This window comes from Bacteroides sp. 519 (assembly GCF_010500955.1).
Classification (GTDB): domain Bacteria; phylum Bacteroidota; class Bacteroidia; order Bacteroidales; family Bacteroidaceae; genus Bacteroides.
The window spans coordinates 1-57,671 of record NZ_QVMJ01000002.1 but is presented as its reverse complement, the minus strand read 5'-3'; the positions used below and the strand labels follow the sequence as shown (position 1 = coordinate 57,671).

Genomic DNA, 57,671 nt, shown 5'->3' with positions numbered 1-57,671 from the left:
ATGTCATGTTAAAAAAGCAAGTATTACATGGAAAAAATAATGTTATGAAACGAATTAAACCCTCTTTACTGCATATCTGGCTCGTTAATTTAACGATCCTATGCTCCTGTACTTCGCCTGTTGCGGAAGATAAAAAGGCCCATATTATTCCCGCTCCCGAGCGGATAAAAGCAGGAAATGGTCTGTTTACACTCCAGCAGAAAAACCGTATATCCTATTCAGATCAATCGTTGAAAGGATTGGCAGACAGCTTATCAACTTGGATTCATGAGTTAACAGGATTGGTTTCTATAGTGGAAACGTCTACTTCCTCAAAAGGAAAAATCCACTTGGAACTGACAAAGGATAAAAGTGCCTTCAATGATCTCCCTGATATATATGGCAACAGCCCCAAAGAGGGCGATTCGAGAGAGGAACAATACCTTCTGTCTATAGGCCAGAAGAACCTTCGAATTCAAGCTACAGCACCAGAGGGAATATATAGAGGAATGACCTCCCTAAGACAACTGATTGGTGGAAACATAGACAGTAAGGGAGAAAAGGTTTACCTACCGTCTCTTGAGATTAAAGATAGTCCTCGGTTTGCATGGAGAGGGCTCTCACTGGATGTGTCGCGCTGTTTTTTTACCGCAGAAGAGGTAAAGCAGGTGATTAGGATGCTCTCTTTATACAAAATGAATGTTCTTCATCTTCATTTAACAGATAATCAAGGTTGGCGAATCGAGATTAAGAAACACCCCAAACTTACAGAGATAGGTAGCAAAATACCCAATGATGGAAAACCTGAAGGCTATTATACACAGGAACAATTTAAAGAGTTAGTTCAATACGCCGCTGATCACTTTGTGACAATAGTTCCGGAAATAGATTTCCCTGGCCATGCAACCGCCTTATTTACTTCCTATCCGGAATTTGAAAATGCAGTGAAAATAAAAATGGACTTAGGCATTGCCGGACAAACGTTAGGTGCTTTGGATGTAGATGATGCTAAAGCCATGCAATTTGTAGAAGATGTAATTACTGAACTGGCAGCGATAACAGCTGGTAGTTATATCCACATAGGCGGTGATGAAACAGTGGGATTGGCTGAAGACAAATACATTCGCTTTATGAATAAAGCTCGTCAATACACATTGAATCAGGGTAAGAAGATTGTGGGATGGCAAGAAATAACCCGCGCGGATATTACAGAAAACGATCTGTATCAACATTGGATATACTTTGAGAATAGCGAAGCAGATCCAGAAGACAAAGGTGAAAAAAACATTTCCCCAGAGGTTCTAAAACTTTTGGGAGAAAGTTTCATGAAAGCAGCAAAGGATATAGAAAGAGGTGTTAGCAAGAATGCAAAAACAATTGTATCTCCAACCGGCCTTGTTTATTTAGATCATCGTTATAAAGAACCCAGTGCTGATACACTACAGCGCATTATACAAGAAAAAGTTGGGTTTACTTTGCTGCCCAAAAAGACCATTCAACAAATGTATGAATGGGATCCTTCCACGTTAAATCCATTATTGGATCCTTCCCAAAACATTGCAGGAGTAGAAGGTGCAATCTGGTGCGAGACTATCACCAATTTTAAAGAACTTCAGTTCATGTTGATGCCTCGTTTAGCGGGAATAGCGGAGAAAGGATGGTCTAAAGTAGAAAACACCTATTGGGAAGAATATAGAGTAAGATTGAGTTCGCATACTCCTCTTTGGGAGAATATGAATTGGTATTATTTTAAATCTTCCATGGTGGATTGGAAACAATAAATTCAATATATGAAAACGTTCAGAAGAATCATAAAGCAGCAACGCGCCTTCTTATTCGTATCGGTTATTACTCTGACATGTATATCATGCAAAGACAAGCGAGTAACTGAAGTAGATAAAATAATATCAACCATGACTTTAGAAGAAAAAGCTTCTATCGTTGTGGGTGCAGGTATGGAGAGAGCAGACGGAGAGAGTACTGTTGTGGGAAATACACATCATCTTGTGCCCGGCGCTGCAGGAACAACTGTTCCCATCCCACGCTTGGATATACCTGCAATCGTGTGTGCAGACGGACCGGCCGGACTACGTATATTACCCCATCGAGAAGGAAACGAACAAACTTACTATTGTACTGCTTTTCCTATTGCAACAGCATTGGCCTCATCATGGAATACAGAATTAGTAGAAGAAGTAGGTAAAGCACTGGGTAATGAAGTTCGGGAATACGGAGTAGATATCTGGTTAGGACCAGGTATGAATATACACCGAAATCCCCTTCACGGACGTACATTTGAGTACTATTCCGAAGACCCATTGGTGACAGGCAAAATAGCTGCGGCTATGATTAATGGAGTACAGTTTAATGGTGTAGGGACATCTCCGAAGCACTTTGCGGCAAACAATCAGGAGGTAAATCGCATGTATAGCGATACGCGTGTAACTCCCAGAGCTCTTCGCGAAATCTATCTGAAAGGATTTGAGATTGCAGTAAAAGAATCATCTCCGTGGACAGTGATGTCTTCCTATAACATGATAAATAACACATATTCAGCACATAATAAAGAGTTACTTACAACAATATTACGTGATGAATGGGGTTTTGAAGGCTTTGTTATGACAGACTGGTTTGGAGGGAAGAATCCTATTACTATGATACAGGCAGGCAATGACCTGATGATGCCTGGGCTACCTCAATACAAAGAAGCTATTCTGAATGCTATAAAAGAAGGAACATTGTCCGAAGAAACACTAAATGATGCAGTAAGAAGAATATTATCCATCATAATTCAGTCTCCACGGTATAATAAGTATAAAAACTCAGATGCACCTGACCTCAAGGGTCATGCAAAATTAGTACGCCGTGCCGCTGCAGAAGGAATAATATTATTAGAGAATAAGAATACACTGCCCTTAACAGCTGAGGTGAAAAATATCGCAGTATATGGAGTGACCTCTTATAATTTTATAGCAGGAGGGTCTGGTAGCGGTGATGTGAACAAAGCCTACTCAATATCTCTTATTGACGGACTAGAAAATGCCGGTTACAAATATGATAGAGAGTTAAAAGACCGTTATGAGAAACATATCCAACAAGAAAACGAGAAAAACAAACCAGACGCCGATGATAGTCTGGCCCCTTTCCTTCCCGGAACGCGGCCAACAGAGATACTCCCCGAGCAATCATTGCTCCGTAAACAAGCAAAAGATGCTGATATTGCATTAATTACCATTGGTAGAGCTACAGGCGAATTTGTAGACAGGAAAGTAGAAGACGACTTTAAATTAACTCTATCTGAGCAAAAATTAATAGAGGATGTTTGTAACGTTTTCCATGCTGAAAGAAAGAAAGTCGTTGTTGTGCTAAACATTGGGGGCGTTATAGAAACTACATCCTGGAAAAACAAATCCGATGCAGTGGTATTAGCCTGGCAGGGTGGTCAGGAAGCTGGTAATGCAGTTGTTGATGTGCTAAGTGGAAATATTAATCCGTCAGGGAAATTGACCATGACTTTCCCTAATTCATATATGGACGTGCCGTCGGCTACTAACTTTCCATATAATTACGAGCCTAAATATCCTGTCGAGATAGGTATGGGACGTGGTAAAGTTGAAGAGGATCAGCAACTACGAAATGTAGATTACACTGTATACGAAGAAGATATATATGTAGGTTACCGTTATTTTGATACATTTGATAAAGAGGTTTCTTATCCTTTTGGCTATGGCCTCTCTTACACTACCTTTGGCTTTAACAAGCCTTCCGTAACAGAATCAAAAGGTGAATATGTTCTCAAAATAACTATAACTAATAATGGGCAGCATGCCGGAAAAGAAGTTGTACAGGCTTATGTTACTGCTCCTGATCCTTCCGCAAACAAGCCCCGGCAAGAGCTCAAAGCATTTGTAAAAACGGGTCTATTACAACCCGGAGCATCTGAAACAGTTACCCTCCGCTTTAATTCATACGATCTGGCTTCATTCAATCCAGACGCCAATGCATGGATAACAGATGCCGGAAGTTACAAAGTAGCTATAGGAACCTCTTCGCGTGATATAAGAGAAGAGATAACATTTGAAATCAATACAGTGCAGGAAGTCAAGGTGCATAATGTGTTGAATCAGATGGTTGATATAAATAAGTTGAAAAAATGAATTTAGTAAAAATAATACTATGAATAAGCATTCATTATTGAGCCGTTTATTTTGTTTAGTGATAGTACTCATTCCGTCATGTATGGAGGTTTGGGGACAAACAAAAATAAATCATTTAACTGTTGATAGCCGTGTTGCCCCATTGGCCATGGATATAAAGACCCCCGATTTAAGTTGGCAAATGGAATCTGATGAGATCGGAATTAAACAAACCGCTTACCGTATCGTAGTGGCAGCCGATTCGGATTTCAGGAACCTCCACTGGGATAGTGGCACTGTTAACTCCGACAAATCAGTAGGTATTGTATATGGAAGTTCAATTTCTGCAAAGCCATTGGAACCGGAAACCGATTATTACTGGAAGGTGGAAGTGAAAGATAATAAAGGAGGCATCCATTCGGCTACGTCGACCTTTTCCACCGGATTAATGAATCCCCGACTTTCGGCATGGGATGGTGCCTGCTGGATTGGCAGTAATGAGTTGTCGCTGGATGCGGCTTCGGCTATGCTTTTTACCATCGACACAAAGTTTAGGATTGTAAAAGGAAATAAGGCATCTTTGATTTTCGGGGCGAATGATTTCCGTTTCAGCAATGAGTTCCAGAATGTAGAACTGCTGTCTGGCGAAAACTACGTTCGTCTGGAGTTTGATGTTTCCGGCATCGGAAAGCAGAATGGTGCCGTGCTAAATGTTTACCGTGTGGGGTACGCAAAAGACGATAGAGCTGATGTACCTTATAAAACCATTTCGACGGCGACGGTTCCGAAAACCAATATCAATCGGTTGCTGACGACTGCGAATGCGCATAGCGAGAATCAACTACAAATCAAAGCAGATGCCAGCTTCATTCAGATTTCTATCAATGGCGAACTCTTGATTGTCAATGAAGGAAATCCCTTTGTAACGAATGACACCGATCTTTTAATCAGTCCTTTCGAAAGAGGGGGTGGCAATTTCAATACCTATCCCAACCTGAATTCTATCGGGTTTTATGCCTCTGCCGGAGAAGCGGTAGAGTTTACAGACTACCGGTTGATGAATGTGGGGCAAGGCAAAAATGTACCGTTGTTTGACGCGTCGACCGGAGCTACTTACAGGATCTTTAAAGATATTCCGGGAGTGTCTGTAGAAGGAAATAAAATCTACGTAAAGGATAATGCCTTTGGCTATGCCGACCCGAGTTATTACAGTTCATTGTCTATGCTTCGCCGTGAGTTTGACATCTCCGGAAAGAAAGTAAAGAAGGCCAAAGCGTATGTTACGGCGATGGGGGCTTACGAAATGTATATCAACGGCAAACGGATTGGCGAGGATTGGTTCAATCCCGGCGTTAGCCAGTACAGAGAAACGATGACATACCATGCGTATGATGTGACGGATCATTTGGAAAAAGGTAAAAATGCCGTGGGCGCTATACTGGGTCCCGGATTCTACACGGGATATATGAGTTTCACACCGGGCAATTACAATTTCTTCGGCGATACGGAAGCATTCTTGCTGAAACTGGTGGTTACGTTTGAGGACGGCACCAAAGAAACCATCGTTACCGATACCCGCAACTGGCAACTGTACAAGGGCGGACCGGTAGAGCACGCAAGCATGTTTCAGGGCGAACGCTATAACGCCAACAAAGAGGAAGCCGTAAAAGGCTGGAACCGTCCCGGTTATAATGCATCGAACTGGAAAGGGGCTGAGATTGTAAAGCCGCGCGACTGGACACATTTCGATTTCCTTGCCCGCCGCGATAACCCCATCCGCGAGATAGAGCGCCCGGAAGCCACCCGCGTACTAAAGACACACAGCAAAGACCGGACTACGTATACCTACGATATGGGCGTGGCTTTGGTTGGCGTACCATCTGTAAAAATCCCCGCGGGAGCATTGAAGCAGGGCGATGTGGTGACGTTCCGTTACGGCGAGGAAATTTATCCGGGCAATGAAGATTCGCCCAACCGGATGCTGCCGGACGGCACAACATACGAATCGTTGTACGGATCGCAGGGCGCTTATCGTCCCGGAGTTGCCGGACGTGTATTGCACGATACGTACAGGGCGGCACTGGCCACCGATTTCTACACGGCAAGCAAAGCCGATGAGAGCCGGGAAGTGATTATCGAACCGCATTTCACCTACCGGGGATACCGCTATATACAGGTTACGGTTCCCTCGCGCAAATCTCCGCTGCCTGCCGCAAATGTGAAAGCCATTGTGCTCTCTTCGGAGCCGGTGACCGGAAGCTACCGGGGAGAAACGACCGATGAGACCGGCAAACTCGTGAACCAGCTTTATAAAAACATCCGGCGCAGCCAGTTGGGGAACTTCTTTTCCATTCCTACCGACTGTCCGCAACGCAACGAACGGATGGGTTGGACGGGCGACGCGCAAGCCTATTCGCGCACGGCCACATACAACGGCAATGTGCAGAGTTTCTTCCGTCAGTGGATGGTTGCCCTGCGCAACGATCAGGCCGTAGGCGGAGAGAATGGCGCTCCGGCGGGTGGCATTGGCAACACTGTGCCCACTTATTCGCGTCAGCGCGAGCGCACCTTTGCCGATGGAACTACCTGGGCGGCAGCCATCTGCATGGTTCCGTGGCAGCTATATTTACAATACGGCGATGTGGAAATTGTCAAAGAAAACTTCGGCAGCATGCGCCTCTGGCTGGACGGTATGCATCACTATAAGGTGCCGGGATACAGCGGACTTTCTTCGCGGACTACCGACCTGGCCGACTGGCTTAACATCGACTCGCGCACCAGTAGCGACATCTGCAACAACGCTATCTATATTTATATGATGGAGGTTTCGGCGGTTATGTCCGATGCAATCGGCGAAACGGCTTATGCCGGAGAACTGCGCAGGCGTCACGGGGAGGCTGTGGAGTCATTCAACAAAGCCTACATCGACCCGGCTACGGGATTGACACGTAACCTGTCGCTAACCGATGGTTCGGCAGGCGAAATCATCGACTCGCAAACCTCGTATGCCACACCGCTTAACTTTAACCTGTTCAGTGAACAGATGAGTGTTACAGCTGGCCGATATAAAGGACTTACCTACAAAGAATCCGCCGTGCGCCGCCTGAAAGAACTGGCTGCCGAACCCGCCCGCAGCGGTAATGAGGGTACAGTAATCATGCCTTTCTTTGAAGGATTCGTGGGTGCAGGCGGTAGCGATGTGCCTTATAACCCAACGGAGAACTCCCGTCCTTACACCATCACCACCGGTTTCTCGGGTACGCCAAACATTCTGCCGGCATTGAGCAAAACGGGCGAGGTGGAAACAGCTTACCGCATGCTGGCGTGCACCGATTTCGTGTCGTGGTTATATCCCGTAAAACTCGGCTCAACCTCCATGTGGGAGCGTTGGAACTCGTACGAACTGGCATTCGAAATGGGTGGCCGCAGCGAAATGAACTCCTTTAACCACTTCGCGCTCGGCTCTGTTGGCTCGTGGATTCATGAGTACCATCTGGGCATAACAACCGATACCGGCGGCTATCAGCATTTCGTGCTGCAACCGCTTCCGGGAGGTACGTATACCAAAGCATCGGGCAGTTATGACTCCAACTACGGAACCATCCACAGCAGTTGGACGGCCGATAAAGGGCAGCTTACGGGGTATGAATTTACGGTTCCGGCCAATACATCGGCTACGGTTTATCTTCCGGTAGAAGAGTCCTCGGTAAAGGGCGTCAGGAATAGCGAAGGAATAGTTTATATAGGTATGAAGATGCGTAATGGCGTGCCTGCGGCTTGCTTTGAGGTGCAATCGGGCAGTTATAAGCTAAAGTTAGAAAAGAATCAATGGAAAATTGCGGATTAAAACGCTGAAAAAGAAAAGCTGAATATCAAAATGTAAGCAGTTCTTGCCTCCCGAGGCCTCGAGAGGCAAGAACTGGACTCCGGGCATGCTTCCCAAGTACTTGGGAGGGCTCAATTTGTCATCCGGCAAGGTTCCCAAGGGGTTGCGAGGCATGAACCGAGGTTCCGGCAAGCCTCCCGAGGCCTCTGGAAGCAAGAACTGACCTTCGGGCACACCTCCCGAGGGGTTGGGAGGCAAGAACTGACCCTCAGGCAAGGTTCCCAAGTACTTTGGAAGCAAACCCGTATGCAACGTCTCGCTGCAAAACGAATAAAAAAATATAAATATGAGAAACAACACCTATACGGTCATTGCCCTGGCGGCAATCACCCTATCGGCCTTTACCGCATGCGGTAAAGGCCCCAAAAACCAGTCGCAGGAAGCGGTTACAGCATATCCTACCCTGGTCATCGCCCAACAAACAGCCATCCTTGAGTCCGTTTTCCCGGCCACCATCAAAGGCACGGAAGATGTGGAGATCAAGCCCCGGGTAGAAGGTTTTATCGAGGCCGTTTATACCGACGAGGGCGCCCGTGTAAGCAAAGGGCAGGCGCTGTTTAAGATAAGCTCTCCGCAAACCGAGCAACTTCTTTCTTCGGCACAAGCCTCCGTTCAGAGCGCCAAAGCACAGGTAAACACCGCCAAGGTAAATGTTGACAGAATCCGCCCGCTGGCAGAAAAAGAAATCATCAGTCAAACGCAGCTACTCACTTACGAGAACGCGTACGAAACCGCCCTCGCCACGCTGATGCAGGCAGAAGCCACGCTCAAAAATGCGCAGGCCACCATGGGGTGGACAACAGTAACAAGTCCCGTGGACGGTTTTGTGGGCACCCTCTCGTACCGCGTGGGCAGCCTGGTTAACAACTCAAACGTAATCACCACCGTTGCCAGCACGGACAATGTATTCGCCTACTTCTCGCTCAACGAAAATCTGCTGCGCAACTTCCTCAACAACGCTAAAGGAAACACGCAGGCCGAGAAAATCGGGAATCTGCCTCCGGTCACTCTCCGGTTGTCCGACGAAACGGTTTACCCTGAAAAAGGTAAAATAGAAACTATCTCCGGCGTAGTCAACGTCTCCACCGGGTCGGCCAACTTCCGGGCCGGATTCCCCAACAAGCAAGGGCAGCTCAGAAGCGGATTCAGCGGCCAGGTCGTGATTCCGGAAGTGGTAGAAGGCGCCATCGTCATTCCGCAGAAGGCCACCTTTACCCAACAGGACAAAGTACTCCTTTATAAAGTAGAGGAAAATACCGCCGTGCAAGTGGTAGTAAAAGTAAGAGAAATGCCCGATGGCAAACACTACGTCGTAACCGACGGCCTGAACCCGGGCGACCGAATTATAATCGATGGCGTGGCCACCCTGGCCGACGGCAAAAAAATAACCACAATCTCATGCTAAAAACATTCAACTGGTAAAATCTGCCATGCAGTTGCTTGAAGTCGAGGAAGAACCCGTAAAGCAAGCAATGGCACAAATGATTGAAGCCAAAGATTTGGAGCTGGACCGTGAAGCCATCTACCTTCCCCCTTTTTACTATGCCGAATGTGGTACAGCCAACCGTCTTTTAGCACTGGTGGAAGCAGTTGAAGCAGACAAGAAGAAGCCTACATTCAACCTTGCCGCCATCTCGCAAGAAACCGGTATTGAATACGATGATATTCAGATAGCCGCTATCCGTCAAGCCGTAGAATCCAAAGTAATGATTCTTACAGGCGGTCCCGGAACAGGCAAGACCACTACCACGCAAGGTATCATTGCCGCTTTAAAGACGGCAGGCATGAACATCTTACTTGCCGCACCCACTGGCAGAGCCGCCAAACGAATGAGCGAAGCTACCGGCATGGAAGCTAAAACCATCCATCGACTTTTGGAATACAATCCGAAAGACGGATACAAGCGTAATGAAGAGAACCCATTGGAAGCCGACGCTTTGATTGTAGATGAATGCTCTATGATAGACATTCTCCTGATGAATCACCTGATGAAAGCCATTCCTTCGGGAATGCGGCTGGTGATGGTGGGTGATATTGACCAATTGCCCAGCGTCAGGGCAGGCAATGTATTGCGAGATATTATTGATTCAACGAAAATTCCTGTTGTACGTCTCACCCGGATTTTCCGCCAAGCCCAGTCCAGCCGCATCGTGATGAGTGCCCATGCCATCAACAACGGCCGGTTTCCCGATACGAGCAACGGCAAAGACACCGACTTCTTTTTTATAAAGGAAGAAGATCCGGAGCAGGTTGCCGAAAGCATTGTCCACCTGGTGAAAGAACGGCTTCCGAAAGCATATAGTCTGTCGCCCAGCAAAATACAAGTCCTTACGCCCATGCAACGGGGAGTCGTGGGCGCATCCAATCTGAACTTAGCACTTCAGGAGGCTTTGAACCCCACATCTGTTTGTCTGAACCGGGGCGGTTATTCGTATCGAAAAGGCGACCGTGTAATGCAGATACGGAACAACTACGACAAAGGAGTATTTAATGGCGACTTGGGGTACATAGAGGAAGTAGATATGGCAGAACGGACCCTTATCGCCAGTTTTGACGGCATTTCGGTAGAGTTTGAAGCCTCCGAACTCGATGAACTCTCTTTGGCATACGCCACCACCATCCATAAATCGCAGGGCTCGGAATATCCGATAGTAGTCATGCCGGTGTGATGAATCATTATGTGATGCTTCAACGAAACCTTATCTACACAGGCATCACCCGCGCCAAGAAGATTTGTGTGCTTATCGGTACCACCAAAGCGCTGGCTTATGCTATTCGCAATATGTCGGTATTGAAACGCAACACGAAACTCAAGGAAAGGTTAAACCCATCATTGGTTGCAAAAACAGATAAATCGGATCTAACTCCGAAAGTTATTCCTTATCCGCAGTCATCAGAAGCGCCTTATTCAATGGCGGCGGAAGATATTGTTCTGTACGGAAATAAAGAAAAGTGAAATAGTCCTGTTTATAAAGACAATGTGAAACATAGGCTAAAGAACTAGATCACTAAGGATTCACTTCAATATATCCTTTCGCAATTTTCCTAGACAACGGCAATGCTTCTCACTAAAATCCTCTCCAAAAATATCTTCGTAAATTTGTTGTTCAGTGTATTGTAGGGCTATAACCGATTGAGTTCCATTCTGGAGAAGACGGCTAATACTGCGGATGTTAGCATCAGAATATCGCTCTTTGAGATCCAACAGACGTAGAGCTTCTACTTTGTGGTAGTTGTAGCGTTCACGCAGGCGGAAAAGATCAATAGTTTTTTGGTAATCAGTATCTGTACATTTAAACTCTATACCATAATCATTCTTATGACTCTCAAATCCAAAAGTAGAACAAGTTGATTTCTTTGGTATAACAGTTATGGTGACATTATTGTCAAAATCATAATCAGAGCTTGTAGGACTCAGTTTGCAAAGTTCCGCATCGGTTGATCCTATAGTCTGAGAACGCTTTAACTTTTCATTGCAGACCTGGCAGCTAGGAGTGAAATTATAAAGAGATAATGCTATAATGGGGCATGAACCTTTATCCAATATATGATCCAAATCAAAATGATTTTTAGCATTATTAAGCAAATGGTCACTCTTCTTCTTCTTCTGAGACTTCCAACATTTCATATTATCAAATTCATCTAAGGTACTAAACAAATGTCTCCCTCTGTAATCAATTATTTTCTGAGCTGTACTTTGTTCTATATCGAGAAAACGAGTTAGATCTTCCAAGGGAGCATTATTTATAAAATCCAACATGTCGGAATATATAACCCAAAAGCCATACGCATTAACATAAGCCATATCACAATAATGGCAAGTATGGATTTGAAATCCATTTTGAGAATTCATAAAGAACGAAGATAATTTAGGTTGCCAAACTGTATAGTTAAAAATTTCCTCCAATTTTTGTTTAATATCTTTTTTTTGGAGATCGGTCAACTTATTGGTATTCATCATGGCTACATATTCTAAGTAGATAGGTGTCAGTTTTTTAAAATCAGCAACCATAATATCCTTTACCTTTGAAGGTAACGAAGTAAAATAGGGATTAATCTGCTTTCTTATATTCTTCCATTTCTTTTGTTTCTCCTGACTATCATTCTTAAACAATTTTAAATAAGCAGCATTCAATGTCTTCTTATCTATATTATATTTTACCTTAATCATAATGAATCCCTTTCTGCACGAAGACGGTCTAGCTGCTGCTGTGCTTTATTTATCTCCCAATCTAGCTTTTCCTGCGGAGATATGTACTCCCGTAATTCCTGGAGCATCTGTCCGATAGTCTTTTTAAGGAATTTATCAGCAATGATACTTTCCAGATAAGCAAACCGGACAGCATTCTGCTTCATTTCCAGAACAATTCTATCACGCTTTGTTATATCATTCCTTTCGTTGTACAAACCAATGATATATTCCAATTCCGTACGGCCTATTTCGCCCATTGAGTATTCCATAAAAAAGCTATTATTGAGTAGCTCATGAATGTTAGCACAGAAAGTTTCTTTAGTCGTAAGGTCTGTTCTGTCTCCTAAAAACAGGATATTCTTTTGTGGAAGATCGGATATTACAAAAGGAGAATGTGTAACCATCAGAATATTGATACCTTTCAAGTGCTTAAATTCAACATTCTGCAAAGCATCCGTTAAGAAATACAAGAACCTACGTTGTAAATCGGGATGAAAGTATAGCTCTACTTCATCGAAAATCACATTCACATATTTATATGTCAGAATCTTCTTATCTGATTCTGCATCTGGGGAGATAGAATCTATATTTACCAGATGATAGATAAAATTGCTTATCGTATAGGCAATCTGCCTTTCACCAGAGCTTAATCCCTCGAAAGGAATAATCTCTTTTTTTCCGGTCTTAAGGTTGCTTTTTTCTATTTGTAGGGTGATATCAAATATAGGAGGAGGTAGCAAATCAATATAGTTGATTTGCCATTGGGCATATTTCTTATTCTCTACAATCTCTTTAGCTTCTTCATAAAGACTGTCCAATGGATAAATTGAGCGAGATTTTCCTTGATAGATTTGGAATTTTAACAAAAACAAAGCACGCCTCAATTTTAAGGTCTTATGACTCGTATCTTTGGCTAGTTCTTCCAAATGCTTTTGGGCTTTCACTTCGCTGTAGTTTTTCGAAGAAAAATTATTGCGGATCTTTCCATATTGTCTGTAAGTACGGATTATCTTCAGTGTTTTATATACTACATAGTCTTTAGCATCCTGTACCCAAGGCATAACCGGTAATTTGTCGATATGATAATACTTAAGCCAAAACTTCAATATATAATCATAAATGTATGGAAAATGATTGTCTAAGTGGGTATTCTGTTTGATATCCAAAGTTGTACGCATATTCTCTTTCGAGAATATCTTTGTCTCTAGAGGTGGCAGAAAAAGTGAAACAACATGAATATCTTTATTGATAGTCCGGAATGGGAACTTACCATTTCCCCCGTCAAAGAGTAACATGGAAAGCTGCCTTTCTTTTGCCAGTTTATTTTCCTCCGGGACATTAATCAATCCCTCATTACGCATTGGATGAACTACGATTGGAGTGTGATAACCATCATTCTTATGGAAAATTCCTTTCATCCATACTTCATCTTCAACTAAAGTATTAGAATCATATTCCTTTTTAGTGATTGCTGTAAGCCGTTGTTTCGGAGTACATTCCCGAAAATAATCCCGATAATTGAAAGCATACATGGAATAGTTGCAAACAATAGTATAGAACAATCCCAATATAGTATCTAACTTTTCGGGCTGAAATTCAGCGACAGAATTGGGATCATCCGATAATTGCATGGACAGATTCTCGGAATCTGCACAACGGGTAAATATGCCCTTTCCTGCATGGAATTCTTTATAATTTATAACGTTTACCAATCGACCTTCTATTTTTATAATCTTAATCTGGTTATCAATAAATATAGCCAGAGAAGCATATACATTTTCTATGTAATGAAGGTGTGCTGCTGTTTTAAATTTCTGCTGTTCACCTAGAATTGCAGCAGAAAGATTGTTGAGGATGCGGATAATCATATCAATGATACTGCTTTTTCCTTTGCCATTCTCACCTACAATAGCACTGATACTTATGGTAAGTTTAGGAATATCATAGAGAATCGCATCGCAAAAAGCGTCTTTACTTACGGTAACTGTTTCATTCTTATCAGAGATATTAAATCCATCGTAAAAATAAAACCATTTGTCGGATTCAAACAGAGTTTTCTGCATGCAACTCACATTTACTAATGTTGCATTACTCACAAAAGGCTTATATACACGAAGTCCTATTAAGCGTAGATATTCTGGTAACTTTTTATCATCATCTAGCGCTTTACTTGTTATAGGTTTATTTTCCATAACTACAATAGATTTTACGGATTACTGTTATCTTGACTCTCTTTATCATTTTTATTCCCCTTTAGATTCTTCACTATTCTTTCTTGGGCCAAGTGGTCCCTTCGTATGCCCTCGGTTCAGATCCACACCAGCCTCATTCAATATCCTAAAAACAGAACTGCGGCTTTTGAATCCACTCGTTTTCCAAATGTCATCGATCGTATGTCCACTCTTATACATATTTACTACAAGCTTAGTTCTCTCTGCTTTATTGTGAGCAGCAGAAGTCAGAACTTTGATTTTGCTCTTCAACTTGCGGATATGATTAGTAGCTTTCCGGTTGGCATTTACCTCTCCAGGCAATAGAGCAATGGTAAGCAACACATCTGACGTTTTGGTTTCAGGAAACAATTCATTGTCGGAATCAATCTTGTCATGAATGGAGATAATCCGGATGACTTTCACCCGGCAAAATTCCAGGAAGAAAGCCAACTGCCGAGTGCCCTGTAGTACATTACTAAATTTAGGCACGACCAATTCATCGCCCTTATGCAGGTTTCCCAGTACTTTATTCCATAGTGGACGCAGCTTTTCCTGTTCCGGTTGCTCTTCGACAATCTCACAACAACCGTATTCCTTCATCCATTCAATATCGGCTTCAGCACCATCATAATGGGCGGAACGCATCAAATAGCCAACTTTTGCCATAACTTATTCTTTAGATATGAAATTCGCGAGTAAAGTTATAATATTTATAATAAAATAAATCATACTTGAACCAGAAACATATATACTTTATATTTTTTCCCTTATACCATTATTCGACAGATGCAGATACTATCTATGCCCTTGTCTGAACACTCTGACATATCCTGATATGAAAAAACTCGAACGGTCCAAATCCTTCGTTCAGTATCATATTTTTCAAGAATGGCATGTTTTCCATATTCTGTTTTTACTACTTTTTTTTATCTACTAATTAATTTATAACCAATTATATAAATCATATTATGAGTATGATTATACAAGAATAATTAAATCAATTGGTAGATGATATTTCTCTGAAATTTTATAATATACATTTGCATTTGAAATTTTAATCAAAGACAATATGGAGCGATTTTCATTGAAAAGGAGACTGCATAAATGGCAGATGAAATATGCACAACATCCAAAACGTACTGTGTCACTTTTTATCAGATGGAGAAATAATCATACTCATCTTTTAATAATACCTATTTTAATATTATACCTGTCAGGTTGCTCTTCAAAGGAGAATCACCATTTTCAGGATTCCGATGAAGCTGTTCATGCTTACAGTGATCTGCTGTACCAAATAAGGCTGCATGAAAAAGCTTCAACAGACCTTATCATTGATTTAGTTTATGAATGGCGAACGTTGAGTGACTCTGTCTTTGCCTGCATCAGTCGGGACAGTATCAATAATAAGAATTATCATGCCAAGTCCGCTTATGGCATAATCAACGACTCAATAATTCTTGAGTTCGAACGCCTGATTGACAGCAACTCCCGTAATTTCAAAGACTACTGCCACGTTCTGGATAAATTATCCGGTCCGAAACTCCCTGAAGAGACAAGAGGATTAGTCGTATCAGCTCACAAGTTTTTCCGTTCCATGGATTCCGTAACGGTTCATCAGGTTGACAGGAAGCATACCATACGGATTTACGAAAACATGCTGGAATCAGCCTTGTCCCGTGGCATCCAAACCAAAGAGGACATCCTGCATTTCCTGAGAACCGAGGACGTTGCTTTCAGATTATTCCTTAGCCATTTGTCATCCTGGGGAGATACATCTCTCAATAATATCAAGGTGAAGACAGAAGCGCAGACAAAGAGCATTTTTGAATCAACCGACCAAAAGCAGCCGGTAATAAGCAAATCGGAAATCGTGATATTAATGACCATGCGTAATAACCGGCGGTTGCTCCAGAATGCCTGTACCTGTGTGACTGACATACAGAAATTAAGTTTCAAAGACAGCAACCAAGCGACGGCATATTTGTGGATGCTTCTCCAGCCTTGGCTGTCAATAGACGGATTCTCCTACGTATTACTATCCCAGGAAGAGAAAGAATCACTGAAAAAATTGGCTACTGAAATGCCGCAAGCTTTCAGACAGTTGGAATCCGGATATTTTCCCATTGACTTAAACGAACTTCCATCACTTTTATTAAAAGCCTATATTGATAATTTATACACCACATCTATATGCAACAAGAACTTATAGAACGTTTCATCATGTTATCTTCTCTGGAGATGCCCAACCTTATTGTGCAAACTCTTTTTCAGGGAGCGGAGCTATCCGATGAAAGCACATTACTGACATTCTCTTTACCAAAAAAGTATTCATTGGAAGAATTGATTGACGAGCTAGAGGATCAGATGGAATTAATCCTTTTATATCATCACATTCCTTCAGAAGATACCACCTTTGGCCATCATTGCTGCGCCTATTCCAACCCACATTTTGACCACATGTACAAAATCAATGCCATTGCAGACGATCGTTGCCAATGCGATACAATCTACGTCACCCTGTATTCATCATTGGAAGTCATGGGCATTGAGTTGCGTAATGAACTAATAGATACAGGCAAACATGGGCAGTTTATTTATAACCGTAAAATTGAAGAATTACTACGGGACTTTATCTGACATGAAAGCGGAGCTATATCATCAATTAGTTACTCTTATACATACCACTTATACATGGGTGGATGTCATGGATACCAATGGAGAAGAAGTTTTCAGTTTTCATACCGGTGGAAATTTTCATCCTGTTCGCTGCCGAATTCTGTGTCTGGTCGCCAAATGGTCCAACCACAATTACCCGAAAGGTCAACGCTGGCGCATTCCTGAGTTTGAACTGGACAATGCCGTACGTGCGTTAAAGCAAAACCCCTCGTTCAGAAAACGTTACCGAAATGGGCAACTTCTCTATACGGATGCCGAAGCCATCATTAAGGAAGCCTCCTACGGGCACATTATTTTAGAATTAGAACCATAATAAAAATGATTACAAACAGTCTACATATCCTACTTCCTGCATTATTGCTTCTGTTTTTCCGATTTGGCTATAAAGCGGCCGGAAAAAGAATGGGCAAATTCTATGTAAACATGACCTGCCGCCAATGTTGGCGCAAGTTCTATACGCTGGCAATGCTGTTGGTTTTGCTGCTGTTCCATTTCAACTACGCCAATATAGCCCCAAGCGTGTATGACCTGGCACCCTCATCCGTAGTCCTTATCTTTCTGTTCTCACACCGTTTTACAGAGCGTATCATCTATTTCCTGCAAGACAGAAAGATGTTTTTCATCAGTGCCATTATTACCATGGCCTGCCTGTTTGTCCCGCACTTCTTTTCGACAACTGTTACTATGGGGATTCTTTTGTTTGGCGCGGTGTTTTATCCTCCACGAAAAGTGTGCGAGCGGATTTCATTTGCTGATTATCGCAAAGAAATAATAGAGCAGCCGGATAAAATCATATTCCATTATTACAATTGGAATGACTGACAATCAAGTTTCTTTTTTCGATGGCAATTGACAGTCACATTAAAGAGTCAGGATTTCTTCATAAAAGGACTTGCCGGAAAACTTCTTTTTCCCAATATACAAGTCCCAACAAGACGACTACAACAGCTTGTTGTCAGTCACTATCCATATCCAATCCCATGATTAGAATCGTAATATTATCATTAAAAAAAATAATTCCATGAGTGAAATTATTGCAGATTACCAGATAAAGGCAGACAAGTTCCTGCTTGAGTATCTACGTCCCAGATCTACAGAACGGACATCAAAATTGGATGCCTTTTGTGAACTGATGAACATGGCAATGAATAAAGATACCCCATCAGAGGAGACCCGGTTCGGCACCACCGTTCATTTGCATCAAGGACAGTTTACAGTGACTGTCACCGACCTTGCAAAAAAATGGAATTGGCATAGAGTTACAGTCAAGTCCTTTCTCGACAAGTTGGTTGCTATGAATTATGCTGATATGTCTTCGGAGGGTAAATTCTTTGTAATAACCATGCGTTATACCCAAACCTCGGAGCATGATAAGAACGAGGTTCTGTTCACCAAAGACGAGCGCCGGCTTGTCAGATGGCTGAGTGGCTATATCAGTATAGAAGAGATGTTCTCTTCCGGTGTCGATTTTTTCAAGGATACGGATGCTATTTTCAAACCGCAGGAGACAGACAGCAGAGCGGATGCTGGGGCACGGCTGCACCGGTTCATCTCACATCTCATCCTGAGTCATTCCAATCTTATCCCGGAACAGCCCGATGTGAATGCGACACTCGCTACACTCTTTACCGAACATTGTCACCATGACTTCATTGAATTCTGGCGTCTGCTTTCTTTGGGGGGTCTTCTCTTTTCAAGTAGTCAAAGTCCGATACTCCAACCATGTTTGCCCGAACTTCCGGAAGAAGTCAAAAAGTTATCGGATATAATATTTGCACACTACGGAGCGATGCTCAGTTCCGCACCCGTTGAAAATAAAAAATAGAAATTACCGGAAACTTGCCATCCCAACAAAAGGCATGAAATCTCGCTTTAACAAAAATCAGCCTCACGATTCCATTATCCCTTCCTTTCCGGCAGGATATTCACTTCGGAGGTCTTGACCTCTTGTAAGACACAAGGCTTGCCTTTTCAGGCACAGAATTTATTCTGTGGGTAGCCTAATACCCCATTTGCAAAATTGCAATGGCAAATAGGCTCTAACGAGGCAGCAAGCTGCGGGAAAAAAAACTAAAAAATATGGCGAAACAAATAAAACAGGTCATGGATATCCGTGCCTCAAAAGGGATAACAGTTGGTCAAAGTAACGAGCATCAGCGTAGATGGTCGGAGAAAGGTTGGGATTCTGCTGTCAGTACCGGGAATTATGACCGCAGCCGGGAGGCTCTTAATTTCGAGATTAAAAAGGGAGGGATTGTTTCCGCTGTTGATAAGCGTAAAAGCATACCTCAACTGATGGCAGAAAATCTGGCGGAACGTGGCATTAAAGATCCCAACGAGGGTCGGGAAACACCTAAGTATCGGACAGTGGTCAACTTCATTTTGGGTGGTACACGTGAACGTATGCTTGAAATCGCTTTCGGAAATCAAAAGGTGGATCTTGCAAAGGGTGCTGACAACTCACATATAAAACGAAGTCCTGATATTGAACGGTGGGCACAGGATATGTACAGATTTGCAAGTGACAAATGGGGGGAAGAAAATATTGTCGCCTTCATTGTACATCTCGATGAAACTAACCCGCATATCCACATGACTCTTTTGCCAATAGATAAGGACAAGAAGTTTGCATTCAAAAAAATGTTTGCTGGTAAGGATAAATATGAATATAAGGAAATCATGTTGGCTCTTCACGATGAACTGGCCAAGGTAAATGAAAAGTGGGGGCTGAAGCGTGGAAACAGCATTGCCGTAACAGGTGCAAAACATCGCACAACGGAAGAGTACAGACGTGATCTTACAGAACAGTGTACCACTCTCGAAGGACAGATTGAGGAGAACAAGAAAATACTCAAACAGCTCTATGATGATATCCGGTTTGCGGAAAAGAGAGTCAAGGGACTTACCACGATGACCTTGAATTTGGAGCAGCGGAAAGAAGAATTGGAAAAAGAAATTGCCACTGTAAATGAAGAATTGAAAAACGGCAAAGGTAATTCTGAAGAGTTACACGAACGAATTAAGAAACTGGATAATGACCTTCAAAAAGTATTGGATAATTTGGCAGATAAGCAGGCAAAACTGGAACATGCCAATGGACAGTTGGATGAGTTGAAAAGTCTTAAAGACAAGGCGAAAGAACTGACAAATCAGTACCAGCAGCAACTTAGGGCTTCGACAACCAATCTAACCCAGCAAGTACGCTTTAGATTGGCAGATGTACTCTTGGATGACTTAATCAGAGATTTCAAAATGATATTGCCAACTCTTAGTCTTGATACAAAAGAAGCCATGAGTGATTCGTTGTTGCGGGATATGGCGGAACATGGGGAAGAGATTATCAAATGTGCCATATTCTTATATGCCAATATGGTAGACCAGGCGACCAACTTTGCGAAAGGCCATGGAGGAGGGGGAGGGGGAAGCGACCTTCCCTGGGGACGTAAGGATGACGAAGATGACCGGGCTTGGGCACGCTGTCTAATGATGGCTCACCGGATGATGAAGCCAAGTGGAAAAAATATGCGAAGATAGTTTTCGAGTATGATAACAGGTATGATTTTTTCCAAGAAACAAAATGCAGGTTAAATACAGATTGATTGGAAGTAGAACTTTTCGTTACCTCATTTAGATACGGTTTCTTTGCCCTATAAATCAAATTAAGATTACAATGATAAAGAAAATATTATTGATTTTGCCACTCGCTTTGCCGCTAAAGGCACAAGCTGATGATGTCAGCCCTTTAGATAGTCTTATAGTTCATAATGTTTCTTTAGAGATGCTCGAACCAATTAAACCATCCTACCTTGAAAATATTACTTCTGCGAGGATATGGAAGGATAATTGGTTCCTGAGCATTTCCGGTGGAGCTTCGGCATTTGTCGGTTCTCCGTTAGGCTGTGCCGACTTGTTTGGCAGGATAGAGCCGACTTTATCTGTTTCAGGAGGGAAATGGTTCACACCAGCGATTGGTGGTCGGGTTTCCTTTCAGGGGTTCAAACTTAAAAACAGCATGCTGCATAAGCAATCATACAAAAGTGTACATGCTGATTTTTTATGGAATGTAATGTCTCACTCTTACAATGCCCGTGACCAGCCAAAATGGAAAATTGTTCCCTACGTAGGACTTGGCATCATACATAATGAGGATAATGGGAACAGTCCTTTTGCCTTCTCTTATGGCGTGACGGGACAATATAGTCTTTCTCAAAGGACTCACCTAACTATGGAACTTGGCGGCACTACTACATTTAAAGACTTTGACGGTCGCGGCGCTTCCAATAGATTCGGTGACAATCTGATGAGCCTCACAGTCGGTCTATCTTTCTCTATTGGAAAGGTAGGCTGGAAAAGAGTGGTGGATGCCAATCCTTATATAAGGCAAAATGAATGGTTGATTGAGTACGTTTCTTCCTTAAACGATTGCAATTCACTGTTGACCAGGCAACATAATGAGGATGTGGAATCAATCGCTGAATTGAAAAAGATTCTGGAGATTGAAGGTTTGCTTGATTTGTATAAGAATCACTCCAAGAATGAAGGCAAGAAAACTCCTTCAATGAAATTCTATCCAAAGAACGATTACAGTGGGCTAAATTCCCTCCGCTCAAGATTACAAAGTACTCAATGGCCGGATAATTCACTCAGCGGTGACTCCATTCAAGGCAAGGGTTCAACAGAAAGTTATAAGTCGGGGAGTTCTCCCGGATACCAATCATCATTACAAGGTTATCTTTCCGGGTTGTCAAAAAGTTGCATAGGCGCACCTATCTTCTTTTTCTTTGAGTTGGGAACAAATCAACTTACGGACGCTTCCCAATTAATCAACTTGGATGAGATTGCCAGGATTGCAAAACAATTCAATCTGAATATTAAGGTTTGTGGAGCTGCTGACAGTGCTACTGGAACTGCTGATGTTAATCATAATTTAGCAGCCAGCCGTTCCGAATATATCTATTCACAATTATTACACCGGGGCATTGACAAAAATCAAATTTCAGAGGCAAATAAAGGAGGGATTGATACCTATACGCCGAAGGAAGCCAACCGGCACACTTCAGTGATGCTCTTCCTTAAATAACAACTACATTCAAATAATAACTTTTTCGTAATAAATAAAACATTAGTAGAAGAGGTTGGCTTGCGAAAGTCAATCTCTTCTGTTATTACACCATGCTGTTAACCAAATATCAAATTTATCGGGCATCTGGAATGTTTTACCAAAAAACAGAGCATGAGATACTTTTCCTCCTTTCTTTTCTATCTGCTTTTTGAAATCAAGAAGACTGCTCCCAGTAGTAAACAAATCGTCAACTACGACAACCTTTTTTCCAGTCAAATCACAATTAATATAGTAGTTTTGCTCCAGACTCTTTTTTGCCCTACCTTTGGTCAGATGAAGACTTTCGCGTTCCCCTATATAAGTGATGAAGTTATAGCCGTTGGAGGATTCAGGGTAATAATCTTCAAGAAAATCGTTCAATGCACTAAACCGTTTCTTATAATGCCAATTCTTACTACAAGGCATAAACATGATGACACAATCATCCTCCAGATCCAAAGCTTCCATGCAGTTCATAAAGAAGTCATAACCATTTCTCTTGCCATCCTTGAATCCTAACAGTTCCTCGCAAAAATCCCCTTGCTCATAACTGATGTCGTTATGATAGCGAGTGGGAATATAATAATCAGTGAAGATGCACCTCACTCCCTTAAATTTGAATGGTTCCATTGCCTTATGTCTATCAAATTCGGTTGGATTGGAAAGAGCATAAATTGTGTAAGCCGCTTTATTTCCTGCTAACACAGCTTTTCTGCTTAGTTTTCTTCTCAGCGATTGTTCGGAAGTCAATTGAGCTGCATAGAAATATGCCTCCCCAGCCTTTTTCAAGCAATAGAATGCAAATCTTATAGCAGCAATCGCAACCGCAAGTAGAATGAGATATATTATTAAGGCTTTATCCATCTTGTTTTGATGTGCAAAGTTAAAACGAAAACAAACTCTCTGAAACATTTTATGAAGGAAATAAATACTTGAAGAGTGATTCAAAACAAAAATTACATCAATAGGACTGATAATATTCGAGATTATTTATAATTTGGGGAATAAATATCATCAATCAATACATCAAGAAAGATTTTCGTCTCACATCCATCAATTAATAAAAACTGTCTGCGATTTATATGATTAATTAACTTTTTAGTAAGGATTAAACGAGGTTTATCTCTATTATAAAAGCTGAATGTTTTTCTGCAAAACTAAACTTTATATTGGATTTTATGTTTTATCTTTATACGTTTGTCAATGAATTATATCTGAATATCGAATATGCATAGAAAATAGGAACCTTGAGTATTATGTTGTTAAGCATGCTTGTAGGTACAAAAAATAAGTTTTATATGCGTTTTTATTGAAAAAAGATATATCTTTGCAGCCTATTCGAAAATAAATGTGTTACTGATAAGAATATGATTAGCTCTAAATTATTAAAAAATTCGGCTCGGATTAGTCGTTTGCTCAGCGAACAGAAGTCTGCTTCATTGGATCCCAACTATCACAGAGTGCAAGGTCCAACAGCGAAATGTTTGAATACAGGCTGTTCTGGAAATGCAAATGAGACAGCGCGGGAAGTTTTTCTTAATGGTGAACGTCATGTAATCAAAACCGAACGACATCCATCTACAGGAGAGTATATTGTTGTAGTTGAGTAACGATTTCCAAATTATGGTGATAGAAAGTGAGCCTGATTATTTCTTGGTTTGTTGTGATCTTTCAAGTCAAGCTCAAACTAAGACTTTACATATTAGCAAATCCTTCCCAGAGCATATAGAACGGTGGAACGTGCAAACCAGATTTTCCCCATGTTTTAAAGTAACAGATCATATTTTAAAAGATGGAATTTTTTGTTTATCAGATGATACTCTTCATTTTATTTTTGTAGGTTCTTTATCCCTAAGCAGAATCAAGAATTCTTTGCTTGTTGATACTTATGTTTGGTTGAGCTATGGTATGTATAATATAATTATAGCTACACCCGATGAACATAAGATTGCCGAACTCCGTACATTTTTAGAAGAGGAAGGTTTGCGGTATGAATATTGGCCTGTGAGCAGGTCTATAATTGGAAAGAATGAGTTTTTTGTTCCAGTATTGGCTTCCCCTGTAAAATTATCTCAGAAATTATTGGAGAAGTACTCGAAAGATAAGGTAATGTTTACTGCCATTCGAGGATATTATACACACGTGAATACTGCCTGTGAGCGTTTGCGTCATATAAGTAAGCAGGCTTATGAAAGGATGGTGCTTTTCCATGATTCGGTAGAGAACTACATTCTTGGGGACGGTGGGGATGTTAATGACAATGAAGAAGAAAAAATATTCAATTTCAGTTATATCTCTTCTATAAATGCATGCCTTACAAGATACAATTCTCAGTTGGTGATGGGGTTTTCTCCCATTTTGGAGCAAGATATTAGTGTCTGTGGCCATTCTCTTTTTGGAATAGGGATGGCCAGTTTGGGTATAAATAATATGGGAGATTATTTTTATGATAAAGTTGGTGGTCAGTATATTGGGCAGCGATTTGTGAAATTACTTGGCAAGAAATATGGAAATACCCAAATACTTAATTCCCTCTCATCAAGTGATGCTATTTTAAAGAGGGATTATCTGGCAGAGATTCCCCTATCAGATCTGGATAATTTGGAGAAACAAAGAACGCCTCTTTTAGTGTATTTTAGTAGTCGAGATGGTTTTAGAAATCAGTACAACGCATTGAGTGTTCCATTAATTGCACTCTATGGTTGCAACACACCAGGATGGTCTCTGAAAACTATTTCTCACGAAGCTAGTCATATCTTGGTTAATAGTATGTTGGATTATCTCTTAAGAAATCTGCAAGATAATAACTGGCTAAGAGAGTTGGTTGGGCTGAGTTGTATAAAAGATCTCGATGAAGATAATGATACATTCGAAAAGGCCATATTACAGCTTTTAAGCATAGGTTTAATTGATATTCAAACTTTTGAATCGGGAGTAAAAGACCATGCAGCTGATGATTTGTACCATTGCTTTTCTGCTCGAAACGATGAAATGAGAGAGATTATGGCGCATGCCTTCGATTTTCTTTATTTCTATAACTCAGACTTGGAATCTTATATTGGAGAAATATGGTCGACATGGGCCGAATTGCCATATATGTCAATCTCAATACCTGATTATGTGATGAGAAGCCTTTGTATTATTGTGTTAAATCAACTTGAACACCCTCGTATTGAAGATGAGGCTATTAATAAATTTAGAGAGATCATCGCAAAATTAAATACTAGTAAACACTCTGTGTTTTCAAATGGGCATTTAGAAAAGGTTTTGGAATATATTAATCCATCTCCCGATAATGAGGAATGTCTTAAGAATCTGCAATCCAAGTTGATTCGCAGGAAATTTCTTGTACAATGTGTACGGACTTTTTTCTATTCCCATCAGATTGGCACACTATTGGCAGATGAAAAATGGCCAATAAGTAATGATAAGCTTCAAAGTCTTAGATCGCTTGAAGTACCAGAAATTCCATTTAGTAATCCGTTGAGAGTAACCGAACTGTCTGCTTCTTCTAAAAGTTTGTCAGAAGCAAAATCATATTTGTTGTATTATAATTTAGCATTTAATTATGCCCGAGAGTAATAGCCATATTATTTCAGGTGGTTTCACAGGTAGGATCTATAGTATAGATAATACTTTGCCTGAGAAATTTTTGGCAGATCTACCAAATGTGAATTATGAACAAACAATCCTTGCTGGATGGGAGTATTATAGTTTTACATCGAATATTCCTTTAAATGGCAATGATGAAAGGCATTATTACAACGAAAATTATGATGGCAGCCCCTTCCTTAATGAACTTTTGTGCTGCCGGGCGATAGGGCATTTGCTGATATTTGCCAGAGGCAAAAGGGCATATAATTATTTTTTAGAGCATATTCTCAATAAAGATGCAATAGTATTGGAACTGAAAAATTGTTTTATTTCCGTCGATTCTTTTGTTAAAATTGGTGCTAAAGAAAAAGATTATAATTTAACGAGTATCAGTGCATTTTACAGAGGAATAGGAGATTCTTTAAAGTCGGTTCGGTTTTTTGGAGAAGATGTGGCGAATTCGGATCTCTTTAAAAATAGTATCGATGAATTAAAAATTTATCGTTGCGGTGTTAAAGAGCTGTCGCAGGTGGATGAAATGATCAGTATAGGTACAGACGGTTCCTTGTATTTTAAATATGAATATCAGAATCTTCAAAAAATAAATAATCTTTTCAAGTTTTTGAAAAAAGGCCTTTTAAAATAAGAATACTATGTATGAGTCTATGGGGCAATTATCCTTGTGGGAGGATCGTTCGTCATTAGTGAAATATTTGGCTAATAAGCTTAAAGATAATAGTTTGTCTCTGGTGCTGGGGGCTGGTGTTTCTAACGCTTTTGGCCTGCCTGGCTGGGCTGAGCTTATTACAACGATAGAGCATCGTATCCCTTTTAAATGTAACTCGGACGATGTTTATGAAAAGGGAAATGAGTTAAGGGATTATTTTGAGGAGCATGGTGGATATTCTTTGTATTTGGATGCTGTGCAAGCTGCATTATATAAAGAAATAAAAGATGATTTTGAAGAGTTAAATGATAGAAAAATACTCGATGCAATTGCTGCTTTATGTATACCATCTCGTCGTGGAAGTGTGAAGGATATCATTACATTTAATTTCGATAATATTTTAGAGATATATTTACGCTACTATGGGATTGTGTCTTATAGTCCTGTTTCGGGGAATAGTTGGCGTACAAATTCGGATGTAAATATTTTCCATATACATGGTTTCCTCCCCAAAGATAGGAGGGAAACGCGAAGTGAAAGTATCGTTTTCGATGGAAAATCCTATAAAGAACGAGTCGATTATTCCAATTGGGAGTGGGCTCCTCAGATTTCATCTTTGCTGCGATGCACAACTTCGATTTATATTGGCTTGTCTGGTAATGATGATAATATGGAGCGGTTTGTTCGTGATTCAGAAGTTCATCATGCTTACAAGAAAACTTCAGATTTATTTTGGGGAATTACCTTTATTCGGGATAAAGGAACACAGGATGCGAATCATGAAGAAACGATGCGGAAAATTATAGACAAATGGAAGGCATGGAAGATTTTTCCAATAATTATCAAAAACAAGGATGATGACTCAGCAGCATGTGGCCGGGATGAATTCGAGGCACAAATTAAGTCATTCTTATATGCAATATCTCAGGAGGCAGCATGTCTATAATCTATAGTTTTAATAATATAGCATCAAAACTCATAATTCTTTCTAAGAATATTCATCGAATGTATTTATTTCCAAAGTTGTGTTCTCACAACTAATTTTATTAATATGCCGTTATTGTCACAAATAGATCTTCCAAGTTCTTTTTATCTCCCCTGTACTTAAAAACCACATTGTATGATTTATGTTCAATGTGAATAAGCTGAGTAAATAAAGTGTTCTTTCTATTATAACTTCCCTATTAACCCAACTTTCACTCTTTAAATTATTTTTCGTGCAAATTCAAGATTCAAGATGTTTTCACAATCCATCGGTTATAAACTACTAAAAAATCAACAGAATAAAACACTACTTGTCCTGGAATTTAATTTATAAGACACCTTATTAAAATAAACTCCTTATATATTTGCACTATGAATGCACATAGCGGCTAGATTGAAGCGAAGTTGTACATTAGCTTCGTTGGAAAGACCTCTTGTCGTCATTTGAAAGAGATTTTATCAATACATTGAATTTTAAAAAAGATTCAAAAAAATCTGTAGGATACAGCTGATATCGAAATGATGCCCATGCTCTTTGTAGCAAGATATAGGAGTGAAAGTTGGGTTAAGATTCACCTCCCCCTCCTGAAATACACCTCTTCCTCAATCTCTTCCGTCAACAGCTTTTCATCACGTGCCACTTCATCCATGATACCATCGTTATCCACATCACCAATATCCACTTTCCCATGTTGGTACTCCGCCATCTCAGAAAGTTGCCCATGAACACCTTGCAGGTTGGCATCAAGAGTAAAGCTGTGGTCATATGCAAAAGAGTGCTTTACGACAAGACCGGCATTAGTGACTGTGCCAACATCAAGGTGGTCAGTCTCTTTGTTGTACTCTACCTGCAACATTTCTTCATTGTCCATCTCAAATATAGGCATACGCTTGGCTGACAGCTCTGCAAACTGTTCAGCTACCATACCTTTTGCCACTTCTTTCACATCCTCGGTAGCTCGGTCAGGCAAACCATAGCGACTAATAACATTACGTACTTCCTGTATAGGTACTTTACGCATGATTTCATATGTGCCGCCAACACTGTTGTTGTAGACCACAGCATAGTAGTCATCCTCGTCCAACAAAACATCACCACGGTTCTGGATTGGTGATTCGAAAGTGTTTTCCAAGTCGATGGCATCACCATGGTCATATTCCTTTGCCTCCTGTAACAACTGATCATAGTTATCATTTTCATGCAGTCGATCTAAGATCTGTGTATCATCGCCGTTTTGGAGGTAAGCCACTGATGCATAAAAATTACGGATATCGCTTTCTCCGTTCCTTTCTGTAACATTCTGCTGTACAGAATGCTCATTATCTATCCGTTGAACAATCTTGTCTAAATGCTCCATTATCATGCCAGATGCCCTTTTTACGTCAAACAGAGTCGTTTTGATGAAATCTGGTGATTCCTTCAAGCTATTAAGTCAGGACTTTAGATATGCAGCTGACTCATCCTTCACATTCTTGGATATACCATACCGCTGCGCCACCAAAGCACTGCCCAGTTCAGCTACCAATTCCTCACTAGCATATTCTTCCGACCCGAAAGCACTCGGTTTTATCCGGTTTAACCGGTTCTCAGAACCCGTGCTATGCGTCATTTCATGAAAAAGTGTCCCATAAAAAGATTCCCCATCCACGAACTGCGCCTTTTCGGGTAATACAATCATGTCTTTCGATATACTGTAGTAAGCGTTATCCTGATGTTGTAGTTGGATGGGACAAACCCATCCATTCTCTTCAATCAATATATCGGCTGCGGGAAACGAAAAACTCTCACCGTTCAGTTCAGGCTTTACAAGTTGATTCTCCTCTTCAATCTTCGCATAGAGTTCAGGACGTGCCTGTTTCATATTCGTCTGTTCCACATTGAAGACGGAATAGACCTGCATTTTGGGGTACACCGCATATTGCTGCTTCTCTTCGTCCGACAGTCTTTTATAGTCGTCATATTTTATTTTAGACTTGGTATCCTTATCTACCACAGTAAAGGTCGTAATGAACACAGGAAACGATTTTTCTCCTTTCTGCACACTAACCTGCGGTAACAGTTCGCCATTCTCATTTTTCAATGGTGTCCGGTTTCCCTGCTTATCTTTCTGATAGTTCAATCCAATTACCCTGTCAAAAGTACAATAGACAGGTAATTTATACCCTTGCTTTTCAGCATGAAACATAAGCATTAAAGCATTCATTCCGTTATAATCACGCCCCGACAGATTTTTGGGCCACCTCATAGAACCTTCAGTAAACCACGGTTTTTTCCAGTCACTTTGCAGATTGTTGATTTTCTCTATCATCAGTTCTGCAAAACGGTCCAGCGCTCTATCTTCTGCACTGGGTCCATTCGTATTAAATTTCTTCTTATACGCCATAACTAAAAAAGTATTACTTCATTCAACTTTTAGGCTTCCGGTTTAATCCATTCACGGACTTCTTCTGCTCTGCATCCCAAATTGATTTTATCCCGGTAAATGGAAATTTCCAGAGTCCCATTGATATGAATTTTCCCTTTAGGAACCAGAAAAACCTCATGTTCGGGAGCGAACCGGATAAAGCGAACCCAAGTATATTCAAAAACATCTCTGGACTTCTCGGTACTGAAAGCCGAGAATATCAGGTACTTCCTGCCTTTCTTGTCCGTTTTTTCGTCCACTTGTTTACCAATTGTTCCTTTAAACTCCATACTTCCGGCAATGCCATCCTGATTGTTTACCGGGCTGAAGTCCACCGAATCCGCATGGAAGTTGAAATAGAAATTACTTTCACGTTTCCTGAAAGTCAGACTACCTTTCAACTCTACCCGTGAACCGGAACAATGCCGGGAGAGTTCACTGTCGCTTCCTTCTTTGAGCACACTCACCTCCACTATTTTGCTGGAATCCCCATCCTTTGAATACACATTCACTTTTACAGCAAAACTAATGTATGAGCTGTCATCTTTACCGGTACGCATTGACGCTGGACGACTGATGACACCATTGACTGTTACATTACACTTAATCATAAAATTCTGTATTTTGAAATTAATTATTCGTCCGACATCGAGGCGTGCTTCATCTCATAAATAGTCCATGCCAGCCCAATGACAACTACTGTCATGTATACCACTGAGGCCATTAACCCGAAACAGCTATATATGGCATAGCAGATAGCGCAAGCACAGGCAATAACCATAGCGGTGGCCAAGATTAATCCTATTATCCTCATCGTATCTGTAGATTTTGATTTTCCTGTTGACTGGCATTTTGCTCATAGTTGCGCGAAACTTGTTGCGTCAACAAGGCATTATTCACCATACCCGTAATGCGTTGCTGTTTATCGGCATCTGACAGACCGGAGTCGCCGAGAATGGCTTGTAAACGGTTCATTTCCGCAGCACTTAGTTCATGAGTGTAGTTGTTCTTTCCGTCATTCATTTGTAGAAGAGCTTTCCCGCTCTCCTGAATACTCAACCTGCACTCATTTAGCGATGGCATCAAGGTAGACAAATCCACCTGCTTTTTTATAGCTGAATCCGTAGCAGCCTGCATTTTCTCTTCTTCCGATTTACCATCAATTTGCACCGCCAATGCCATCAGCGAGGTAAACAAGGTTGTTATCAGTTCCATAATCGGATCACCTGATGACATCCCCACGCCGCTGTCTTCCGAGGACAGCAACTTCTTCATCCAATCTTCCGGTGACAATGTCGTATCAATTGAAGGATGCTTTCCGGGTACAGCTTCTTTATATTTCGCCAATAGATCCGTTCCATTCGATAAAGCCTGCAACTGAATATTCCCTTTCTGACCAATCTCCGCTAAGTAAGCCGCAGGATCAATATCTCTCGATGTTCCATTGGCGGCTATCTGTTTCACTCCGAAATGTAGATGTTCGCCCGTTGTCCGTGTACCTGTATTACCCGATACACCTATTTTCTGACCCGCATCCACTTCATCTCCAACCTTCACGTCAATGGAAGAAAGATGCAAATAATTGATTTGGCATTTATCCCCGTTTTCACGTTGATACTCCAGCGTGACCGATTTACCACCGGTGGTGTGAGCATTCTGATTGACTGCAACGACCTTTCCCTGGTTTTCCGTTGCCAGCACATTATCCTGTCTGGTTTGTATGTCAATTCCCTTGTGCATCTGTTCTTTGGTTGAATCCAGCGGGTCCTTGCGCATACCAAACGGTGAAGTCATAAGCATGAACTCATCCCGCTTTACCGGAAAGGAATAGTTACCATCAACCACAGCATAACCACTTGATTCTTTGCTGTTACTACTTATAGTATCAACTATATCACTACTAATAGTACGAGAATTCTGCTCCGTTCCAAACGCCTGTCCTTTCGCTTTCATCTCAGCGATTACCATTTCGTCATATTTGCACAGATTATTCTTTTCAATGATACCGATAAGGCTGGAAGCATATTTCCCTCCCGTAGCATAACCGGCTTTTTCCAGCCCTTTAGCCCAGCCACGGTAATCATCAGGTGACAATTTGAAACAACTGGCATACCGCTGATTATTTTTGAGAAATTGACTATGGTGTTCATACGAGTTACCCACACTGTCATAACTACAAAATTTCTCATTCGGTTTGTCATCCGTATAAAGACCGTATTTGCCACCACCGGCTATCCACGATTGTGTAGCCTTGATGCCAAAATGATTATTTTCATTGCGTGCCAGTTGACTTTGCCCGTTACTGCTTTCGAGAATACCCTGTGCCAGTGTGACTGAGGCAGGAATACCGTATCTCCGCATCTGATCCATAGCGTATTCGACGTATTTCTCCGCATATTCTTGATTCTTGCTCATAATTCAAATTTTATAAATGTCTACCTACCTGTGCCTCTTCCTGCTGTTCAGTTGGTACCTGTGTCATTCTTTGTTGAGTGTCTATCTGATCACATATTGCAACCCGGTTTCCTGCCCGAATCAATTTAGGAAGGACAGTATCAAGGTCATAGCTTTTGAAAGAGGCAATATCCACCTGAACCCCTGAACCACTTTCCACACCAATAGCTTTGTCAAACTTCAGCAACTTGGACACTATTTCGGCATCTTCCGCATACGATTCATAGTTATTTCCATTGCGGAATAACAGGATTGCATCCGGGTGTTTCGTTTTGATTTCTCCATATTGCTTGAGATCGACCTGTGGGAGCTCACTCTTCTCTTTCATTTCCACTACTTGAATCGGCTTCAGTAAATCGTTAAATACTTTGCCGGCAAGGTTGGTCTTGTATTCCGCCATATCTTCCGCCACCCACATTCGTTGCCATTGCCCGGGGGTAATCTCCCTTGGTTCCACTTTAGGTATACCGTCAATGACTGGGGCACAGAGGATGCGTTCATCTTTAGTCTTATAGATAATCACACGTTGTATCTTTGACAAATCTGCATCATTATCTTTACCGCCGCCAAACAGATCAATCTTCAATTCCGGACGATTGGTCGCCAAAGCGTGATATTTCTGTGCCAGTTCCGTGCGTAGTCGTTCACCCTCCTCATTCTGTCCCTGCTTGATGGTCGAGAAGAATTGATTGATGTCCGCTTTATCCGGATAAACACTGAACGATGGTTCATGCTGCGGTTTCAGATACAGAATCCATCTGTTATTGTCATCCCGTAGCATCTGTATTCGGTCAAACAGCATGTTAGTGGCTCTTTGCACATGTTCGCTCACATCAAAGTGGGATAATGTCTCCAATGACTTTCCATTCAGCTTGTTTAGGGAAACATCCTTTCCTTCAAAATAGCTGTCATCCGGGCGATAGCCCAATATGCCGTCATTATTGTAGAAGCGGATATACTGATAACCTTCCTGCAACAGTGCATCTTGAATACGCTGTTTGGAAAATCCAGGAATAGTGTAATTCCGCACCTGTACATGTGCGGCAGCACGCTCATCTTCTGTCATCACTTCATCGGGAGTCAGATGGTAAGGGCGTTTCTCTCCATTGGGCATAGCTACCACACCGCCACCCATGGCGCCTGCCGGTATCACCACATCGACAATACCTGAAAGATTGTCTTTTACAATTACCATTTCTTTCGTACTTCTGTCTGGCAGTTTTTTCATTTCATCGGCAATGAAATAGCTGCCTTTTTGATTCCATTGTTCCGGCATCACCTCATTACAGATCTCGGCTATCTTAGCTCCGTTATCTACCGCTTCCGTAAAGGCAGTTTCTACCACTTCAGGATCTTCATGTCTGGTTTGTTCCAGAGCGTAGTTCTTTTCCTTTTCATAGTGTGCCAGACTGAATTTCTCCAGGAAAGCTATTTTGTCTTCCGGCAAGGTGAAGTTACGTTCATCAATCTTCATGCCACCATGACGGATTACATCCAGCAGGATAGCACTTTCCCTGCTGTCCACCTGCGGTTTCTGCTTCTCCTTCATCTCTGTGGTTTGCTGTTTGTTGCGGAAAGTGGCGAATTCGATCTTTTCTCCTTTTTCCGCTCTGCGGATAATATCCACGGCGTTGTTCACGTCAGCTTCGATGGCATCTATCAGGCAAGGGTTCTCCTTCAGTTCCCGCGTCCAGTATTCTACCATAGACAGGCTGTCATTCGAAAGTTTAGACGGTAGTCCCAGTTCCATCATCTTTACACCCGAAGCCAGTTCTGCCACCAGTTGTTCATACTTCATGGCATCTTCCGATGGGGCCATACCACCTTTCATCACCATACCTTCACGTGCCAGCCGCTGCTGATGTCCTGTTGCCGTAACCACCTGCCGCATCAGTTCTTGTACATAGTCATTGTATTGCCCGAAGTGTTTCTTTTCTGGAATATACACTGCATTTTTCTCTGAATCATAATGTACGATACCCGTAGCGCTTTTCCGAATAGGAACTAAATTATCACGCATCTGTAATGCGAAATCATTCACCACCACGCGCAGCCTGCTCTCTTCATTTTTGAGATGCTTGCGGTCTTCATATCTGCCATAACGTTCCACCGATTGCTCATACCTGTCTTTGTCAATGAATGGCAAAGTTGTTTGGTCGATGTTGAACATAGTCTGTACTTCCCGGTTACGGACGCCTTTATAGAGAGTTTTCTCTTCGTTCGGAAGTTTTAGATAGTCCTCTCTATTGATGGTGTCTTCAGGGTTATGGTGGTTCACATATTCTTTCCAGCGATACCAGAGAAACGGCGCACCGGTCTCATGTTCACGGATGGCTTCACCCCGTTTCTTGGCATCCGTAAACAAGGTATATAGGTTGGTCTTGTAACCGTTCTGGTCAGCGTGCATACCCAATACAAGGGAATTGAATGGACTGACGGCCGGTCCTTTAGGATAAATTCTTGGCAGACTTCTTGATGAAGTGTTCAACCAATATCCACCACTGACGGCAGCTCCGTTCAATGCGTTTGTCAGTAATTCTACTTGCCGGTTGGCAGCGTGCTGTTCCTGCTTATTTTTCTGTTTCATCACTATTTATAAATCCTACCTTAATTTTGATGTTATCTTCTTCTGAATGTCCTTATTTCATTCTCATTTTCCAGTTCATCTTTAAAATATCTAGCTGCCAGATATTCTGTATCCGTATCATAATCTAATAATTCGGCATCCCGCTTATCCAGAATCCGGGAAGATTGTTGTTCACCATCAATCTTACATCTAATGGCCACATTACCATTTAATGGGTAAATTTTCACATCCGCTATCCGGTTAAGTATAGAGTATTCTTTCGGGATAAAAGGTTTTGTTAGTTCACCGTGTCTTTTTTCTAACTCTCTCCATTGATCAGCAGTCAACATTTCTTTTGGAAAATACTCCGACGGATTTTTCATCTTTTCATTAGGGAAATAATAGGCTCCCGTCACTTGACCGAATTCATCGTCAGCTCCACATGGATCCCATTTTTTTATAAGCCTTTTGGATAAAAAGTAATCCAGGCTATTGTATGCTTCAATAGGAGTAATATTGTTCTTACCAGTATTCCCATTTTTCACTATTTTTACATAATCAACAGTAGCTCTATCAACTTCATCTGAATTTTCAACTATGCAGAAAAGAGGTTTGGGTAAATCATATATATTTCTCTCTAAATCCCGGTCGTCATCATCGAATGTCAATCGTGGTTCATGGACTAGTTTTATAATCTCGGCATCCGATAACATATTAGGTTTTAAATGGGGGATGCAGTAGACCAAACGTTCCAACGCGGCTTCTTTAAAATCTGTTATTGTGCTATCCAGACAATTATTATCCCAGAAAGGATCAATATTCAAATCGCCGTGAACTTCAAGTAATAACTTATCCTCTCTACTCAGACCATTTCTAAATATATCCGTTAATCGTTCCGTATCGCTCATATTAATCCTATCGGAAAACAGAGCATTGTCAAATTTTGTCTCCATACTTTATTTTTAAATGTAAAAGGTAATTCAAAACGATTTCTTAATACTCATATTAATTGATTCCTCGTGAGTGACCATTCCTGGATTGAGAAATCTCATAATTCTCCCGTGCCATCGCCCGTAACTCATCATTCTTGGCCAGTACGGCATTGGATAGCGTATTCAGCGGTAACGCTCCGGTTTCATAAGCAGCTACCACAGAGTTTGGCAATTGTATACTGCACGGCACTTTGTCTATCGTAGCGATAAGACAGTTCCCTTGTAGTGCCGGATTTCCGATACGTGGGTTCAGCGGTTCATCAGGATAGGTTTTAAAATGCGGTTCCGTTCCTGCACTTTGCAACGTTCGTCCTTCCTGCCTCTCCATCGCTTCATGACCGGCTTTATTAAGCAGGTTCAGCCCACCCATACCGATCAGTACCATCTTCAGCAACGGATTCCTCACAAACATGCCTATCAGAATAGAAGCGATAGGTATCATTGAATTCTTTATGTTCAGGGATTTTGTTTTTCCCGTGAAGAGTCCTATGAGCATATCAGGAAGCATGGATACCACATAACCAAGATTCTTGCCGATGTCACCCAGTCCGTCCAGTCCGACCGAGCCTAAGAAATTACCCCATCCGTTTTCATTAGTGGTTGTTTTCGCCATATTCTGCCCTGAATTATTTTCCGAAATACCCAGAACATCTTTTTCTGAATGTGATTCCGGATTTTCCACAGTCGCTGCCTGCGCTCCTTTATCCTTCACCTCCTGCATTTTTTTCAGGTCGTCAAGATATTCCTGCTCATGTCCGGGTGCAACCACCATCGGTACTTGGGCGTCTTCTGTTTTCTGCTTTTCCTCCGGTACAACGGGAAAAGTAGGTTGCCAAAGCGGTTTTCCCGATTCTGCCATCCAAAAAGGTTTTTCAGTTGGTATAGCCATTTTCTTGGTCAGTTGGTTATTAAATGATAATACATAGTCATTCTCCCAGGAATTGATCGCCTTACTCCGTTTTCTGAAATCTTCAAATACATTCTGCTGCGAATCAAAGACACCTTTGCTGATGCAATCTTCAATAGTGACAGATTTCGTTTTTTGTTTCTTGTCAAGGCTGTACTCAACTCCACTAAAAACCACTTCGGCTCCGAACAACTTTGCAATAGAACCCCAGGAAGAAAAGCCACCTGTCGTCACCACATCAGCCCCAAACGATACGGCCTTTCCTGCCCCTTTCTCCACAGTACTCGGATGATAGGCAGCTTCGCCTTTCTTTTCTATTTTCTGTTCCAGTGGTGATTGAGACAACGATTGCATGATTCCCAATAAGCTTTCCGAAGCCCCTTTACGAAGTATATACTCCATAGATGATTTCGGCATCTTATCCGTTACCATCTTGTCTACCATCATCTGTTCCACACGGTAATCCACATAAGCAAAAGCAAGATCGCCTCCCAATTCCTTTGATAGTGCATCATATCTCTCTCTCCCGATTTCTGCTACTACAGTATTTCGCCATTCTTCGGCCATACTTCCCAAATCTTTCTGAAAATCTTTTGAGGTACTTATCCGCTCACGGCACATCTCCACATAATCCTCTGCAGTCTTACTGTTCCATTCACCGGTCAGCTTGAGGTACTGCATAGTGTCATCCGGCATACCATTCATGCCACTGGCTGCCGAGCGCAGAATTCCGCTGATACTGGTGGCATAGTCGCTGTATTCCTTTATCTGCTTTTTAGACAGTTCCTGTTGGACATTACGCATAACCGGGGCCAACTGACTGTCAAAATAACGTTGCAGACAATACTCTATCTCTGCAAACCGCTGTGATTGTTTAGGGGTATTCATGAGATGTTGATTTGTTTCAGTAATTGTACTCTTGTTTGCTCAATAGCGTTACGATAGGTTTCCATCTGTTTAGGGAAATACTCTTCAAGCATGGTATCTTTATCTATCTGATTCTGTAGAAAGTGAACAGCCGTTTGCCGGGTGACTTCAATGGAATCTTCTCCTTCCTCCTGATTGTTAAACCAAGCCTTTGTCCACCATCGGATACCTGCCTGATCAGGATATACTGTAATCAGCCTCGGTATGTCAAAGCTCTGTACATCTATCTCCAGTTCGGCCAAAGGGTCAATGATTCCTCCGCTTCTCAGGGCTTCGTCAGAACTTTTTTTTTATCGCTTTCGCTTAGTGTGGATAGGAATATCTGATGCCGCAACGCCATGTAATTTAAAAAGTCGGCAATCAGCAAGTTTTGCACTTTGCTTGCCACCGGCACGGCTCTTTGCCCGATTCCTAAAGGATTGCTTAATGACGGTATCACCTCATAGAAATAGTTCTTGATAGCTGACAAGGAGAAAATATTGCGAAGCGACTGCTCTGTATGTTGTGGCAATAAATATTTCCCGTTGTTCAGTTCTCCCAGATAATCTGGATAAAAGCGCAGCATCAGTTGCTCTACCTCTTCCTGATTATCTTCGAAGTCTGTAGGAATATCCATGTCGATGGTATCAAAATCCGGCATTCCCGGTTCCCCTTGTTGTTGCATCATCTTAAGATTACCGTAAATCATAGTCAGGAACTCAAGAGGATTGATTTCCTCTCCATCGTATTTCACTTCTATATGAAGGAGTTCTCCACTGACACTTGCCACACTTCCTGCTTTTACCTTCGCTCCAAAGGTTGCCAGTACGTTGGCCAGATGAGCGTAGGTAACTTCATATTTGCCGTATCGGATGATCTGAAAAAGTCCATGTCGGGGGTCACTTCCGATAGCGCTGACAATTCCATCAGCACAGGCTGACAACAGATAATGCCTGGTGATAAAATCTATTCCGTGATGGAAAAACTCTTCCCCCGTCTTGGGGTGAACCTGTGTCCCATAGTCCAATGACATATGGACTTCACCCTTACGCTCTTCAAAGGGTATACAATAACCGCTTTTAGATTGCAGATTCATTTCTTGCGTATAGTTCATATCTTACTGATTTTCAATTATTACTACTTTACTAATCCACTACATTGCTACTCTACTACATCCTTGCTTTACTATTATCCGCTCAGTGGTGCAACAGTTATCGTCTCATCCCTCCGTTGCGTTCCACATCCTGTGATTCACTCTGTGAGGGTTGCTCCGTCTGAATACCCCGACTGTTACTGCCGATGAGCATCATACCCATCAAAGCCCCGGCTATCTTCCCCAACCAGCCGAATCGCCCGAAGATAAGCAGTGAGGACGCTACCAGTCCGAGCATACTCAACCCCGACACATTGCCTTTACCGATATTGCCGAAAAAATTCCCAAGCATATTCGTGCCGTTACCGCCGAGCATATTTCCAAGAAAACTACCGATTCCGCTCCATGCGCTCGATACGCCCGACGCAGATGATGACACGGATGAAGAAATGCTCTCCATATTTTCACCGACCTTCTCCACCATGTTTTCTACCTTGTGGGAAGCCTTGCCGACTACTTCTAAGCCCTTGTCAACTGTTTCTTCTCCAACGAGGACATCGGCGGCAGTTCTGACAATCGGTTTGTCGTTTACGATGTTTTCCCACGCCAGATACCCCATTCCACCACCTATAGCCGCAGTCTTCGTAGCTTTCCCCAATCCAGTCAAAGTCCGTTGCGGATGAATGATCGCATCGCCTATCGTCTTTCCAGCAGTCGAGTTTACCGCCTGTTTGCCATATTTTAGTGACGAATCTGCCACCTGCTTGCCATATTTTAGTAAAGTTGCCCATTTACCCATATCGTTTGATTATTATAGTTGGTTATATATTGGTTCTTATCTTTTTCCATTGGCTTTCCACCTCCGCATACAAGCCTTAGCTATGTCTGACTTATTCGCTTTCGGTCGTGCTCCTTCGTCTATTTCCATCCATACATCCCCGAAAGAGGTGTATTTCACAGCCCTGCTCAGTCTTTGCAGTTTCTTGTTCATCACTTGCAGTTTGGGCCGGATAGCCAATACGATTTCAATGCGCTGCTTCTCCGTCATCTTGATGTTACTAAGACATACCTGTCGGATGTCGTTCACGATCTCCACGCTACCCAGAATCAATTCCCGATAAATCCGATTACGCCGGGGCGTAAGGGCTACGGCAAAGGCACCCTGTCCGTTTTTCTGAAGTTGCTTATTCAGTTCACCCATAGTGTCGGACAGCTTGCCGATTTCATGATAGAAGCCATATATCTGCGCTGCATAGCAGATGATGTCCCTGAATGAATCAAGGTACTCATTGTACTGCCGTTGCAAATCGGTGGTTGCTTCCACTTCCTCCCGAATCCACAGATGACCGGTAGTCTGCATCATCATGGCTTTCTCTTGTGCCTTGAGCTGGTCGTTGGCCTTGTCGGTATAGGTGACAATCATTCCTGCCAAAGTAGGGTCTGTTTGCGCTTGCGCCTGTTGTACCACAGCCAACAAAGCGAATAAGCATCCGAATACAATTCTTGTTATCATATCCATACCTGTTAATCATTTATAGCTTTTGCCGCCCGTTTCCATCTATCCAATGCCATTACCGCCACTTCTCCGGGCGTACGGTTCAGTATTCCTGCTGTCGCATTATTCCACACATCCGTCATTGTGTAGTAGCGGATGCTCAGATACAGCCGGTTTAGTTTCTTATGGAATGTTCCCAATCTATCAGATAATGCCCACATCATCTCACTACGTTCAGCTCCCGTCAACATATTTTGTTTGCCACCTGTTGCCACCGCATTTCTCAATAGCGTATAGACTGTCACCAGTTCCGTGGCAGTTTCGATATACAGATTATTCATAGGGATGGTGGCGACCAACCCTTGCGCATTGTTATTGATGGCATTATGCAGCTTTCCAAGTGTGATAAAGATTCTCACACCATCTTCATACAGAGTAGAAGCTGCTTTCAGCGAAGAAGCGTAGCCATTGGCAGTTTGCAGATAGCTGCTGTATTTACGCTCCCATTCGTGGATCTTGTTAAATTCGGCAGCGATGGTATTTTGTAGTATAGCAGTCTTCATCTGCCCTTCTGTCTCTGCCTGCACCTGGTTGTTGATGGCTTCGTTCCCTTCGGCAAGGGCGATCCACTCCAAAGGATTGGTCTGCACATATTGCGCCTTGATTTCCTGAAGAGTAAACAGGAGGCACACCATCAGACTAACGATTTGTAATTTCATAGATACCCTTTCTTTGTTTGTTATATTCCACTCGTTCACGGATGAGCGAGACCAAATCAAGATCGTTTTTTACTCCGGGGATTATCAGTTTAGGATTACTTCTGTCACCCGAATAGATAGTGACCGATTTCAATCCGCAAATTTGTTGCGGAAGGGTACGGTTCTCGTTAAAGTCCACAATGCGGTAGAGTTCCAGATAATCACTCTTTCTTGTGAATACTCCATGCTCCATAATAAGCTGCTCTCCATTGATGCGGTATTCCGTCCGTCGCAAATAGACAAAAGCATACAACAGACGCAAAGAAAGGAGTATTGCCGCCGCCAAAAACCAGTTGGCAAACGGCATGGCATCAATACCGCCTATAATTAGGCAACCGCCTGTAAGCAGAATGCCCGGCAGTTCATTGATGATGAATTGCAACCAGTGAGGTTGCAGGAATATCGTTCTGAATCTTATTACGGTTCCTTCTCTCATGGTTATCTATGAAAATGACAGATTCTTTCTTCTTCCTCGTTATTTTCTTCATCTCCTGAACTATTTCCAGATGTGACAGTATTTTCCGAGGCCCGATTAACAGCATGGTTCTCCTCTGCTGTTATCCTTTTGCACAATAATTGGTCATTCCAGTCTTTGTATTCTCTGTCACAAGGTTCATAAATAATCTGACCATGTTTTTCCATTGTTTCATAGCGCGATACAGCTTCTTTCAAGTCGTTTTGATACTTGCCGTGAGCGGATTTCAGATCAGAGTAAATATCCTCCAAATCTTCCTGACAGACTAATCCACTGTATTTTGCCGAATGAAACTCCTCACTAGCTACCTCGTACTTCCCATAAGTATCAAATAAATCACATGGCAGTAGGTATTCATCCCCGGAGTAAATATCTTCTTCATCCCGTAAACTTTCCATATATTTCGCCAATTCATCCCCCTGTGTTCGGGTATCTGCACCCAGTATTTTCAATAATCGATCAAACTCAAACAGTTCCGGAATTAGTTCATGCCGATGATATTTATCAGTGGTATCTACCACAATTAGTTTACCTTTCGGGGTAAGGTGTGTATTGAATGTCTTCTCTGCTTTGGTCAATGCAAAATTGATAGCAAACAGTTGCCCGGCACGGTCTCTGTCAAAACACAAATGGTGATTGGCTTTGGATGTTTCGGTTATCATTCCCTTGAATTGGTGAATACTCGGATTACCCCCGGTACTGACAAACACAGACTTGCCAAGTCGTGACAGCTTTTTTTCCGAGTTCTGGTTACTATCGTAACTCAGTTCGCACTTGATAATTTGATAATAAGCCATAGCATCGTATGCACTCTCAAACCAATACACATCTTTCACTTTATCCAATGCTTCACCTGACGGACAGGCTATCCACATACCCTCTGTAGCATTGCTTCCGGTAGCCATTCCCTTATAAACAGCTTCCCCTTCAGCATTGGTACGCCCCCGTTCTTCCAGCCCCACGATAGTTGCCAGATCATTAGGTTTCCGCAAGGGAAATGAGAGATTGGTATAAGTTTTATCATTGGAGGTTTCTCTCATGGCAATGAAGAAATGATTGCTAAACGCACGCTGGGTATCAAGAGAAATACCTCTTGATTTGAAATAAGGGTAAAAAGCTTTCTGGCTGTCCCAATCATCCCTATGGAAATCCAGCCGTCTATACTCTTGCAGGTCAAAAACCTTTTCCGAGCGTTCTCTGCCTGCTACAACTGAAGGTCGCCTGCCAATCGGTTGATTAAGCAATCGGTTACATACGAGATTGACCAATCGATCCGTATTCATACCCGGAGTATACTCCGCAAAGAAATGCGGATGTTCTTTGATAAACGAGATGACATTGTAGTTCTTTTGTTCCGGTGGTTGGAAACAGCATAGTCCGTTAGCTGTGATAATGAATTTATCCCCGCGTACACGTCTTCCGTCACTGCCTGTTCTTACGTAGGATGGATAGCGTAGCCCATCGAGTCGGTTAAGACGGTAGCCTGCATCTACCAACAAATCCTGTATATTGACACGCCGCTTGAAATCTTCGTAATTCAATTCTGCCATGAGCATTTCTTTTAAATTGTATGAAGGCCCTACATTCCTTGACGGACCTCTCGCTGCATCATTTCCGTATTGACCGCCGCCTCATAATTTCGTGCAGCCACATCCATTGGAGTATCTACTCCAGGCTTGAAATAAGCTCTGGCTTCCGGTCTGTGCCTGTGATGCTCCACGAATACATCTGGACAAGGATGATTATGAAATCCTCTTCCGAGTTCTCCGAGTACCGTCGTACCTGCCAGAAAAGCGGCTCCTATTTTAGCTCCCAATGACACACCATCACCTTTATTTTTCATATCTACCTCCCCGAATATTTTCGAGAAGAGTTTCATGCGGTGAAAATCATCTATGGCCATAAATTTATCATATTGCTTTTGGCTGATCTCATGGCTTACAGTTTCCCCGTCAATGATGGCAGTCATCTTGTATTTACCTTCTGTTGCCGGCTCCACCTGTATGGCATCCACTGTCACCTCTCTACCATGTCTCCCTTCCCTGAACCAGCCTTTGTTGTTATCCATATATGCGAGGTCATTGCCGTTCATCACAACCGTACCTTTAGGTAATGACTGTTCAGCCCGTATTTCAACACCGTCATCTGCCGTCAATCGGTTATTCTGTCTATCCATAACCTGCAACTCTCGCGTTAAGTCCTCCTGAACAACAGGCTGCAAGGGTATGTCAAGAGACTTGTTACTGTTAAGCAGTTCCATCGTCACCATTCCGTTGAAGTCCTCCTTAATAATTTCATTTAGAACTTCCAATCGTTTCTCTACAGTCGCTTCTTTGATAGAATTAGCTGTGAGTACGTTGACTTCCTCATTGGTCAAATCATATTGAAAATCAGCTTGTGTGGCAGTAGACTGTATGGTCAGTTTCTTTGCCTGTGCATCGACAAGGATACCGTGGCTACCCAGACATTCCTGCCATTTCTCATTCGTGAAGTACACGGGTGAAGTAATTAGTTCTTTATAAGGTTTCGCAGCTTCCGCTTTTCGGGGGCTTACCTGTATAGGAGTAATCACGCTTTGCAAGTCCTTCAGTACATCTTGCTGTGCTACCGGAGCCGTATGCTGGCCTTTGTAGTAAAATCCGTAGCCACCGCTTTGCAGTTCTCCGGGTTTCATGCGCCCGTCGGGACGTTCCGGTACCATCGGGGCACCGGGATAATACAGGTTTCCTCCGATACGCCGGAGGTGGAATCCTTCCTGTTGTCGGGGAGTCCAGCCAAGAAATCGGTCTCCCCAGGCATGGAAACACCGGGGTATGCCCGTCCTTCCGTATTCTCCTGTACCGATACGGTAGCCATGCAGCCCCATCGCAACGCGCCCGTTAGCATTCCGTGCGTGAACGAAGTCCTTGGGCATGTCAAAGTCCGCAGCTACAATACTGGCAAAGGTATTGTAACTCCGTTTGTTGGTGTAGTTGGTTCCCCCGTCAGTCAATGCCATAAGTTGCTTCTCGCTAATCGGATAAGTCAGTATGGGCGAATCATGACCTTGCACGGTCAGGCTGAATCCATTGCTGCTTCCCGTGATATGCGCACGCATTCCATTCCGGATAAGAGTGTCCTGCAATTCCACTGGTAAATTCAGTGGGATAGGGTTGGTGTTCTTTCTGATTGTCATCTGCTGATTGTTTGTTTAAGAACCTGTTTAAATTTCGTTTAAGAGTCTGTTTAAATATTGCTCTAACCATCACCATTCTCCAAGGCTTCCTCCATTTGCTGTTGTTTCAGCTCAATATAGGCTTCTGCCGTCTCTTCATTTATGGATAGTCCTCTGGATTTGCAATACACTGTATATTCCTGTTTCCATTCCCGTGAGCAGTGGTTAACATAATCAAGCCAGCCAAATTCTCCTTTTTGGACTTTCTCCACCAACTCTTCTTCAGTGTAGAATTTCTCTTTTACCATCGTTCTTATAGTTTGGGATTAACAACTTGTGATTTGCGGCTTTCGCCTTTTCGTTTCATCTCTTCCCACATCTCATCGGTGTACTCTTCTTCCGGGGTGTAGTCCAGATTGCCTTCTTCATCCATTGTCCAGCAACCGAAGCATCCGTAGTTATATTTCTCCCAGTCTTTCTTCACCTCCGCACTCCATCTACGTTCATCGCCGGTGCAGATACGGATACCGGTAGGTTCATTCAGGTCAACTCCCACGGTGATTGTGTCATCACTGGCCAGGATAGTCAACGGGGTTCCATTGCGTAAGCAGTTAAGTTCGGCATTGCTCAGGTGAAATTCATCAGCTATAACCTGAAGGTTTCTGCCTATTACTGGCGTGGGCACATAGAGTATCTGCTGCGTTCCCTTATCTATCTGTAGAAAAGCTTGTATGTCTTTGCCGTCAGCGGTAGTCATTTTATCAATAACCGCTTTGTCCGATTGCAACTTGTTTTTGTTCTCTTCGCTGAACTTCTCAAGATGGGCTTGTTCTAGTTGTGGATAAAATAATACATCCACCCGGTTATCTTCTGTTCGATAAAGGGAAAAGCGGGTACGGCTTTTGTAGATATTCCCTTGTTCATCGGTAAACTTGATAGGCAACACTGGAGAACGATAGCCTTCCCCAATCTGTGACAGTGCATGTGTAGGCAGGTCACCAATCATTTCCTGAGTCAAACCGAATTTCCGGAGAATTTTATAGGGTATCTCCGCATCCGAAAATCTATTTCTGTTCATAATTGATATATGTTTAATAAATAATTTTTCGGGCAAAAATAGATGGTGGGTGATAGGATAAATAGTGCGTTCTCTTTAATCTCTCTGATTTTCGACTTATTTAGTATTGTAGATAAAAATCATACCTACATTCATACTCAAAGGAATAAATGTGCATACAATACTGAATACTTGTCCAGAGTATAAAAACACAGTATGATTACATATAAGACGTTAAAGAATAGTTGTTTGGAAAGTTATTGTAAAAAGGTACACTAAAATGAAATATAATTTTGTTCCATGAAATCACTATTAATAATATTCATACTCTTTCAGAGTTGTTCCTTTCTTCAAGCGCAGTTCTATACGGTAGGCAAACAAGTGGATTCCTACAAGGTACAAAAACAGCAAGACCTACCCGATGATGGGAAGGTCAGTAAAGATGATTCCTCTACTAAGGTAGGGAAATCAAAAGTAGAATGTCCGAATGAATGGATTCAGCAGTATCTGAGTGTATCTTATCCACTGGATAGAATGGTTATCAATTCCCCTTATGGATGGCGACGAGACCCATTCACCGGAAAGCAGAAACTACATAATGGCATCGATTTCCATGCAAGGAACAATGAGGTATATGCGATGATGGAGGGAGAAGTTACAAAGGTGGGATATGACAAGCACTCCGGCAACTATGTCACCATACATCATGGTAATTATACCGTCAGCTACTGTCATCTTTCAAAGGTGTTGGTAAGAAAAAATACAGTAGTGAAGCCCGGCGAAGTGGTAGCTATCACAGGCAATACCGGCACACGGACAACGGGCGAGCATCTACATTTGTCGACCAAGTACAAAGATAAATACATAAATCCGAATATCTTGCTGGATTTTATTAAAGAGACTAAAAATAAGGCTATCGCCCATTACTCTTCTCATGTTGCTCATAGTCAAACGGTCTATTATCATTCGGCAGAGTCTTATCCTTGACGAACAATTTCAATATCAGAAACGGCCAAAAGATAGGAATAGCCAGCATAATGATGGTATTCCAGTTGGTACCATCACTTCCACTCCCTTTCTTTCGGGAACAATTCTTCTCTTTCTCTTTGGGCAGATGCCTCATAATAGGCGCAACCACATAACGCCCGACAATGATTGTCAGGCTAACCCATACACCATGAGGAATGAAGAGTAATCCCAACATCAGTAGCCAAAAAGCGACATTAGAAGATGACATGAAATGACGGAGCATTTTTCCGACTATTCTTAAAAGAAAATAGGCTACTATAATGAGGAGAATGTACGACATAGGTTAAATATTTGTCATGTAAAGATAGCTAATTTCTTACAACTATGCAATAGTTGATGATACAGTTTATCCATATTTTTAAAATACTATTCTTCATACAAAATCTCTATATTTGTAATTAAAAAAACAGGAACTCAGCTTACCGACTATCGGGGGAAAACTTAGTAAATTCTATATTATCACTTCTTAAATTCTCTGTTCGCCGATATTTCTTGTACCCTCAACTCAATGGTTCTGTATACACACCCATCATTTTGTTTGGCTTCATTTAATGCTGTAGACAATTTGCTGCTATTAAGAAGAATATTCTTGGCCGATGATAGGATAAGCCCGTTTTTATCTATGATATGTTGCCATCGTGTCGAAATGAGCTTATATTTACACAAAGCATCGAAGAAAAAAGCGATTCTTCGGTTACAGGCTGATTTCAAAGGATGTTCCAAGCAACAGGCAAAGAGAGCTTTTACCTCTGCTTCTAACACATCAGAAGAAAATAGATGAACCTGATTCGCAATATTCGTAATGAGGCTTATTTGCACGGAATTAAAGCAGCATTGAAAATCCGGATTGGAAGCAGATATGGCCAGAAATGAACCTAAAGCAGTAGACTTTTCAGAGTTGGGCGACTGTTGTGTTGTATTAAATTCATGATGCATAACTAAATAATCAGAATAACAGAGGTTTTTTTTTGCAAAATACCTCTGTACAAGATCTTGGCGAACAGTCAGAAGTTCTTCCATGATGTGAAAGTTCTTCTTGTGTTCATTCATCCCTGCCGCATCCACACGATCAGTATACGTATGGCTATTCAGGAAATCACTAACATATCGGTTATACAACTTACCATCTCCAACAACCTCAGATTGGTAGAGTTCATGAGCGGTCTTATAGAACATCCATAATCCATCCCTTTCTTTATTGGATTTATCTAATCCAAATTCATGTTGTCTCAATAGACATTCTTGGCACTTTCTATCAATGCGAGAATTATTTTTTTTTCTGTTTCATTGTTTTTAATTTAATCTGTTAGAAATTATTATTTCAATAATAAAGGGGAGCCTCCTTCGCGAGACCTCCCCTTTTATTGGTTATATTGGTTTTATCTCTTTACGCTCCGCTAAAAGCATTAAATCCACCAATAACCAGTAAAACTACACCAGTAATAAAACTAGCTGCAGAACTATATATTTAATCCAAACCATTTTCTACATCCCACTCATTCAACCAAGCTATATCGATAGAATCGCCCTTAAACTTAATTGGCAATATAAGACAGTTGAGAAACGACCATATATACAGCAAAGAGCAGAAAGCATTTTGTATTCATATTATTTATTTTTTGATTAAAATCGACCTTTGAGTATTCTAATAAACCCCTCCCCCAAGCGCCTTATACAAATCAACACTGGCCTGAAGTTGCTCCAATTTATCACTTACTTGCCCCAGTTGCGCCTGCAATCGCGATTGTTCGGCTGTGATTACTTCAAGATAAATAGCCTCGCCGGCCTTAAATAGCTCCTTCGTATAATATACAGAGTTATTCAAAGCTGCTAGTTGCCTGCTTCTTTTCTCATTCTTTCTCGTAGACGATTGGTAGGTATAAAGAACATCTGATACCTCCTGAGCAGCCGTAAGTACAGTTTTCTCAAAAGTAAATAGGGCAATCTCCTGAGCGGCTTTCTGGATTCTCAGGTTGGCACGTAATTGCTTTTTGGCAAAAATAGGTTGAGTAAGTCCTCCCACCAGATTGGCTATGATATTCTCTGGCTGAAAGAATTTGGATAACGTACCGGCACTATACCCAATAACACCGCTACTCAATGAAATAGAAGGATAAAAGCTGGCTTGGGCTGCTAACGTCAGTTCATAAGCTGAACGGAAGTCCAGTTCCGCACTCCGTACATCGGGGCGATTGGCCAGCATTTGTACCGGTAATCCGGTTTTTAAAATCGTGGGCACAGTTTGAGTGGCGAACAAATTTCTGGCTATCGGCCCGGGCACCCTGCCTAACATAACACATATTGTGTTTTCCAACTGCCTGATTCCGCTTTCCAAATCGGGTATGCTGACCTCCGTACTATGCAGAGAGGCCTTCATTTGTTCTACGGCTGCCGCATTCTGCATACCGGCTTCTTTTAAGGCTTCGGTGGTTTCAACCATTTCTTCTAACAGCACAATAGCTTCGTTAGAGATTCTCAACTGTTCATCGAGGGATAAAAGGGTGTAATATGCCGTAGCAATTCCGGCAATAAGGTTGGTCTGAACCAGATTCCTATATTCCTGGGTAGATAGGAATTGTGCATACTTTGCCTTCGATTGCCTGTTCAGTTTTCCCCAGAGGTCTAGCTCCCAGGTTGTGGCAAGTCCTAAGGTGTATGTATTGGCGTAATCTTGCAGCACGTCTCCGTTGACGCTGTACCGGCTATGTTCAACCTCGCCGACAATAGCTATCGTTGGAAAATAAGCTGCTTTGGCCATGCTTAGGTTGGCTCCGGCCTGTTCCACGCGTGCGGCGGCTATTTTCAGATCGAAATTGTTAGCCAGGCATTCTTCTATTAAGGACTGCAATAGCGGGTCAACAAAGTATTCTCTCCACGGTATGGATGCAATTGTTGTAGTATCCGAAGAGTTCATATCTCTATACAGATTTTCAACATTCATTTCCGGGGCTTTATACGATTTTGTAATGCTACAAGATTGCAATCCAATTAGGAAGGCAGCTCCCAGTATAGTAATCGCTTGTGTATATCTGTTTCTCATATTCATTAATCCTCCATACTTTCGTCCGAATTAACCACTCCTGATTTGCTGAACTTCTCCTGTATACTTTGGAATATGATGTAAAGAGAAGGTATGACCAATACTCCAAGCATGGTTCCGACAAACATACCTCCAACGGCGCTGATACCAATGGATTTATTACCAATAGATCCCGCGCCGCTTGCGAACATCAGGGGCAGCAAACCGCAGATAAAAGCAAAAGAAGTCATCAGGATGGGACGCAGGCGGGCTACGGCTCCATTCACGGCAGCATCTACAATGCTCATTCCGGCTTGCCTTCTCTGAACGGCGTATTCTACGATGAGGATAGCGTTTTTGGCAAGCAGACCGATGAGCATAATCAGCGATATCTGAACGTATATATTATTAACGATGCTGTGTTTCAGTCCGAATAGCATGATGAAGGCATAAGCTCCGGCGAGCCCTATGGGTAAGGAGAAGATAACGCTTAGCGGAGTGATATAACTTTCGTATAATGCGGCGAGCAGGAGGTATACAAAAATTAGACATAAGCCGAATATGAGAGCCGTTTGATTGCTGCTTTCCGCCTCCTCGCGGGAGAGCCCGGCATAATCATACCCATATCCGTCAGGGATGGTTTGGGAGCTGACTTCTTCGATTACTTCGATCAGGTTGCCTGTATTGTATCCTCCGGCAAAGTTCGGAATGAGGATGGCGTCAATGGACGAAAACATGTTGAAGCGGGCCAGTGACTGCGGTCCGGTGACATCTTTAATGCTTATAAATTCGGTGATGGGAGCCATTTCGCCACTTGCCGTCATGACGGATAGCTTATGAAGATCGTCCATCCGGGAGCGATATTCGGGGGTGGCCTGCACCATTACGCGGAATTGTTTCCCGTAGAGATTAAAGTTAGACACGTACATGCTTCCCACGTAGGCCTGTAGGGTGGTCATTACGCTGTTGAGGGTTAGGCCGGCCTCTTTTATCTTTGCCATGTTGGCATGCAGTTCTTTCTGGGGGAAGTTTGGATTATAGTTGGTCATGGCAATCATTACTTCTTCGCGCTTGTTCATCTCCGCGAGGAAGTTTTGGGTGATTTGGAAGAAGCGGTTGATATCGCCACCAATTTTATCCTGTAGTTGCAAATCTATCCCGGTACTTAGTCCGAAACCTTGTATGGTGGGGGCTACGGAATAGAGATAGGTCGCCCGGTTATCGCTTTTGGATTTCTGCGTGAGCATGGCCGCCACTTCCTGCGAAGTGCGCTTTCTTTCATCCCACGGTTTGAGCTTTATAACCACAGAGGCGTACGAACTCCCCATACCACTAATCATGCTTATGCCGGCCATTTTTAATGCGTAATCTACTTCTTCAAGTTCTTCGATCATGGTGGCAACTTCGGTGATAATCTCGTCCGAGCGTTCCATGGATGCTCCCGGAGGAAGAGTAACCATGCACATAATGGTGCCGCTGTCTTCTTGCGGTACAAATCCGGTGGGGAGGATCTTCAAAAGGCCTAGTAGCAGGACTATGCTGGCGCCGATGATGGTTACGGTTATCCAACGGTGACCTTTTTTACCGAGGAAGTGCAACGAGCGTTTGTACTTTGCCGTGCTGCTGGTAAAGATGAGATTGAAATAGTAGTAAAAGCGTTGGATCAGACTTTTGCCGGCAGCCGGGTGCGCATCGTGCGGTTTGAGGAACAACGCGCACAGTGCGGGACTGAGCGTGAGGGCATTGATGGCGGAGATAAGAATGGCCGTGGCCAGTGTTAAGCCGAATTGTTTATAAAAGACTCCAGTGGTTCCGCTGATAAAGCTGACCGGTATAAACACGGAGGCCATAACCAAGGTAATGGAAATAATAGCGGGGGCTATTTCCTTCATCGCCTTGACGGATGCTTTTTTAGGGTTCCTTTCGCCGGCCTCCATTTGTGCATGGACGGCTTCTACCACCACAATGGCATCGTCTACTACGATACCGATGGCCAATACCAGGGCAAAAAGGGTGAGCAGGTTGATAGAAAACCCGAACAGTTGCAGAAAGAAAAAGGTTCCGACAATGGCAACGGGCACGGCAATAGCGGGTATAAGGGTGGAGCGCACGCTTTGCAGAAACACGAAAACAACCAGAAAGACGAGAATGAATGCTTCGATCAGCGTGACGATTACTTTCCGGATGGAGACGTTGAGGAACTCGCTGGAGTCCATCACATAGACCACTTTCAGTCCTTTGGGGAATGTTTTCGCGGCATCGTCAATGGCCGATTTTATATTCGTTATAAGTTCATTGGCGTTGGAACCGGCCGTTTGATTAACGGTTATGGCTACCGCGCTCTTGCCGTTAAGGGCGGTTTCTACGGCGTAGCTCAGGGCGCCGAGTTCTACTTCGGCCACATCGCGCAGGCGGAGTATCTGGCCTTTGTCATGGCGAATGATGATGTCTTCAAATTCTTCTGTGGAAGCCAGCCGACCGGTGTATTTGAGAGTGTACTGAAAGCTCTGGTCACTGTTCTGCCCGATTTCTCCGGGGGCGGCTTCCACGTTCTGGTCGGTAAGGGCGGCTATGACTTCGGAAGGGTTAATGTGGTAAGCGGTCATCTTATCGGGTCGCAACCAAATGCGCATGGAATAATCTTTGGAGCCGCTTACACTGGCGTTTCCCACGCCGTATACGCGTTTTATCTGCGGCAGGATATGGATGTTGGCGTAGTTCTGCAGGAAGCTATCGTCATAGTCATCATTATCAGATGTGAGGGCAATCATCATGATGGTGCTGGTTTGCTGTTTCTGGACGGTAACGCCTACGCGGGTTACTTCCTGCGGCAGCAAGGGGGTGGCCTTCGATACGAGGTTCTGCACGTTTACGGCGGCAATGTCGGGGTTTACTCCCTGCTTGAAATAAACGGTAACCGTGGCCTGACCGCTGTTGGAGGCGGAGGAGGTCATGTAGGTCATGCCCTCGACCCCGTTCACGGCTTCTTCGATGGGTATGATAACCGATTTCATGATAACATCGGCATTGGCACCGGAGTAGGTGGTTTGTATTTTTACCGTGGGCGGGGCGATATCGGGATAGGTTTCGATGGGAAGTGTGACCAGTCCGATGATGCCGAGCACGACAATCAGGATGGATATTACGGTGGATAATACCGGTCGGTCGATGTTCTTCTTCCGCATATACATGACCGTCATTGGACAGTTGGCTCAGCGTGTATAGGATTCCACTCCGGCAACGGCGTAAATCACTCTTTTCGTAGCCCATCTTGGCAGCGATACCGTCGGCGGTCTTGAAACCGATGCCCCAGATATCATCCGCCAGGCGATACGGATTATCCTTCACCTTGTCAATACTTTCCTTGCCATACTGTCGATAGATTTTGGCAGCGTATGCGGTACTTACTCCATAACCTTGAAGGAAAAGCATCACGTTCTTGATGTCTTTCTGCTTTTCCCAACTTTCAGCGATCTTTTCCACACGCTTCTTGCCGATGCCGGGCACTTCATACAAGCGTTCGATGTCGCTCTCTATCACATCAATGGTCTCCAACCCGAACTTTGCTACAATCAGTTTGGCAAACTTGGGGCCGATGCCTTTTACCAGTCCGCTACCTAAATACTTCTCGATGCCATAGATAGTAGCGGGCATAACTTCTTCCCACGATTCTGCAACAAACTGGCTTCCGTATTTCTTATCGACTTTCCAGTTGCCGTCGCATAATAGGACACTGCCTACCGGAACTTCCAGCAGGTTGCCTACAAGGGTTACAGGGTCATTGTAACCTTTTACATTGACTTTCATGACCGAATATCCATTATCCGGATTCTGATAGGTGATACGTTCTACTACGCAACGGAGCTTTATCATCTGTCTTTTCTCTTCAACTATTCTTCTTGATTGTTATGGATTATCGGGCTTTATATTCCCATCCGCAATCATTGTGATAAACCATCAGCTTGCTCATACCCCCGTCGATGGTAATATTCTCACCGTTGATGAATGAGTTTCGCTCATCACACAGGAAAGCGACCGCCCGGGCTATGTCATCGGGGTTACCCACCCGTTGAGAAGGATGCTGTATGTAATCATTTTCATTTGAAGGTACAAATGCTGCTTCCTGATGTGTACCTGTCTCTATCCATCCCGGCGCAATGGAATTGACACGTGCAATACCAGATAGACTGACGGCAAGCGAATGGGTCAAAGCTGTGATGCCGCCTTTGGCGGCCGTATAGCTTTCCGTGTTGGGTTGTGATTGAAACGCTCGTGTGGAAGAGATATTCACGATAGAACCCAGACCGATAAAATGGTCTTTGAAGAGCTTTGCCAACATGAAGGGAGCGGCTACACCTACCCGTTGGACGTAAAGGAAATCCTCATACTCGCAACCTTCCAACACACCTCCCTGCATCAAGCAGGCATTGTTGATGATGCAATGAATGCCTTCGGGATGCTCCGAAAGAACTTTTCCTGCAAAGTCTATAAGGGTCTGTTTGTCTGCTATATCTCCGATATACCCAATGACATTCCAGCCTTTATGTTGCATCTCATTGGCTACTACTACGGTCTGCTTGGCTTCTTTATCCAGGATATATACAGTATCACCCTCTGATGCGAAGTGTTCCGTTATGCAACGACCAATGCCGTTGGCTCCTCCGGTCACTATGATTGTTCTGCTCATGGATTATTTCTTTTCGTGCTTATCCAGATATTCCTTCATGGCTTCGTTTACAATGTCTTTCAAGGACATATCCTTTTCGATTGCCAGATACTTCATTCTTGTATGAATGCTCTTGTTGATGAGAAAATTACAGTGTACCACTGTTTCTTTTTCAGTTGTTACTTTGGCAGGTTTATCCTCTATAGAAGAGGGTGTAGTTGATGAAAGGAGGCCGTTTAATCCGCCTTTCATACTGTCTTTTAATGAATCGCTTTTTCCCATATCTGTTATTTCAATTTCAGGACTTCCCCGGCTAAAGCCATGTAATCCTTTGCTCCGTTACTATTCTTGTTGTACTCGTAGATATTCTTTCCCTTAATAGGAGCTTCTGCCAAAGCCACATTGTCACGGATAATTGTCTTGAAAACCTTTTCGCAAAAAGATTCATTGATAATCTCCGTAACGCTTTTGTTCAGCGTCTTACGTTTGTCGTATTGGGTAATGACAATGCCACCTATCTTTAAATTGGGGTTGAGTCGCTCTTGAACAATGCTGATAACGTTCATAATCTTAGCCATGCCTCGCATTGCCAAGAATTGAGCCTGTACCGGTACAATCAGGAAGTCGGCTGCCGTTAATGCGTTCAAGGTAAGCAATCCCAATGAAGGGGGACAATCAATAAGGATGTAATCAAACTTATTTTCTTTAGGCAGCTTACCAATCAGTTGCCTCAAAATCATTTCCCGTCCCGGCTCATTGATAAGTTCCGATTCTGCCGCAGACAAATCCAGACAGGACGGAACTAAGGTAATGCCGTTTTCGGTTTTTATAAGAGGAAGAGGGTATTCACCTTTCATCGCTCCATATACTGTGTTCGGTTCCTCAATAGAGAAACCGAAGGATTCGGTAAGGTTCGCTTGTCCGTCAAGGTCTATAACAAGAACCTTCTTGCCTTTTTGTTGCAGGGCAGCGGCAAGATTGATAGTGGTGGTAGTTTTTCCTACGCCACCTTTATGATTTAATATAGCTATAATACTGGGCATCTTATTCTGTTTTTACATTTGGAATACAAAAGTAATAATTATATTAGTATATACTATTGTTAGTATTGAATATGATTACTGTTTTACTTTATTTAGTAATTACTATAAGTAGTATTTGTTGATATACAGCATATTATCTGCATATATAATCTTGATTGGTCATATTGAAAATATCATCCTTTTGGCCATATTATAAATACTATATGGACTAAAGGATGATTGGTAACAGACTATTTTGTTAATAGCTCATTCCATTGTTGCCGACAGAACTGTTCGTATTCGGTTTTATTGGTACCACTTTCGATGGATCTGTCAATGATTTCACCTACTTCATCAAAAAAAGCTCTATCGGTGATACATTTGGTCTCTTGATAATTCACCAAGTAAATTTCGTAATAGTCACTACCATTGAGGGCTACTATCACAAACCCCTTGAACAAGCGTCCGTTTACACTGAACCTGAGTGCCGGCATTTCATTGAACACTGTGGCGATAAATTTCTCTACTCCCCAAGAAAGGATGATATTCATCGGGGTTGTTGCCAATAACTGATTTTTGGCGGTCTCTGCAACCTGCAAAACATACTCCTTGTCCATAACTGTATGTATTAAGAATTAAATAAATGGTATTGGTTTTCCTTTCTCCTGAAGGTATTCCAGCATTGCTTTTGCATCTTCATGGGAAGCTCGGTTACGGTCATCATAATAGCGGTTGTCATCCGCCATGACTTTTAAGCATTCGCGGATTAATCGATAAAGAGACTGCTGCAATGTTGGGTGCATCATTGGGATCGTTGCTGCGAAGTACTTGGGGTTGAAACAATAATTGTTCAATCCGTTTTCAACAACCTTAGCCAGTTGGTACTCCTTTGTCTGCTCGATGTTCTGATAATTTTCCATATACAAATTGTTTTAAATGAAACATTTATTTCCCCTAACCTCAGACTTTTCTTATCGAAGCCGATTGGGAATTTATCAGTGCAATTCAACTGTCGCTGGCCTGACTTTAGAAGCCGGTTTTTCTGATGATTACTCTCCGCAGGAGGAAGAATCTGAAAGAAATACACTTTAAACCTGGCTTTTAAGTCGGGTGACAGACATTCGCATCTGGTAAAGCCCATCGGATAGATAGAATCTTCTGATATGCGCTGAAACGATATAAAAGGAAGAAGTTTCTTATAAAGGAAATGATTACAACAGGATGAAAAAGGCTTGGGCGGGTAAACAATAAAGTCTGCCGGGGCAAACAAAAAAGTGGCTTGTTCCGGCATCGATGGACTGGGTTGCTTCGATTTATCGAAGTTCCGGTGCTATGATGCAAGGAATGTGCCGCTGTTTGTCCTTTTCTGAATATGGCTGACCAAAGGGAGGTGGTATTCAGAAACAGACATTCCTATCACTTTGGGGCTGGGAAAGCCTTTTTGTAATAGGAAGATAAGAGGATATAAAATGGAAATCCGGACATTGGCTTGTCCCGTGAGAAAAGAAATCCCTCGTCCTGTCTCACGGCAGAACAAGGGAAAATTAAATATATCCGTGAGTTACGGTCAAGAAAACCGGAATGTTTAGTATCAGGTTATTATTTAAATTGATAAAATTTATAAGGATACCCCGTAACACTAACCACCGCCTGCTGACTAGCCGTTCCCGACGCAGGTGTATATACATAAAAACCAGTATCCGTATCAGTAGCCAGACCGAAAACCACCTGATTATCATAAATCCCCACTACAACGCCGTACCCATTACTGCGAGGCAAAGGCAAAGCTTTGATTGTCTTCGCTTCCAGATCGATCTCCACTGGTTGATTGAAGCGGTCGTTAAAATAGTCCGGAGCAGTGGGATCGCTGAAATAGGCAGGAAGATTGGCTACTCCATAAACCTTATTGCCCTGATGATACACGATGCTACTGAGGTAGTTTAACTTGTTAGCCTCACCGCTGATAGGTGTATTGTTCATCACAAACTGATAATCCGGGTCAAACTCCGTTTCACCATTTTTGATCCGTAAAAGACCACTATTAAACATTCCCAGCGTACCATAGCAGGATACATAGATATTCTTCTGGTCGTCCATAAACATGGAGTTTTGATCCGTAGCCGTAGCCGGCCATGTCATGCCCGAGCCCAACTTTCACTCTTAAAAATAATTTTCATAAAAATTGCACTTCTATTTCCCACTATGTCAATCATAACATATTGAGAATCAATTATAGGATTGTTTC

Annotated in this window: 46 protein-coding genes and 3 pseudogenes (1 of these 49 running past the window's edge); 17 read left to right on the top strand and 32 right to left on the bottom strand. The window is 42.5% G+C overall.

Annotation, left to right across the window (positions count from 1 at the left end; genetic code table 11):
- The 6 genes and pseudogenes from bglX to D0T85_RS02710 form a co-directional block, all read left to right on the top strand.
- Positions 1 to 40: the final stretch of a beta-glucosidase BglX gene (gene bglX, locus D0T85_RS02735; RefSeq protein WP_163210011.1), read on the top strand. It extends 2,243 nt beyond the left edge of the window; the window shows 40 of its 2,283 coding nt (coding positions 2,244–2,283); the start codon falls outside the window, past its left edge; it ends in the stop codon at positions 38 to 40.
- Between the two features lie 4 nt (positions 41 to 44).
- Positions 45 to 1,760 (top strand): family 20 glycosylhydrolase, encoded by a 1,716-nt coding sequence (locus D0T85_RS02730; RefSeq protein ID WP_163210009.1) that lies wholly within the window; start codon positions 45 to 47, stop codon positions 1,758 to 1,760.
- A 9-nt stretch (positions 1,761 to 1,769) separates the two neighbouring features.
- The gene (locus D0T85_RS02725) at positions 1,770 to 4,136 is read left to right on the top strand and encodes a beta-glucosidase (RefSeq protein WP_163210007.1); all 2,367 of its coding nucleotides are present in this window, start codon (positions 1,770 to 1,772) and stop codon (positions 4,134 to 4,136) included.
- Positions 4,137 to 4,155: 19 nt separating this feature from the next.
- Positions 4,156 to 7,962, top strand: coding sequence for a family 78 glycoside hydrolase catalytic domain (locus D0T85_RS02720; protein WP_163210005.1), 3,807 nt, complete (start codon positions 4,156 to 4,158; stop codon positions 7,960 to 7,962).
- A 325-nt stretch (positions 7,963 to 8,287) separates the two neighbouring features.
- Positions 8,288 to 9,406 carry an efflux RND transporter periplasmic adaptor subunit gene (locus D0T85_RS02715; protein WP_163210003.1) on the top strand — a complete coding sequence of 373 codons (1,119 nt, stop codon included), beginning with the start codon at positions 8,288 to 8,290 and terminating at the stop codon, positions 9,404 to 9,406.
- A pseudogene (locus D0T85_RS02710) lies at positions 9,399 to 10,957 on the top strand (ATP-dependent RecD-like DNA helicase); the annotation flags it as partial. The gene D0T85_RS02715 and the pseudogene D0T85_RS02710, both read left to right, overlap by 8 nt.
- Positions 10,958 to 11,017: 60 nt before the next feature.
- Here the strand turns inward: D0T85_RS02710 and D0T85_RS02705 are convergent.
- Genes D0T85_RS02705 through D0T85_RS02695 form a run of 3 tightly spaced genes read right to left on the bottom strand, consistent with a single transcriptional unit; the run spans position 11,018 to position 15,072 of the window.
- A complete protein-coding gene (locus tag D0T85_RS02705; RefSeq protein WP_163210001.1) occupies positions 11,018 to 12,172 on the bottom strand; it encodes a hypothetical protein in 1,155 nt (384 codons plus the stop codon).
- Positions 12,169 to 14,385 carry an AAA family ATPase gene (locus D0T85_RS02700; RefSeq protein WP_163209999.1) on the bottom strand — a complete coding sequence of 739 codons (2,217 nt, stop codon included), beginning with the start codon at positions 14,383 to 14,385 and terminating at the stop codon, positions 12,169 to 12,171. Before D0T85_RS02700 ends, D0T85_RS02705 begins: the two co-directional genes overlap by 4 nt.
- 51 nt (positions 14,386 to 14,436) lie before the next feature.
- Complete coding sequence (locus D0T85_RS02695; RefSeq protein WP_163209997.1) at positions 14,437 to 15,072, bottom strand: recombinase family protein; 636 nt, start codon at positions 15,070 to 15,072, stop codon at positions 14,437 to 14,439.
- Between the two features lie 475 nt (positions 15,073 to 15,547).
- Here D0T85_RS02695 and D0T85_RS02690 point away from each other — a divergent pair, with 475 nt between their 5' ends.
- The 7 genes from D0T85_RS02690 to D0T85_RS02660 all read left to right on the top strand — a co-directional run bounded on the left by D0T85_RS02690 (position 15,548) and on the right by D0T85_RS02660 (position 22,162).
- Positions 15,548 to 16,615 carry a hypothetical protein gene (locus D0T85_RS02690; RefSeq protein WP_163209995.1) on the top strand — a complete coding sequence of 356 codons (1,068 nt, stop codon included), beginning with the start codon at positions 15,548 to 15,550 and terminating at the stop codon, positions 16,613 to 16,615.
- Positions 16,597 to 17,043: a hypothetical protein gene (locus D0T85_RS02685; protein WP_163209993.1), complete on the top strand. Its 447-nt coding sequence runs from the start codon at positions 16,597 to 16,599 to the stop codon at positions 17,041 to 17,043. Before D0T85_RS02690 ends, D0T85_RS02685 begins: the two co-directional genes overlap by 19 nt.
- Entirely contained in the window at positions 17,015 to 17,395 is a 381-nt protein-coding gene (locus D0T85_RS02680; protein ID WP_239060625.1) for a hypothetical protein, read from the top strand. Before D0T85_RS02685 ends, D0T85_RS02680 begins: the two co-directional genes overlap by 29 nt.
- A 5-nt stretch (positions 17,396 to 17,400) precedes the next feature.
- Positions 17,401 to 17,904 (top strand): hypothetical protein, encoded by a 504-nt coding sequence (locus D0T85_RS02675; protein WP_163209991.1) that lies wholly within the window; start codon positions 17,401 to 17,403, stop codon positions 17,902 to 17,904.
- Between the two features lie 199 nt (positions 17,905 to 18,103).
- A complete protein-coding gene (locus D0T85_RS02670; RefSeq protein WP_163209989.1) occupies positions 18,104 to 18,907 on the top strand; it encodes a hypothetical protein in 804 nt (267 codons plus the stop codon).
- Between the two features lie 254 nt (positions 18,908 to 19,161).
- Positions 19,162 to 20,616, top strand: coding sequence for a MobV family relaxase (gene mobV, locus D0T85_RS02665; protein WP_163209987.1), 1,455 nt, complete (start codon positions 19,162 to 19,164; stop codon positions 20,614 to 20,616).
- A 136-nt stretch (positions 20,617 to 20,752) separates the two neighbouring features.
- Positions 20,753 to 22,162, top strand: a complete 1,410-nt coding sequence (locus tag D0T85_RS02660) for an OmpA family protein (protein WP_163209985.1) — start codon at positions 20,753 to 20,755, stop codon at positions 22,160 to 22,162.
- A 69-nt stretch (positions 22,163 to 22,231) separates the two neighbouring features.
- Here the strand turns inward: D0T85_RS02660 and D0T85_RS02655 are convergent, their stop codons facing one another.
- Complete coding sequence (locus D0T85_RS02655) at positions 22,232 to 23,047, bottom strand: phosphoribosyltransferase (protein WP_163209983.1); 816 nt, start codon at positions 23,045 to 23,047, stop codon at positions 22,232 to 22,234.
- A gap of 759 nt (positions 23,048 to 23,806) precedes the next feature.
- On the opposite strand from D0T85_RS02655, the gene D0T85_RS02650 reads away from it, so the two are divergent.
- Genes D0T85_RS02650 through D0T85_RS02640 form a run of 3 tightly spaced genes read left to right on the top strand, consistent with a single transcriptional unit; the run spans position 23,807 to position 27,390 of the window.
- Entirely contained in the window at positions 23,807 to 25,765 is a 1,959-nt protein-coding gene (locus tag D0T85_RS02650; protein ID WP_163209978.1) for a hypothetical protein, read from the top strand.
- Complete coding sequence (locus D0T85_RS02645) at positions 25,752 to 26,423, top strand: hypothetical protein (protein ID WP_163209976.1); 672 nt, start codon at positions 25,752 to 25,754, stop codon at positions 26,421 to 26,423. Before D0T85_RS02650 ends, D0T85_RS02645 begins: the two co-directional genes overlap by 14 nt.
- 7 nt (positions 26,424 to 26,430) lie before the next feature.
- On the top strand, positions 26,431 to 27,390 hold the full coding sequence (locus D0T85_RS02640) for an SIR2 family protein (RefSeq protein ID WP_163209974.1): 960 nt from the start codon (positions 26,431 to 26,433) through the stop codon (positions 27,388 to 27,390).
- Positions 27,391 to 28,000: 610 nt separating this feature from the next.
- On the opposite strand, the pseudogene D0T85_RS02635 reads toward D0T85_RS02640, so the two are convergent.
- The 17 genes and pseudogenes from D0T85_RS02635 to D0T85_RS02555 all read right to left on the bottom strand — a co-directional run bounded on the left by D0T85_RS02635 (position 28,001) and on the right by D0T85_RS02555 (position 45,711).
- Positions 28,001 to 29,812 (bottom strand): annotated as a pseudogene (locus D0T85_RS02635) (ArdC family protein).
- A gap of 29 nt (positions 29,813 to 29,841) precedes the next feature.
- Positions 29,842 to 30,444, bottom strand: a complete 603-nt coding sequence (locus tag D0T85_RS02630) for a hypothetical protein (protein WP_163209972.1) — start codon at positions 30,442 to 30,444, stop codon at positions 29,842 to 29,844.
- A gap of 23 nt (positions 30,445 to 30,467) precedes the next feature.
- Positions 30,468 to 30,647 (bottom strand): hypothetical protein, encoded by a 180-nt coding sequence (locus D0T85_RS02625; protein WP_163209970.1) that lies wholly within the window; start codon positions 30,645 to 30,647, stop codon positions 30,468 to 30,470.
- Positions 30,644 to 32,248 carry a glucosaminidase domain-containing protein gene (locus D0T85_RS23105; RefSeq protein ID WP_163209968.1) on the bottom strand — a complete coding sequence of 535 codons (1,605 nt, stop codon included), beginning with the start codon at positions 32,246 to 32,248 and terminating at the stop codon, positions 30,644 to 30,646. The genes D0T85_RS02625 and D0T85_RS23105 overlap by 4 nt, the downstream gene beginning before the upstream one ends.
- 10 nt (positions 32,249 to 32,258) lie before the next feature.
- The gene (locus D0T85_RS02615) at positions 32,259 to 34,874 is read right to left on the bottom strand and encodes a zincin-like metallopeptidase domain-containing protein (protein WP_203558403.1); all 2,616 of its coding nucleotides are present in this window, start codon (positions 34,872 to 34,874) and stop codon (positions 32,259 to 32,261) included.
- A 32-nt stretch (positions 34,875 to 34,906) separates the two neighbouring features.
- Complete coding sequence (locus D0T85_RS02610; RefSeq protein WP_163209964.1) at positions 34,907 to 35,806, bottom strand: hypothetical protein; 900 nt, start codon at positions 35,804 to 35,806, stop codon at positions 34,907 to 34,909.
- Positions 35,807 to 35,858: 52 nt separating this feature from the next.
- Positions 35,859 to 37,640 (bottom strand): hypothetical protein, encoded by a 1,782-nt coding sequence (locus tag D0T85_RS02605; protein WP_163209962.1) that lies wholly within the window; start codon positions 37,638 to 37,640, stop codon positions 35,859 to 35,861.
- On the bottom strand, positions 37,637 to 37,921 hold the full coding sequence (locus D0T85_RS02600; protein ID WP_163209960.1) for a hypothetical protein: 285 nt from the start codon (positions 37,919 to 37,921) through the stop codon (positions 37,637 to 37,639). Before D0T85_RS02600 ends, D0T85_RS02605 begins: the two co-directional genes overlap by 4 nt.
- Positions 37,922 to 37,944: 23 nt before the next feature.
- Positions 37,945 to 38,772, bottom strand: a complete 828-nt coding sequence (locus tag D0T85_RS02595) for a M23 family metallopeptidase (RefSeq protein ID WP_163209958.1) — start codon at positions 38,770 to 38,772, stop codon at positions 37,945 to 37,947.
- A gap of 97 nt (positions 38,773 to 38,869) precedes the next feature.
- Entirely contained in the window at positions 38,870 to 39,550 is a 681-nt protein-coding gene (locus D0T85_RS02590; protein WP_163209956.1) for an antitoxin, read from the bottom strand.
- A 36-nt stretch (positions 39,551 to 39,586) separates the two neighbouring features.
- On the bottom strand, positions 39,587 to 40,264 hold the full coding sequence (locus D0T85_RS02585) for a hypothetical protein (RefSeq protein ID WP_163209954.1): 678 nt from the start codon (positions 40,262 to 40,264) through the stop codon (positions 39,587 to 39,589).
- A gap of 11 nt (positions 40,265 to 40,275) precedes the next feature.
- The gene (locus D0T85_RS02580; protein WP_163209952.1) at positions 40,276 to 40,965 is read right to left on the bottom strand and encodes a hypothetical protein; all 690 of its coding nucleotides are present in this window, start codon (positions 40,963 to 40,965) and stop codon (positions 40,276 to 40,278) included.
- The gene (locus tag D0T85_RS02575; protein ID WP_163209950.1) at positions 40,946 to 41,440 is read right to left on the bottom strand and encodes a PH domain-containing protein; all 495 of its coding nucleotides are present in this window, start codon (positions 41,438 to 41,440) and stop codon (positions 40,946 to 40,948) included. The genes D0T85_RS02580 and D0T85_RS02575 overlap by 20 nt, the downstream gene beginning before the upstream one ends.
- Positions 41,441 to 41,442: 2 nt before the next feature.
- Complete coding sequence (locus D0T85_RS02570; protein WP_163209948.1) at positions 41,443 to 43,029, bottom strand: toprim domain-containing protein; 1,587 nt, start codon at positions 43,027 to 43,029, stop codon at positions 41,443 to 41,445.
- Positions 43,030 to 43,058: 29 nt separating this feature from the next.
- Positions 43,059 to 44,654 (bottom strand): hypothetical protein, encoded by a 1,596-nt coding sequence (locus tag D0T85_RS02565; protein WP_163209946.1) that lies wholly within the window; start codon positions 44,652 to 44,654, stop codon positions 43,059 to 43,061.
- A 62-nt stretch (positions 44,655 to 44,716) separates the two neighbouring features.
- Complete coding sequence (locus tag D0T85_RS02560) at positions 44,717 to 44,941, bottom strand: hypothetical protein (RefSeq protein WP_163209944.1); 225 nt, start codon at positions 44,939 to 44,941, stop codon at positions 44,717 to 44,719.
- 5 nt (positions 44,942 to 44,946) lie between these two features.
- Positions 44,947 to 45,711, bottom strand: coding sequence for a DUF4099 domain-containing protein (locus D0T85_RS02555; protein WP_163209942.1), 765 nt, complete (start codon positions 45,709 to 45,711; stop codon positions 44,947 to 44,949).
- Positions 45,712 to 45,990: 279 nt separating this feature from the next.
- Between D0T85_RS02555 and D0T85_RS02550 the strand changes: the two genes are divergently transcribed.
- The gene (locus D0T85_RS02550) at positions 45,991 to 46,677 is read left to right on the top strand and encodes a M23 family metallopeptidase (protein WP_163209939.1); all 687 of its coding nucleotides are present in this window, start codon (positions 45,991 to 45,993) and stop codon (positions 46,675 to 46,677) included.
- On the opposite strand, the gene D0T85_RS02545 is transcribed toward D0T85_RS02550, so the two are convergent.
- The 11 genes and pseudogenes from D0T85_RS02545 to D0T85_RS02495 all read right to left on the bottom strand — a co-directional run bounded on the left by D0T85_RS02545 (position 46,604) and on the right by D0T85_RS02495 (position 57,565).
- Positions 46,604 to 46,999, bottom strand: coding sequence for a hypothetical protein (locus D0T85_RS02545; RefSeq protein ID WP_163209937.1), 396 nt, complete (start codon positions 46,997 to 46,999; stop codon positions 46,604 to 46,606). The two genes, D0T85_RS02550 and D0T85_RS02545, sit on opposite strands and share 74 nt — an antisense overlap.
- 179 nt (positions 47,000 to 47,178) lie before the next feature.
- Positions 47,179 to 47,952: a hypothetical protein gene (locus D0T85_RS02540; RefSeq protein ID WP_163209935.1), complete on the bottom strand. Its 774-nt coding sequence runs from the start codon at positions 47,950 to 47,952 to the stop codon at positions 47,179 to 47,181.
- A gap of 412 nt (positions 47,953 to 48,364) precedes the next feature.
- Positions 48,365 to 49,759 carry an efflux transporter outer membrane subunit gene (locus D0T85_RS02535; RefSeq protein ID WP_163209932.1) on the bottom strand — a complete coding sequence of 465 codons (1,395 nt, stop codon included), beginning with the start codon at positions 49,757 to 49,759 and terminating at the stop codon, positions 48,365 to 48,367.
- Between the two features lie 5 nt (positions 49,760 to 49,764).
- Entirely contained in the window at positions 49,765 to 52,923 is a 3,159-nt protein-coding gene (locus D0T85_RS02530) for an efflux RND transporter permease subunit (RefSeq protein ID WP_163209930.1), read from the bottom strand.
- Positions 52,910 to 53,611 (bottom strand): annotated as a pseudogene (locus tag D0T85_RS02525) (helix-hairpin-helix domain-containing protein); the annotation flags it as partial. The gene D0T85_RS02530 and the pseudogene D0T85_RS02525, both read right to left, overlap by 14 nt.
- Positions 53,612 to 53,651: 40 nt before the next feature.
- Positions 53,652 to 54,425, bottom strand: a complete 774-nt coding sequence (locus tag D0T85_RS02520) for an SDR family oxidoreductase (RefSeq protein ID WP_163209928.1) — start codon at positions 54,423 to 54,425, stop codon at positions 53,652 to 53,654.
- 3 nt (positions 54,426 to 54,428) lie between these two features.
- Positions 54,429 to 54,686, bottom strand: coding sequence for a hypothetical protein (locus D0T85_RS02515; protein WP_163209925.1), 258 nt, complete (start codon positions 54,684 to 54,686; stop codon positions 54,429 to 54,431).
- Between the two features lie 5 nt (positions 54,687 to 54,691).
- Entirely contained in the window at positions 54,692 to 55,447 is a 756-nt protein-coding gene (locus D0T85_RS02510) for a ParA family protein (RefSeq protein WP_163209923.1), read from the bottom strand.
- A 230-nt stretch (positions 55,448 to 55,677) separates the two neighbouring features.
- The gene (locus D0T85_RS02505; RefSeq protein ID WP_163209921.1) at positions 55,678 to 56,043 is read right to left on the bottom strand and encodes a hypothetical protein; all 366 of its coding nucleotides are present in this window, start codon (positions 56,041 to 56,043) and stop codon (positions 55,678 to 55,680) included.
- A gap of 18 nt (positions 56,044 to 56,061) precedes the next feature.
- A complete protein-coding gene (locus tag D0T85_RS02500; protein WP_163209919.1) occupies positions 56,062 to 56,346 on the bottom strand; it encodes a hypothetical protein in 285 nt (94 codons plus the stop codon).
- 679 nt (positions 56,347 to 57,025) lie between these two features.
- A complete protein-coding gene (locus D0T85_RS02495; protein WP_163209917.1) occupies positions 57,026 to 57,565 on the bottom strand; it encodes a hypothetical protein in 540 nt (179 codons plus the stop codon).
- Positions 57,566 to 57,671: the final 106 nt, after the last annotated feature.

What these genes read in the sequence shown, in the direction of transcription:
- D0T85_RS02645 (WP_163209976.1), top strand. Translation starts at nt 25,752, where the DNA reads ATGCCCGAGAGTAATAGCCATATTATTTCAGGTGGTTTCACAGGTAGG.
- D0T85_RS02585 (WP_163209954.1), bottom strand. Translation starts at nt 40,264, where the DNA reads ATGATAACAAGAATTGTATTCGGATGCTTATTCGCTTTGTTGGCTGTG.
- D0T85_RS02500 (WP_163209919.1), bottom strand. Translation starts at nt 56,346, where the DNA reads ATGGAAAATTATCAGAACATCGAGCAGACAAAGGAGTACCAACTGGCT.
- D0T85_RS02505 (WP_163209921.1), bottom strand. Translation starts at nt 56,043, where the DNA reads ATGGACAAGGAGTATGTTTTGCAGGTTGCAGAGACCGCCAAAAATCAG.
- D0T85_RS02630 (WP_163209972.1), bottom strand. Translation starts at nt 30,444, where the DNA reads ATGATTAAGTGTAATGTAACAGTCAATGGTGTCATCAGTCGTCCAGCG.
- D0T85_RS02660 (WP_163209985.1), top strand. Translation starts at nt 20,753, where the DNA reads ATGATAAAGAAAATATTATTGATTTTGCCACTCGCTTTGCCGCTAAAG.
- D0T85_RS02715 (WP_163210003.1), top strand. Translation starts at nt 8,288, where the DNA reads ATGAGAAACAACACCTATACGGTCATTGCCCTGGCGGCAATCACCCTA.
- D0T85_RS02555 (WP_163209942.1), bottom strand. Translation starts at nt 45,711, where the DNA reads ATGAACAGAAATAGATTTTCGGATGCGGAGATACCCTATAAAATTCTC.
- D0T85_RS02565 (WP_163209946.1), bottom strand. Translation starts at nt 44,654, where the DNA reads ATGACAATCAGAAAGAACACCAACCCTATCCCACTGAATTTACCAGTG.
- D0T85_RS02575 (WP_163209950.1), bottom strand. Translation starts at nt 41,440, where the DNA reads ATGAGAGAAGGAACCGTAATAAGATTCAGAACGATATTCCTGCAACCT.
- D0T85_RS02520 (WP_163209928.1), bottom strand. Translation starts at nt 54,425, where the DNA reads ATGAGCAGAACAATCATAGTGACCGGAGGAGCCAACGGCATTGGTCGT.
- D0T85_RS02675 (WP_163209991.1), top strand. Translation starts at nt 17,401, where the DNA reads ATGATTACAAACAGTCTACATATCCTACTTCCTGCATTATTGCTTCTG.
- D0T85_RS02670 (WP_163209989.1), top strand. Translation starts at nt 18,104, where the DNA reads ATGAGTGAAATTATTGCAGATTACCAGATAAAGGCAGACAAGTTCCTG.
- D0T85_RS02580 (WP_163209952.1), bottom strand. Translation starts at nt 40,965, where the DNA reads ATGAAATTACAAATCGTTAGTCTGATGGTGTGCCTCCTGTTTACTCTT.
- D0T85_RS02705 (WP_163210001.1), bottom strand. Translation starts at nt 12,172, where the DNA reads ATGATTAAGGTAAAATATAATATAGATAAGAAGACATTGAATGCTGCT.
- D0T85_RS02570 (WP_163209948.1), bottom strand. Translation starts at nt 43,029, where the DNA reads ATGGCAGAATTGAATTACGAAGATTTCAAGCGGCGTGTCAATATACAG.
- D0T85_RS02595 (WP_163209958.1), bottom strand. Translation starts at nt 38,772, where the DNA reads ATGAACTATACGCAAGAAATGAATCTGCAATCTAAAAGCGGTTATTGT.
- D0T85_RS02510 (WP_163209923.1), bottom strand. Translation starts at nt 55,447, where the DNA reads ATGCCCAGTATTATAGCTATATTAAATCATAAAGGTGGCGTAGGAAAA.
- mobV (WP_163209987.1), top strand. Translation starts at nt 19,162, where the DNA reads ATGGCGAAACAAATAAAACAGGTCATGGATATCCGTGCCTCAAAAGGG.
- D0T85_RS02530 (WP_163209930.1), bottom strand. Translation starts at nt 52,923, where the DNA reads ATGCGGAAGAAGAACATCGACCGACCGGTATTATCCACCGTAATATCC.
- D0T85_RS23105 (WP_163209968.1), bottom strand. Translation starts at nt 32,248, where the DNA reads ATGAGCAAGAATCAAGAATATGCGGAGAAATACGTCGAATACGCTATG.
- D0T85_RS02560 (WP_163209944.1), bottom strand. Translation starts at nt 44,941, where the DNA reads ATGGTAAAAGAGAAATTCTACACTGAAGAAGAGTTGGTGGAGAAAGTC.
- D0T85_RS02720 (WP_163210005.1), top strand. Translation starts at nt 4,156, where the DNA reads ATGAATAAGCATTCATTATTGAGCCGTTTATTTTGTTTAGTGATAGTA.
- D0T85_RS02640 (WP_163209974.1), top strand. Translation starts at nt 26,431, where the DNA reads ATGTATGAGTCTATGGGGCAATTATCCTTGTGGGAGGATCGTTCGTCA.
- D0T85_RS02725 (WP_163210007.1), top strand. Translation starts at nt 1,770, where the DNA reads ATGAAAACGTTCAGAAGAATCATAAAGCAGCAACGCGCCTTCTTATTC.
- D0T85_RS02590 (WP_163209956.1), bottom strand. Translation starts at nt 39,550, where the DNA reads ATGGGTAAATGGGCAACTTTACTAAAATATGGCAAGCAGGTGGCAGAT.
- D0T85_RS02550 (WP_163209939.1), top strand. Translation starts at nt 45,991, where the DNA reads ATGAAATCACTATTAATAATATTCATACTCTTTCAGAGTTGTTCCTTT.
- D0T85_RS02615 (WP_203558403.1), bottom strand. Translation starts at nt 34,874, where the DNA reads ATGAAACAGAAAAATAAGCAGGAACAGCACGCTGCCAACCGGCAAGTA.
- D0T85_RS02495 (WP_163209917.1), bottom strand. Translation starts at nt 57,565, where the DNA reads ATGACATGGCCGGCTACGGCTACGGATCAAAACTCCATGTTTATGGAC.
- D0T85_RS02700 (WP_163209999.1), bottom strand. Translation starts at nt 14,385, where the DNA reads ATGGAAAATAAACCTATAACAAGTAAAGCGCTAGATGATGATAAAAAG.
- D0T85_RS02625 (WP_163209970.1), bottom strand. Translation starts at nt 30,647, where the DNA reads ATGAGGATAATAGGATTAATCTTGGCCACCGCTATGGTTATTGCCTGT.
- D0T85_RS02535 (WP_163209932.1), bottom strand. Translation starts at nt 49,759, where the DNA reads ATGAGAAACAGATATACACAAGCGATTACTATACTGGGAGCTGCCTTC.
- D0T85_RS02655 (WP_163209983.1), bottom strand. Translation starts at nt 23,047, where the DNA reads ATGGATAAAGCCTTAATAATATATCTCATTCTACTTGCGGTTGCGATT.
- D0T85_RS02605 (WP_163209962.1), bottom strand. Translation starts at nt 37,640, where the DNA reads ATGAATACCCCTAAACAATCACAGCGGTTTGCAGAGATAGAGTATTGT.
- D0T85_RS02650 (WP_163209978.1), top strand. Translation starts at nt 23,807, where the DNA reads ATGGTGATAGAAAGTGAGCCTGATTATTTCTTGGTTTGTTGTGATCTT.
- D0T85_RS02695 (WP_163209997.1), bottom strand. Translation starts at nt 15,072, where the DNA reads ATGGCAAAAGTTGGCTATTTGATGCGTTCCGCCCATTATGATGGTGCT.
- D0T85_RS02515 (WP_163209925.1), bottom strand. Translation starts at nt 54,686, where the DNA reads ATGGGAAAAAGCGATTCATTAAAAGACAGTATGAAAGGCGGATTAAAC.
- D0T85_RS02730 (WP_163210009.1), top strand. Translation starts at nt 45, where the DNA reads ATGAAACGAATTAAACCCTCTTTACTGCATATCTGGCTCGTTAATTTA.
- D0T85_RS02685 (WP_163209993.1), top strand. Translation starts at nt 16,597, where the DNA reads ATGCAACAAGAACTTATAGAACGTTTCATCATGTTATCTTCTCTGGAG.
- D0T85_RS02545 (WP_163209937.1), bottom strand. Translation starts at nt 46,999, where the DNA reads ATGTCGTACATTCTCCTCATTATAGTAGCCTATTTTCTTTTAAGAATA.
- D0T85_RS02610 (WP_163209964.1), bottom strand. Translation starts at nt 35,806, where the DNA reads ATGGAGACAAAATTTGACAATGCTCTGTTTTCCGATAGGATTAATATG.